This window comes from Conchiformibius kuhniae DSM 17694, from assembly GCF_000428785.1.
GTDB lineage: Bacteria > Pseudomonadota > Gammaproteobacteria > Burkholderiales > Neisseriaceae > Conchiformibius > Conchiformibius kuhniae.
In genome coordinates this window covers 1-56,191 of sequence record NZ_AUAP01000012.1, presented here as the reverse complement: position 1 = coordinate 56,191, position 56,191 = coordinate 1, and the positions used below count along the sequence as shown (strand labels likewise).

Annotated in this window: 57 protein-coding genes, 1 tRNA gene, 1 other RNA gene and 1 pseudogene (1 of these 60 cut by a window edge); 42 read left to right on the top strand and 18 right to left on the bottom strand. The window is 54.1% G+C overall.

Going from position 1 to position 56,191, the window contains the following annotated elements; genetic code table 11:
* Positions 1–304: the 5' portion of a helix-turn-helix domain-containing protein gene (locus G392_RS0105875; RefSeq protein ID WP_027009494.1), read on the bottom strand. Its footprint begins 86 nt before the window's first position; 304 of the gene's 390 nt are visible here — the first part of the coding sequence; the start codon lies at positions 302–304; the stop codon falls past the left edge of the window.
* 140 nt (positions 305–444) lie between these two features.
* On the opposite strand from G392_RS0105875, the gene G392_RS0105870 reads away from it, so the two are divergent.
* Positions 445–1,617, top strand: coding sequence for a hypothetical protein (locus tag G392_RS0105870; RefSeq protein WP_156900825.1), 1,173 nt, complete (start codon positions 445–447; stop codon positions 1,615–1,617).
* Positions 1,618–1,654: 37 nt separating this feature from the next.
* Here G392_RS0105870 and G392_RS13580 read toward each other — a convergent pair whose 3' ends face one another.
* From G392_RS13580 to rbfA, 5 genes are all read right to left on the bottom strand, one after another.
* Positions 1,655–1,804 (bottom strand): hypothetical protein, encoded by a 150-nt coding sequence (locus tag G392_RS13580; RefSeq protein WP_156900824.1) that lies wholly within the window; start codon positions 1,802–1,804, stop codon positions 1,655–1,657.
* A gap of 10 nt (positions 1,805–1,814) precedes the next feature.
* On the bottom strand, positions 1,815–3,632 hold the full coding sequence (locus tag G392_RS0105865; protein WP_342663303.1) for an LTA synthase family protein: 1,818 nt from the start codon (positions 3,630–3,632) through the stop codon (positions 1,815–1,817).
* Entirely contained in the window at positions 3,632–4,597 is a 966-nt protein-coding gene (locus G392_RS0105860; protein WP_034334538.1) for a glycosyl transferase family 90, read from the bottom strand. The genes G392_RS0105865 and G392_RS0105860 overlap by 1 nt, the downstream gene beginning before the upstream one ends.
* A gap of 8 nt (positions 4,598–4,605) precedes the next feature.
* Positions 4,606–5,247, bottom strand: coding sequence for a thiamine diphosphokinase (locus tag G392_RS0105855; RefSeq protein WP_027009490.1), 642 nt, complete (start codon positions 5,245–5,247; stop codon positions 4,606–4,608).
* Between the two features lie 227 nt (positions 5,248–5,474).
* Positions 5,475–5,846: a 30S ribosome-binding factor RbfA gene (gene rbfA / locus G392_RS0105850; RefSeq protein WP_027009489.1), complete on the bottom strand. Its 372-nt coding sequence runs from the start codon at positions 5,844–5,846 to the stop codon at positions 5,475–5,477.
* A gap of 167 nt (positions 5,847–6,013) precedes the next feature.
* Between rbfA and ubiM the strand changes: the two genes are divergently transcribed.
* Together ubiM and zwf are read left to right on the top strand one after the other, a co-directional pair.
* A complete protein-coding gene (gene ubiM / locus G392_RS0105845; protein WP_034334536.1) occupies positions 6,014–7,192 on the top strand; it encodes a 5-demethoxyubiquinol-8 5-hydroxylase UbiM in 1,179 nt (392 codons plus the stop codon).
* 10 nt (positions 7,193–7,202) lie between these two features.
* Positions 7,203–8,570, top strand: a complete 1,368-nt coding sequence (gene zwf, locus G392_RS0105840; RefSeq protein WP_027009487.1) for a glucose-6-phosphate dehydrogenase — start codon at positions 7,203–7,205, stop codon at positions 8,568–8,570.
* A gap of 94 nt (positions 8,571–8,664) precedes the next feature.
* On the opposite strand, the gene G392_RS0105835 is transcribed toward zwf, so the two are convergent.
* The gene (locus G392_RS0105835) at positions 8,665–9,435 is read right to left on the bottom strand and encodes an amino acid ABC transporter permease (protein ID WP_027009486.1); all 771 of its coding nucleotides are present in this window, start codon (positions 9,433–9,435) and stop codon (positions 8,665–8,667) included.
* 276 nt (positions 9,436–9,711) lie between these two features.
* Between G392_RS0105835 and G392_RS0105830 the strand changes: the two genes are divergently transcribed.
* The 3 genes from G392_RS0105830 to G392_RS0105820 all read left to right on the top strand — a co-directional run bounded on the left by G392_RS0105830 (position 9,712) and on the right by G392_RS0105820 (position 11,210).
* Entirely contained in the window at positions 9,712–10,323 is a 612-nt protein-coding gene (locus G392_RS0105830) for a BON domain-containing protein (protein WP_027009485.1), read from the top strand.
* 82 nt (positions 10,324–10,405) lie between these two features.
* A complete protein-coding gene (locus tag G392_RS0105825; protein ID WP_027009484.1) occupies positions 10,406–11,053 on the top strand; it encodes a hypothetical protein in 648 nt (215 codons plus the stop codon).
* 81 nt (positions 11,054–11,134) lie between these two features.
* Positions 11,135–11,210 (top strand) — tRNA-Lys (locus G392_RS0105820).
* Between the two features lie 42 nt (positions 11,211–11,252).
* On the opposite strand, the gene G392_RS0105815 is transcribed toward G392_RS0105820, so the two are convergent.
* A complete protein-coding gene (locus G392_RS0105815; protein WP_027009483.1) occupies positions 11,253–11,468 on the bottom strand; it encodes a hypothetical protein in 216 nt (71 codons plus the stop codon).
* Positions 11,469–11,532: 64 nt separating this feature from the next.
* On the opposite strand from G392_RS0105815, the gene pgi reads away from it, so the two are divergent.
* Together pgi and G392_RS0105805 are read left to right on the top strand one after the other, a co-directional pair.
* Positions 11,533–13,200, top strand: coding sequence for a glucose-6-phosphate isomerase (gene pgi, locus G392_RS0105810; protein WP_027009482.1), 1,668 nt, complete (start codon positions 11,533–11,535; stop codon positions 13,198–13,200).
* 50 nt (positions 13,201–13,250) lie between these two features.
* Positions 13,251–13,469, top strand: a complete 219-nt coding sequence (locus G392_RS0105805) for a hypothetical protein (protein WP_156900823.1) — start codon at positions 13,251–13,253, stop codon at positions 13,467–13,469.
* On the opposite strand, the gene G392_RS0105800 is transcribed toward G392_RS0105805, so the two are convergent.
* Positions 13,470–14,723, bottom strand: coding sequence for an NRAMP family divalent metal transporter (locus tag G392_RS0105800; protein ID WP_034334534.1), 1,254 nt, complete (start codon positions 14,721–14,723; stop codon positions 13,470–13,472).
* Positions 14,724–15,296: 573 nt separating this feature from the next.
* Between G392_RS0105800 and G392_RS0105780 the strand changes: the two genes are divergently transcribed.
* Positions 15,297–15,809, top strand: a complete 513-nt coding sequence (locus G392_RS0105780) for a hypothetical protein (protein WP_245571936.1) — start codon at positions 15,297–15,299, stop codon at positions 15,807–15,809.
* A gap of 68 nt (positions 15,810–15,877) precedes the next feature.
* Here the strand turns inward: G392_RS0105780 and asd are convergent, their stop codons facing one another.
* Complete coding sequence (gene asd / locus G392_RS0105775) at positions 15,878–16,999, bottom strand: aspartate-semialdehyde dehydrogenase (RefSeq protein ID WP_027009476.1); 1,122 nt, start codon at positions 16,997–16,999, stop codon at positions 15,878–15,880.
* A complete protein-coding gene (locus G392_RS13575) occupies positions 16,996–17,133 on the bottom strand; it encodes a hypothetical protein (RefSeq protein ID WP_156900821.1) in 138 nt (45 codons plus the stop codon). The genes asd and G392_RS13575 overlap by 4 nt, the downstream gene beginning before the upstream one ends.
* Between G392_RS13575 and G392_RS12265 the strand changes: the two genes are divergently transcribed.
* Together G392_RS12265 and G392_RS0105760 are read left to right on the top strand one after the other, a co-directional pair.
* Positions 17,132–17,722: an RDD family protein gene (locus G392_RS12265; RefSeq protein WP_051255605.1), complete on the top strand. Its 591-nt coding sequence runs from the start codon at positions 17,132–17,134 to the stop codon at positions 17,720–17,722. The two genes, G392_RS13575 and G392_RS12265, sit on opposite strands and share 2 nt — an antisense overlap.
* Positions 17,723–17,934: 212 nt before the next feature.
* Positions 17,935–18,522: an RDD family protein gene (locus G392_RS0105760; RefSeq protein WP_169718743.1), complete on the top strand. Its 588-nt coding sequence runs from the start codon at positions 17,935–17,937 to the stop codon at positions 18,520–18,522.
* A gap of 137 nt (positions 18,523–18,659) precedes the next feature.
* Here the strand turns inward: G392_RS0105760 and G392_RS0105755 are convergent, their stop codons facing one another.
* On the bottom strand, positions 18,660–19,265 hold the full coding sequence (locus G392_RS0105755; protein ID WP_027009474.1) for a nitroreductase family protein: 606 nt from the start codon (positions 19,263–19,265) through the stop codon (positions 18,660–18,662).
* A 107-nt stretch (positions 19,266–19,372) separates the two neighbouring features.
* Here G392_RS0105755 and tyrS point away from each other — a divergent pair, with 107 nt between their 5' ends.
* On the top strand, positions 19,373–20,641 hold the full coding sequence (tyrS, locus tag G392_RS0105750; protein WP_027009473.1) for a tyrosine--tRNA ligase: 1,269 nt from the start codon (positions 19,373–19,375) through the stop codon (positions 20,639–20,641).
* A 922-nt stretch (positions 20,642–21,563) separates the two neighbouring features.
* Here the strand turns inward: tyrS and G392_RS14180 are convergent.
* Positions 21,564–22,412 (bottom strand): annotated as a pseudogene (locus G392_RS14180) (phosphatidylserine decarboxylase); the annotation flags it as partial.
* Positions 22,413–22,935: 523 nt separating this feature from the next.
* On the opposite strand from G392_RS14180, the gene hemB reads away from it, so the two are divergent.
* The 6 genes from hemB to G392_RS0105705 all read left to right on the top strand — a co-directional run bounded on the left by hemB (position 22,936) and on the right by G392_RS0105705 (position 28,544).
* Positions 22,936–23,934, top strand: a complete 999-nt coding sequence (gene hemB, locus G392_RS0105735) for a porphobilinogen synthase (RefSeq protein ID WP_027009472.1) — start codon at positions 22,936–22,938, stop codon at positions 23,932–23,934.
* Positions 23,935–24,029: 95 nt separating this feature from the next.
* A complete protein-coding gene (gene grpE / locus G392_RS0105730; RefSeq protein ID WP_027009471.1) occupies positions 24,030–24,578 on the top strand; it encodes a nucleotide exchange factor GrpE in 549 nt (182 codons plus the stop codon).
* A 61-nt stretch (positions 24,579–24,639) separates the two neighbouring features.
* A complete protein-coding gene (locus tag G392_RS0105725) occupies positions 24,640–25,515 on the top strand; it encodes a DUF808 domain-containing protein (RefSeq protein WP_027009470.1) in 876 nt (291 codons plus the stop codon).
* A 31-nt stretch (positions 25,516–25,546) separates the two neighbouring features.
* A complete protein-coding gene (ribF, locus tag G392_RS0105720; protein WP_051255604.1) occupies positions 25,547–26,479 on the top strand; it encodes a bifunctional riboflavin kinase/FAD synthetase in 933 nt (310 codons plus the stop codon).
* A 171-nt stretch (positions 26,480–26,650) separates the two neighbouring features.
* Positions 26,651–28,084 carry a dihydrolipoyl dehydrogenase gene (gene lpdA, locus G392_RS0105710; RefSeq protein ID WP_027009468.1) on the top strand — a complete coding sequence of 478 codons (1,434 nt, stop codon included), beginning with the start codon at positions 26,651–26,653 and terminating at the stop codon, positions 28,082–28,084.
* Between the two features lie 94 nt (positions 28,085–28,178).
* Positions 28,179–28,544: a hypothetical protein gene (locus G392_RS0105705; RefSeq protein ID WP_156900820.1), complete on the top strand. Its 366-nt coding sequence runs from the start codon at positions 28,179–28,181 to the stop codon at positions 28,542–28,544.
* Positions 28,545–28,794: 250 nt separating this feature from the next.
* Here G392_RS0105705 and G392_RS0105700 read toward each other — a convergent pair whose 3' ends face one another.
* Positions 28,795–30,048, bottom strand: coding sequence for a D-amino acid dehydrogenase (locus G392_RS0105700; RefSeq protein WP_027009466.1), 1,254 nt, complete (start codon positions 30,046–30,048; stop codon positions 28,795–28,797).
* A gap of 30 nt (positions 30,049–30,078) precedes the next feature.
* Positions 30,079–31,815, bottom strand: a complete 1,737-nt coding sequence (locus G392_RS0105695; RefSeq protein WP_027009465.1) for a potassium/proton antiporter — start codon at positions 31,813–31,815, stop codon at positions 30,079–30,081.
* Between the two features lie 87 nt (positions 31,816–31,902).
* Here G392_RS0105695 and rnpB point away from each other — a divergent pair.
* Positions 31,903–32,257, top strand: an RNA gene (gene rnpB, locus G392_RS13030) — RNase P RNA component class A.
* A 117-nt stretch (positions 32,258–32,374) separates the two neighbouring features.
* Complete coding sequence (locus tag G392_RS13015) at positions 32,375–33,145, top strand: transferrin-binding protein-like solute binding protein (RefSeq protein ID WP_051255603.1); 771 nt, start codon at positions 32,375–32,377, stop codon at positions 33,143–33,145.
* A 53-nt stretch (positions 33,146–33,198) separates the two neighbouring features.
* Here the strand turns inward: G392_RS13015 and G392_RS0105685 are convergent, their stop codons facing one another.
* The 3 genes from G392_RS0105685 to G392_RS0105675 form a co-directional block, all read right to left on the bottom strand.
* On the bottom strand, positions 33,199–36,018 hold the full coding sequence (locus G392_RS0105685; RefSeq protein WP_027009464.1) for a lactoferrin/transferrin family TonB-dependent receptor: 2,820 nt from the start codon (positions 36,016–36,018) through the stop codon (positions 33,199–33,201).
* A 142-nt stretch (positions 36,019–36,160) separates the two neighbouring features.
* Positions 36,161–37,948, bottom strand: a complete 1,788-nt coding sequence (locus G392_RS12245) for a transferrin-binding protein-like solute binding protein (RefSeq protein ID WP_051255602.1) — start codon at positions 37,946–37,948, stop codon at positions 36,161–36,163.
* Between the two features lie 21 nt (positions 37,949–37,969).
* Positions 37,970–38,251: a hypothetical protein gene (locus tag G392_RS0105675; protein ID WP_027009463.1), complete on the bottom strand. Its 282-nt coding sequence runs from the start codon at positions 38,249–38,251 to the stop codon at positions 37,970–37,972.
* Between the two features lie 151 nt (positions 38,252–38,402).
* Here G392_RS0105675 and G392_RS0105670 point away from each other — a divergent pair, with 151 nt between their 5' ends.
* The 22 genes from G392_RS0105670 to G392_RS0105565 all read left to right on the top strand — a co-directional run bounded on the left by G392_RS0105670 (position 38,403) and on the right by G392_RS0105565 (position 56,131).
* Positions 38,403–38,771, top strand: coding sequence for an NADH-quinone oxidoreductase subunit A (locus G392_RS0105670; protein ID WP_027009462.1), 369 nt, complete (start codon positions 38,403–38,405; stop codon positions 38,769–38,771).
* A complete protein-coding gene (locus G392_RS0105665; protein WP_027009461.1) occupies positions 38,762–39,241 on the top strand; it encodes a NuoB/complex I 20 kDa subunit family protein in 480 nt (159 codons plus the stop codon). Before G392_RS0105670 ends, G392_RS0105665 begins: the two co-directional genes overlap by 10 nt.
* 32 nt (positions 39,242–39,273) lie before the next feature.
* Complete coding sequence (locus G392_RS0105660) at positions 39,274–39,519, top strand: hypothetical protein (RefSeq protein ID WP_027009460.1); 246 nt, start codon at positions 39,274–39,276, stop codon at positions 39,517–39,519.
* Positions 39,520–39,534: 15 nt separating this feature from the next.
* A complete protein-coding gene (locus G392_RS0105655; protein WP_027009459.1) occupies positions 39,535–40,122 on the top strand; it encodes an NADH-quinone oxidoreductase subunit C in 588 nt (195 codons plus the stop codon).
* A complete protein-coding gene (gene nuoD / locus G392_RS0105650) occupies positions 40,115–41,368 on the top strand; it encodes an NADH dehydrogenase (quinone) subunit D (RefSeq protein ID WP_027009458.1) in 1,254 nt (417 codons plus the stop codon). The genes G392_RS0105655 and nuoD overlap by 8 nt, the downstream gene beginning before the upstream one ends.
* A complete protein-coding gene (gene nuoE, locus G392_RS0105645) occupies positions 41,368–41,841 on the top strand; it encodes an NADH-quinone oxidoreductase subunit NuoE (protein ID WP_027009457.1) in 474 nt (157 codons plus the stop codon). Before nuoD ends, nuoE begins: the two co-directional genes overlap by 1 nt.
* An 87-nt stretch (positions 41,842–41,928) precedes the next feature.
* A complete protein-coding gene (locus tag G392_RS0105640; protein ID WP_156900819.1) occupies positions 41,929–42,441 on the top strand; it encodes a hypothetical protein in 513 nt (170 codons plus the stop codon).
* Between the two features lie 41 nt (positions 42,442–42,482).
* A complete protein-coding gene (locus G392_RS0105635) occupies positions 42,483–43,103 on the top strand; it encodes a LysE family translocator (RefSeq protein WP_027009455.1) in 621 nt (206 codons plus the stop codon).
* Positions 43,104–43,157: 54 nt separating this feature from the next.
* Entirely contained in the window at positions 43,158–44,453 is a 1,296-nt protein-coding gene (nuoF, locus tag G392_RS0105630; protein WP_027009454.1) for an NADH-quinone oxidoreductase subunit NuoF, read from the top strand.
* A 54-nt stretch (positions 44,454–44,507) separates the two neighbouring features.
* Positions 44,508–45,080, top strand: a complete 573-nt coding sequence (locus G392_RS0105625; protein WP_027009453.1) for a hypothetical protein — start codon at positions 44,508–44,510, stop codon at positions 45,078–45,080.
* A 37-nt stretch (positions 45,081–45,117) separates the two neighbouring features.
* Entirely contained in the window at positions 45,118–47,388 is a 2,271-nt protein-coding gene (gene nuoG, locus G392_RS0105620; protein ID WP_027009452.1) for an NADH-quinone oxidoreductase subunit NuoG, read from the top strand.
* 2 nt (positions 47,389–47,390) lie between these two features.
* Complete coding sequence (nuoH, locus tag G392_RS0105615) at positions 47,391–48,440, top strand: NADH-quinone oxidoreductase subunit NuoH (protein WP_027009451.1); 1,050 nt, start codon at positions 47,391–47,393, stop codon at positions 48,438–48,440.
* A complete protein-coding gene (locus G392_RS0105610) occupies positions 48,431–48,700 on the top strand; it encodes a hypothetical protein (RefSeq protein WP_027009450.1) in 270 nt (89 codons plus the stop codon). The genes nuoH and G392_RS0105610 overlap by 10 nt, the downstream gene beginning before the upstream one ends.
* Positions 48,697–49,110: an ACT domain-containing protein gene (locus tag G392_RS0105605; protein WP_027009449.1), complete on the top strand. Its 414-nt coding sequence runs from the start codon at positions 48,697–48,699 to the stop codon at positions 49,108–49,110. The genes G392_RS0105610 and G392_RS0105605 overlap by 4 nt, the downstream gene beginning before the upstream one ends.
* 222 nt (positions 49,111–49,332) lie before the next feature.
* Positions 49,333–50,130 (top strand): cation efflux transmembrane domain-containing protein, encoded by a 798-nt coding sequence (locus G392_RS0105600; protein ID WP_027009448.1) that lies wholly within the window; start codon positions 49,333–49,335, stop codon positions 50,128–50,130.
* 160 nt (positions 50,131–50,290) lie between these two features.
* Positions 50,291–50,770 (top strand): NADH-quinone oxidoreductase subunit NuoI, encoded by a 480-nt coding sequence (gene nuoI, locus G392_RS0105595; RefSeq protein ID WP_027009447.1) that lies wholly within the window; start codon positions 50,291–50,293, stop codon positions 50,768–50,770.
* A 9-nt stretch (positions 50,771–50,779) separates the two neighbouring features.
* Complete coding sequence (locus G392_RS0105590) at positions 50,780–51,412, top strand: NADH-quinone oxidoreductase subunit J (RefSeq protein WP_027009446.1); 633 nt, start codon at positions 50,780–50,782, stop codon at positions 51,410–51,412.
* Positions 51,409–51,714, top strand: coding sequence for an NADH-quinone oxidoreductase subunit NuoK (gene nuoK, locus G392_RS0105585; protein WP_027009445.1), 306 nt, complete (start codon positions 51,409–51,411; stop codon positions 51,712–51,714). The genes G392_RS0105590 and nuoK overlap by 4 nt, the downstream gene beginning before the upstream one ends.
* 109 nt (positions 51,715–51,823) lie before the next feature.
* On the top strand, positions 51,824–52,267 hold the full coding sequence (locus G392_RS0105580) for a hypothetical protein (protein WP_027009444.1): 444 nt from the start codon (positions 51,824–51,826) through the stop codon (positions 52,265–52,267).
* 58 nt (positions 52,268–52,325) lie between these two features.
* Positions 52,326–54,335 (top strand): NADH-quinone oxidoreductase subunit L, encoded by a 2,010-nt coding sequence (nuoL, locus tag G392_RS0105575; protein WP_027009443.1) that lies wholly within the window; start codon positions 52,326–52,328, stop codon positions 54,333–54,335.
* Between the two features lie 330 nt (positions 54,336–54,665).
* Positions 54,666–55,235 (top strand): hypothetical protein, encoded by a 570-nt coding sequence (locus tag G392_RS0105570; protein WP_027009442.1) that lies wholly within the window; start codon positions 54,666–54,668, stop codon positions 55,233–55,235.
* An 11-nt stretch (positions 55,236–55,246) separates the two neighbouring features.
* On the top strand, positions 55,247–56,131 hold the full coding sequence (locus G392_RS0105565; protein ID WP_156900818.1) for a hypothetical protein: 885 nt from the start codon (positions 55,247–55,249) through the stop codon (positions 56,129–56,131).
* Positions 56,132–56,191 lie beyond the last annotated feature (60 nt).

Here is a 56,191-nt window from a genome sequence, read left to right as displayed (position 1 = left end):
TATGTTGCAACATCAATTTTAATTTTTCAGTTTCCCATTCGCATTCGCCGATGTTGTTGCTGTACGAACTATTGTCGCCAATAATTTGTTGAACCAGTAAAATTTTATCATCTGTTTCAATTAATTTGGATACAGTAATATCAAATACAGCAGCAATTTTTTCCAGTTTTTCCAAATCCAATTTCCCTTCCCCGCGTTCCAAACGTGCATAACTGTTCGTTGAAATTTCCAATTTTTCTGCCATTTCTTCCTGAGACCAATGTTTCAACTCACGCAAATGGCGAATTTTATCATTCACAACCATTTTTTGTCCCAATAGCGTCTAAAAATTCAATTCTATCTTAAAAAATTTGTAGAGAAAACTTTGTTTCTGGGCTGGTGTAAAACCATGCAAGATAAGATAATAATTTTTATTGACTTTATTTAATTTAAAAGGAAAAAGAAATGAAATTTAATTTCCCGTATTTTTCAAGTGCAATCGTAGTTCTTTCATTAACTATGATAGGCTGTGATAATTCGTCAGTACAGAAAACTGCTGATTTTGCTAAAGAAGTGATTGATGATGAAAAAGTTAATCAGGCTATTGATGTTTTAACTGCAAATGCTGGCAACTGTGATTCAAGTGAAACAGAGCAAGCCATACTCGCACATATCGTAAAAGAATTTAATGAAAATAATCACGAAAAAAATATCCAATCATTGTTTGAAAGCAAGCAAATCCAGTTCGCACTTGTTGGTGCGAGAACCATTGATGACAATGTAACAAACAAGGAATGCGAAGCTTTGGCGCAATTCAAAATATCCAATCAAATTATTGATACATTAGATGATTTTAATAAAAAATATGTTGGATATATAAAATTGGTTGATAGTGCAAGAGAGTTTCTTGAACAGCATCTAGATTACAAAACTCATGAATGGGGTATAGATAAGTTGGTAGCTGGAGTAATAGACCATATTATTAGAAATAATGGTAAACTTGAGTTTGCAATAACATATAAAACTTCTGTTTCTGATGATAGAAAATATGTCCATATTAATGAATTTTTTGTTAATTCAAAAAATGGTAATGATGTGGATAGTGATAAGTCTCGTTCTGATATGTATAATATTTTACTTTTCTCAGAAATGGCTTTTAATCATAAAAATGATTTTGAAAACGAAATTAATAGTCAAGAAAGTAAATTGAAACGTTACTTGTTAGAAGCGCAAGCAAAATATATTGACAAGAAAATCAAATACTTTTTTGAGAATGATTCAAAACTGGCACAAGATAATCTGATTGAAAGTGTTGAAATTGAAAGTAGTGATAAGAACCAATTGGATTTAAATCAGGATTTCTATAAAAAGTACCATACCGTTGTTAAATTGGGAATTAAAGACCCTAATGATGGTAGTGTGTTGCTTTATCTAAAAATTAATATTGATTTGAATGATAAGAAAGTTAGAATGAAATATGATGTGGATAATTCTGATGAAGTGGATAATATTATAGAAAGGGCGTTTGGTTTGGAAAAATTTGCATATTACTTTAATACTGGCGTGTTGGAGGCAGATATAAATAGTATGATGGTTTTGGAAAATTTTGAAGATTTGTTGAATTTAAAAAAAGATTAACTTGTATATTTGGATAGGGTGCGCGTGGCGCGCCCTACTATTTAATCTCAATTAAATCACTATATTCCATCAAAATTCTTTTCCCTTTCCCATCATCATCTTCAACAAAACGCGGTGCAGGCAGCCTGAATTTTGCGGTTTCGGTGGCGCAAAAAGGCGGCTTGGGTGATATATGTTTGCGTTTCATAATATTGTGCTTACTCCGCCCAACGGTTTTCGCGCAATTTGCCGTCCGCGCTTTGCATCCGCGCCTGCAAAAGTTCCAGCGCGGGCGAGGGCGTGCCTGAAATCAGTTGTTTTCCTTGAAATTCCGCCGTTTCGCCATCGTGCAGCATGGCGGTGCTTTCGCCTTGATTGAGCATAAGCGGCAAAATCGGCGCATCGGGGCGCAACAGGCTGCTGCCAAAGGTGTAAACGGGCTGCCTGATGCCCAAAATATCGGCAAAAGTCGGCAGCAAATCGTAATGACTGCTTTCGCGGGCGTGGCGCACCGGCTGCGGGTCGGACGGGTCAAAAATAATCAAGGGGATATGAAAACGCTCGCGCACGTTTTCGTGGCGCACCGCGCTGTTGAGCGTGTGGTCGGCGGCGAACACGAATAAGGTATTGTTATACCAAGATTGTTTTTGCGCGTGTTTCATAAATTCGCCCACTGCCCAATCGCTGTATTTGAGCGTGTTTAAAAAGCCGTTTTCGCCTTTGGCATCATGCGGATAAGCACGAAATTCCGCGCCAACGTCCGCAAACGGCTCATGGGTCGTGCCGGTAAACAGAAAGGCGAAAAACGGGCGTTGCGGCTGTTCGTTTAATTTTTTGTGCAAAAACATCAAAGTATCGTAATCCCAGCCGAATGCGGGAACGCCCTGACCGTAATCGCGCAGCACAGGCACGTCTTCTTGTCCGTAATATTCCTGAAAACCCAAGGCTTTAGCGATGCCGTCCATGTGAAATGAGCGGCGTTTGGACGATTGCGCCATAATCGTGCGGTAGCCTTGTGCGCCCGCGAGTTCGGCGATGCGGCTGATGCGGTTCAATTCCAGCCCAAAGCCGAGCGGCTCGCGTTCAGGCAGGGCGGGGACGGAAGTCAGGGCTGCCTGAATGCCGATGATGCTGCGCTGTCCCGCCGCGTAAAAGTTGTCCCACACTTGGCTTTGCCGTGCCAGCGCGTCCATATTCGGGGTAACGCCGTAATTTTTCCCTGCCAAAGCATCAATATAGTGGTATGACCAGCTTTCCAATAAGATAAAAACGATGTTTTTGCCGGACGGTTTGCCCTGTGGTCGGTATAAAAACGGTTGCGGATTGTGTGCGGCGAAACCGCGCATCTGCGCTTCGTCCAGATAATGTAAGGGTTTGATGTTGTTTCGGTCTTTCCACGCTTTGATGCTCAACAAGGCGCCGTTCAGGGCAAGATTGGCTTGCGCCTGACCGGTGCCGTCAAAGGCGTCAATCGCGCTCAAGGGTTTGCCTTGCAGCACCATGCCGCGCCCCAAAAATGCCAGCAGCAATAAAGTTAAGAGGTTGATGGAAATTAATTTTTTCAGGCTGCCTGAACAATCCCGCGCCGCGCCCGCCACCCAACGCCGCCACGCCCACGCCAAGCCGAGCAATGCCGCCGTGCCGCCCAGCGTTGCCGTCAGCCGCGATTGTCCCGCCGTTTGCAGGATTTCGCCCAAATCGTTGCCGATATTGAATAATTCGCCGCCAAGATGCCGATTGACTTCGCCGAAATACACCGCGTCCGCATACGCCGCGCCGAACAGCACCGCCAACACCGCGCCGCACGCCCACGCGCAAAAACGGCGCAGCTTCGCCGTCTGCCATCGCGGAACGGGCAGCAGCAGCACGAGCAAAAACGGTGCACACGCCAGCGTGATAAGTTGCGCGTCAAACCGCAGCCCCGTTGCCAACGCCCGCCACAGCGAAGCATCGGCGAAATGGTCGCGGTAGGCGAGAAACAAGCCCGTCCGCAGCGCGGCAAATGCCAATGCTGCCACCGCAAAAATCCGTATCATCAACATGTTGTATGCTCAAAGTAGTGGCGCATCACCAACAGCGCCGTCAGCAGTTCGGTTTTGGCATCGGCGAAAGGGCGCATCCACGCGTTCGCTGCCGCCACGATTTTTTGTGCCGCTTCGGGGCGGGCGCGGTAGAAGTTTAATTTTTCGTTCAAATCCGAATAGTCGTCCGCCAAGGGGATATAGTGGACGTGCGGCTGCAAACGTCCTTCCGTCAGCCATGTTTCGTAGCGCGGCTGCGTCATCACGCACACGGATTGCGAGGCGAGAATCCATTTCAGATTGGTGGCAACGTCGTTGCCTTCAATGCTCAACACAAAGCGGTGGCGCAGTTGCTCCGCCACGGTGAGGTAGGGACGGAAATAGGGTTGGTCTGCCGATTTTTTGTGGACGCAGCCGACATCGCAAAGCGGGTGGTCGTGGTAACGCTCGAGAAAACGCAGCCGTTGTGTCTGATGCGCGGCACCGCGCCACACCAGCGAATCGTGTTTGTCGGCGTAACGGTAGGGGTCGGGAACGGTGTAGAAATGGCGTACGCTGTCGAGTTTGAGCAGCACGGAACAGGCGTTGTCGCCGTGAATGGGGCGGCTTTTGACGAATGCGGGCTGCGGCGGTACGTCAATCACGTCGCCGAACACGCATTCAAACGGCGTACCGGCGGGAAAATAGCGCAGCAGCGCCGCCAAGTCGTAAAAATAGGCAGAATGCCCGCGTTTGCGGAATGCGCCGATGCGTTGCGGGCTGCCTGAAAGCGGCTGCATGCCCTGCAAACGGTTGCAATAGGCGGCGCGTTCGCCGATGTATTGCCGTTGCGCTTCGGGCAAGCGCGGCAGTTCCGCCAGCACCGCATCGGCGTTGCGTGCCAGCCAAGCATGCGGCAGCGCGCCCAAGTGGGCATGGCGCAGATAATAGGCAAATTTGTGCCAACGGCGGTGATAAATGCTGTGGCGGAATGAAAACATGACGATTCCTAAAACCTGTCTGCGGACTGCACCACCGCCAAAACCCCTTCGCGGAACGCGCAAACCATTTCGTCCGCCAAAAACTCATTGCTGATGAGGGCGGGCGGATAGGCGTAATCCGCGCCGTGCAGGGGATAACGCACGCCGCGCAGGGTCAGCCCCGCCAGCGCGGTCAGCCCGATAAACGAAAGATAATGTTTGTTTTTTTCGCGGCGGATACGGTGTTCGCCCGCGTTGAGAAAACGCAGGCTGCTGCCGTGTTCCGTAAAATAAAATTTCTCGCGCCACGCGGCAAAACGCGGCTGCCGCGCCAGCCAGACATTACAGAGCAAATGGTCGAGCCGCCCCGCACCGAGTGCACCCAAGATGACGATTTGTTCAATTTCATCAACGCGGTAATTCGGCAGCAGATGCAGCAGCGCGGCTTCCAAATCGGTGTCGTTTTTTTCGTGCGGCAGACGCAGCACATTGGCGCAAACGGCGGGCGGTGGCGCACTGTCAAAATCGCCCACCGCCCAATCGGGCGCGAAACCCGCCGCCGCCAAACGCGCCGCGCCCGCGTCCACGCCCACCAGCAAATCGGGCGGCAGCGTGTGCAATACGGACAAATTGGGATTGTCCGCGCCCGCGCAGAATACCAGCGTTTTCATAATGTTGTCCTTTTTCAGGCAGTTTGGGGCGTATCCTCATTTGACTGTAAAAATGCTGCACCGTCATTCCCGCGCAGGCGGGAATCCAAGTCAAAGTAAAGCCAACTTTGAAAAAAACATCGCTTGCCCGGTATCTGGCAGTGGATTCCCGCCTGCGCGGGAATGACGGCATTTTTGTACTGTATTGGTTTTTAGCGGGAAAATTTAAATAATGACACGCCCCGTGTTTAATCGGCAACGGGTTTTTCCGCCGCCACCTGCTCAATCAGTTGCGACAAATTCATGCCGCGCTCCAGCGATTCATCGTAAACAAAATGCAGCTCCGGCGTGCGGAACACGGTGATGCGTTTGGACAATTCGCTGCGCAAAAAGCCTTTGGCGCGTTCCAGCGCGGCGGCGGTGTCGGCGCGGCTGTCCGCGTCCAGCACGGTGTAATAAACGGTGGCATGGCTGTAATCGCGGCTCACCTGCACTTCGTTTACGGTAATCACGCCCGCGCACGGGTCTTTCAAGCCCACGCGCAGCAGTTGCGCCAGTTCGCGCATGATTTGCTCGCCCACGCGCTCGCTGCGGGCGAAGTTTCGGTTGTGTTTTTTCAAAATGTGTCCTTAAAAAACGAAAAAAACGAATGATTCGATTATAACCGCTTTTGTGCGGGGCAACGTTGCGGGATTTGCCGTTTCGTTTTATATTAGTGCGTTTGGCGGCGCAACGCCGTGTCGGGGCATTTTGCCCGTGTTGTGGTTCACACCCTGTGAGGTTTTTTATGGATACCGATATTTTGGTGATTGGCGGCGGGCCGGCGGGTTTGGCGTTTGCGCGGCAGTTTGCCGGCAGCCGTTTGCGCCTGACCGTGCTGGAGCAGTCGCCCCCCGAAGTGTTGCAGCACCCGCCTTATGACGGTCGCGAAATCGCGCTCACCCACCGTTCCTGCGACATTTTGCGCGAACTGGACATTTGGCGGCGCATTCCCGAACACGAAATTTACCGTTTGCGCGATGCCAAAGTGTACAACGGCACGTCCGATTATACGCTGCATTTTCCCGAGCCTGCCCGCGCGCGCGGCGGCAAAACCGACCGTTTGGGCAATTTGGTGTCCAACCACAACATCCGCCGTGCCGCTTATCAGGCGGTTGCCGAATGTGCCAACGTCGTCCTGCGTTGCGGCACGGGCGTGAAAAACGTGCGTACCGACAAACACGCCGCCACCGCCGAATTGGCAGACGGCACCAGCTTGCGCGCCCGCCTGCTGGTTGCCGCCGACAGCCGCATGTCGCAAACGCGCCGCCAGCTCGGCATTGCCGCCGATTTGCACGACTTCGGGCGCACCGTCATCGTCTTCCGCACCCGCCACAGCCTCTCGAACCAACACACTGCCAGCGAATGCTTTTTCTACGGGCGCACGCTCGCGCTGCTGCCCTTGGAAACCCATTTGACCAATTGCGTGGTAACCATTGCCAACACCCGCGCCCACGAATTATTGTCGCTCGCCCCCGCCGAATTGGTCAAACAGGTACAAACCATGCTGCGCGGCAAGCTCGGCGACATGGAAATTGCCGGCACGGTGCACAGCTACCCCCTGATGGGCGTGCATGCCAAACGTTTTTACGCCACCCGCGCCGCCTTGATAGGCGATGCGGCGGTGGGCATGCACCCCGTTACCGCGCACGGCTTCAATCTCGGCTTGGAAAGTGCCGACCTGCTTGCCAAACGCATTTTGCAGGCGGAACGGCGCGGCAAAGACATCGGTGCCGACGCCCTGCTCGAAGAATACAGCTTCCGCCACCAACTGCGCACCCGCCCGCTTTATCACGGCACCAACGCGATGGTCGGACTGTTCACCAACGACGCCGCGCCCGCCAAACTGCTGCGCGGTGCCGCACTGCGCTTGAGCAACAACCTCCCCCCCCTGAAAAAACTGATTAGCAAACAGCTTACTGGCTGATAGGAAACCCATGCTTCCCCGTCCCGACTTTGATTTGCTGCTGTTTGGCGCGAGCGGCGATTTGGCATTGCGCAAACTGTTTCCCGCACTGTACCGCGCCCACGCGCACGGGCTGCTCCACCCCGATGCGCGGATTATCGGCATCGGGCGCAGCGCGGGCAACGACCACAGCTTCCGCCAACGCCTGAACGAAACCCTTGCCCGCGAAGACGGACACGCTTGGGACGCTTTTTTGCGGCGCGTGCATTACATCAGCGCCGATTTGTCGCAAACAGACGCGTTTTCCGCATTGGCGCAAACCGTGCGCCCCGATGTGCAGCCGATAGCCTATCTTTCCACCGCGCCCGATTTGTTCGTCCCCGTTTGTCGCGGCTTGGCGCAAGCGGGGCTGAGCAGGGCGCGGGTGGTGCTGGAAAAGCCCTTGGGGCACGACTTGGCATCGTCCCGCCACATCAATGCGGAAGTGGGCAGATATTTCCCTGAAGCGCAGATTTACCGCATCGACCACTATTTGGGCAAACCCGCTTTGCAAAGCCTGCTGCCCCTGCGTTTTGACAATCTGTTTTTCGAACCCGTTTGGCACAGTGGCTGTGTCCGTTCCGTGCAAATCACGGTGGCGGAAACGCTGGGCGTGGGGACGCGCGGCGCGTTTTACGACCGTACGGGCGCGTTGCGCGACATGGTGCAGAACCATTTGCTGCAAATGCTGTGCTTTACCGCGATGGAGCGTCCCGCTTCGTCTGATGCCGATGCGGTGCGCGATGCCAAGCTGGCGTTTTTAAACAGTTTGCGGATTTACCGGCCGCACGAGGCAGACATTTATGCCGTGCGCGGACAATATGCGGGCTACACCGCCGAGCCGTCCGTTGCTCCCGACAGCCGCACGGAAACCTTTGCCGCCGTACAGGTGGTGTCGGACAGTCCGCGTTGGGCGGGCGTGCCGTTTTACCTGCGTAGCGGCAAGTGCATGGCGCAAAAATTGGCGCAAATCGTGGTGGATTTCAAACCCGCCGCCGCCCTGTTCGGGCAAAGTGCCAACCGTTTGACCGTGTCGCTGCAACCCGATGAAACGGTTTCCCTGCGTGTGGCGGCAGGCGGCGGGCAAACGGGTGAAATGGTGTTGGACTTGGCGGCGCAGTCGCCCGAACGGCGCATGGAAGCCTATGAAACCCTGCTGCTGGAGGTGATTGGCGGACGTTTGGCATTGTTCAACCGCCGCGATGAGCTGGAAGCGGCGTGGGCATGGGCAACGCCGATATTGGCGCGTTGGCAGGAGCCGTCCGCGCCCGCTCCGCAGATTTATCCTGTCGGCAGTTGGGGCGCGGCGGCAGCCGATGCGCTGACCGCGCGTAACGGCGATGTGTGGCTGCCGTTTTAGGGTGTGTCGTCAATTGACCGGAAAAGCAAATACCGTCATTCCCGCGTGGGCGGGAATGACGGTGCCGTGTTTTTCAGTCGATTGATGACACGCCCTAATGATGCTGTTTCATGCCGTATTTTTTCTCCAATACGGCAAACAGCCAGCCCAGCAGCATGGTGAGCAGCAGATAAATCAGGGCAACGGCATAAAGCGGTTCGTCATACACGGAATAGCGTCCGGAAATGGTTCTTTGCACGTATGCCAGCTCCGCCACCGCAATCGCCGAGAGCAGGGAGCTGTCTTTGAGCAGGGTGATGAATTCGTTGGCAAAGGGCGGCAGCATGCGCCGCAGGGCTTGCGGCAGAATCACGTAACGCATGGCTTGGGCGTAGCTCAAACCCAAAGAACGCGCCGCTTCCATTTGTCCTTTGTCGATGGACTGAATGCCGGCGCGGATGATTTCGGTAATGTAGGCGCCAGCATTGACGGTGAGTGCCAATACGCCCGCAATCAGTGCGCCGTGGTTGCGCCGCAGCTCCGATGCCAAATCGCCGCTAATCAGCAAGCCGTGGTTGGGGTGTATCAGGGCGGCGAGCCAAACGAAATACCAGATAAAAATTTGTACGAACAGGGGCGTGCCGCGAAACAGGGTAACGTAGATGCCCGACAGCGTCCGCAGCAGCCACGCGCCCGCGCGCAGGGCGGGGCCGCCTTTTTCGGTGCGGGCAATCCGCGCCAGTGCGCCAAACAGCCCCAATACCGTGCCGCCGAACACCGATGCCACCGTGATGCCCAGTGTGGTGAGTGCGCCGAAGACGAACATCAGGCGGTATTCGTACAGGCGCGGGAAGGTTTCGGCAAACCAATTGACAACAAAATCCATAAGGCGATGCTTCTCCGGTCGGGTTAAACGGAACAGTTTGCCCGCGCTCGGCTAAACGGTCGGGCAAAAGCGGCTTATTTTACCGCAAATGTCGCCCTTGAGAGAAAAAATAAACCGTTTGGGGCGAAATCCGCGCCGCAAACGCGTCTTGCAAACGGACAAATGGCAGAAATCATGTGCATAGACTGCCAAAAAACGTTAAAATCGAAGCGGTCGGGCGTTGCCGCCCGTTTTTGTCTTTAACCACTCCCCAACCAAATATAAGGAGTCTCCCGCATGAGACCGTGGAAAACAGGTTTGCAAACCGCTATTTTGGCGACTTTGGTCGCGGCCGGCCTGAGCGGTTGTGCCGCAGCCCTTATCGGCGGCGGGCTGGCCGCTTCTTCAATTACCGACCGGCGTTCGGCAGGCTCGCAGGCCGACGACCAAGTGATGGAACTGCATGTGAAAAGCAAGGCGCAGGCGATTTTGCGCCGCAACAGCTACGGCGGGTTCAAGCCTTCGGTGTCGGTGGTCAGCTACAACCGCCGTCTGCTGCTGCTCGGTCAGGTGGCAACGCAGGCAGACCGTCAAACGGTCGAGCGCATCGCCCGTGCCGAGCGCAGCGCCGCCGCCGTGTACAACCACATCAATGTCGCCACCACCGCCCGCACCGCCGCCGACATCAGCAACGATACTTCGATTACCGCACGGGTTCGCGCCAATTTGTTGAACGTGCAGGGCGTTTATCCCGGACACGTCAAGGTGGTAACTTATGCGGGCGTAACCTATGTGATGGGCATGCTCAGCCCCGAGCAGCAGGCTGCGGTGAACCAGCGCGTCAGCACCACGCCGGGCGTCATCAGCGTGGTTACCCTGTACGAAAACTATACCGAATCGCCTTATTGACCGCCGTGCGCCGTCCCTTTGCCGCCTTTGGCGCGGGCATCGGGCGGGCAAACGGTTACGGCACGGTCTGAACGGAAATTTTATGTCGAACCACACCAATTCCAAATTCACCTTCGGCAACATCCTGCTCGGATTGCTGGCATTGGGGACGCTTATTGTCAGTGCGTTGATGGCTTTGGTTTATTTTGAAGTTACCCGCACGCCCAAGCGTACGGCGGCCATCGTGCAGCAGGAAAACGGCGCATCGGCCGCGCCGGTGGAGGCGATGTCGCCGGACGGCCGTCCGGTAACCGTTGCCACCGCCAATCCGGGTGCTGAAGCCGCCTCCGCGCCGGCCGACCCCGACCGCCGCAAAGAAGCCGAAGCCGCCGCCAGCGCGCTCAATGCCGACTCGGCTGCCGCGCTGCCGCCCGTCAATACCCGCGCCCTCACCGGCGGGCAGCAGGTGCCGCGCAAACCGCGTCCGAAGCGCCCGCCCCGCGAAACCGCCAACGCCGAAGCGGCACAAAACACACGTTCGCAACGCAGCCAAAACACCGGCGGCGAAGTTGCGCTCGAGCCGGTCAATGTGCCGCGCGAACGCCCCCTGCCGCCGCGCAACCGCAACAGCGATTCGGGCAACAGCCGTCCGTCCCGCCAAAGCCAAGCTTCTTCGGGCGAGCGTGAACTCACCCCCGTCCGTCCCGCGCAAAACAACCGCCAAACCGAAGCCATCGACGCCCTGTTTTGATTTTTCAAACAGATGCTTGGCGGTTTTTGTCGAGCGGGTATTGACATTTTTGCCGCGAAAGACTAGAATTTACTTTTTCGCGGGTCGTTAGCTCAGTCGGTAGAGCAGCGGACTTTTAATCCGTTGGTCGAGCGTTCGAATCGCTCACGACCCACCAAACACAGCAAGCCCTGACGGTTGTCAGGGCTTGTTTTCCGTTCTATTGCGCCCGATTTTCCCGATTTTCGGTATTTTGTCGCGCATCTTCCAGCTTCATCAAGCGGTTGCGGCGGCGCACCAGTGCCACCCACACCGAAAACACCGTTGGCAAAACGGTGAAAAACATCAAATAAATCAGTTTTCTGGCAATGCCCGGCTGCGCCAGTGCAAACATCATGGTGGTGAAAACATAGCCAATCAGCACAATATGCCACATGGGTTTACATTCCGAAAAAGCGCGATTATAGTGTATGTCCTTATATTTTTGTCAGGAAAATGCCATGTCCCACCCCACCGATTTGCCCGCGTGGCAGCAGTTGGCGCAGGATTACCGCGAAACTTGCCGCACGCACATGCGCGATTGGTTCGCGCAAGACCCGCAGCGCGCCGAGCGTTATTGGCTGGACGTGGGCGGGATTCACTTGGATTTTGCCAAAAACCGCATTAACGACACGATTCTGCGCCATTTGACCGAGTTGGCGGAACAAAGCGGCGTGCCGGAACAAAGGGCGGCGATGTTTGGCGGCGAAAAAATCAACACCACCGAACAACGCGCCGCCCTGCACACCGCATTGCGCCGGCGCGGCGATGCGCCCGTTTGCACGGACGGCGAAAACGTGATGCCGAAAATTCACGCGGTGCTGGCGAAAATGGGGCGTTTTGCCCATGCCGTGCGGAGCGGGCAGTGGCTGGGGCATACCGGTCAGGTGATTACCGATGTGGTCAATATCGGCATCGGCGGCTCGGATTTGGGCCCCCTGATGATGTGTTCCGCGCTCAAGCCCTACGGACATCCGCGCTTGAACATGCACTTTGTTTCCAATGTGGACGGCATGCAGTTGGCGGGCGTGCTGGCAAAAGTCCACCCCGCCACCACCCTGTTTGTGATTGCCTCCAAAACCTTCACCACGCAGGAAACCCTCACCAATGCCAAAACCGCCCGCGAATGGTTTTTGCGCGGGGCGGGGGAGGCAGACATTGCCAAACATTTTGTTGCCGTGTCCACCAACCATGAAGCGGTGGCGGCGTTCGGCATCGACACCGCGCACATGTTTGAATTTTGGGATTGGGTGGGCGGACGCTACAGCCTGTGGTCTGCCATCGGCTTGCCGATTATGCTGTATTTGGGCGAAGACAACTTCGTCAAAATGCTGGAAGGGGCGCAACTGATGGACGAACATTTCGCCTGTGCGCCTTTGGCGCGCAATATGCCTGTGGTGTTGGCGATGCTGGGCATCTGGTACATCAATTTTTACGGCGCGTCCACGCACCTGATTGCGCCCTACGACCAGCTTTTGCACCGTTTTCCCAAATTTATCCAGCAGTTGGACATGGAGTCCAACGGCAAGCAAACGCGCAAAGACGGCACGCTTGCCGGATATGCCACCGGCCCGATTGTGTGGGGCGAAACGGGCATCAACGGGCAGCACGCTTTTTTCCAACTGCTGCATCAAGGCACGCACCTGACACCTGCCGATTTGATTGTGTCGCTGGACAAGCAGGGCAACCTGCCCGGACACCACGAGATTTTGCTCAGCAATGTGTTTGCCCAAGCCGAAGCGTTTATGCGCGGCAAAACCGCCGCCGAAGCACGGGCGGAGCTGTTGGCGCAAGGCATGGACGAAGCGGCAGCCGATGCGCTGGTGCCGCACAAAGTCTTTTCGGGCAACCGCCCCACTAATATGATTTTGCTGGACAAAATCGACCCGTTGAATATGGGCTCGCTGGTGGCGCTGTACGAACACAAGGTGTTTGTGCAAGGCGTGGTGTGGGGCATCAACAGCTTCGACCAATGGGGAGTGGAATTGGGTAAGCAGTTGGCAGGAACGGTGTTGGCGGAGCTGAACGGCACTTTGGCGGCGCAGCCGCACGATGCTTCCACCATGCGGCTGATTCGGCTTTACCGCCGCGCCAATTGCGAAACGGACGGCACCTGCCATTTGTTTTGATGTATGTGGTTGATGTGATTTGTTTTCTATACAAGGCAAACCGGTGCCGTATGAAAATGAAAGAACATGGGGTGTGTCATCATTTAAATTTTTCTACTGAAAATCAGTATAATATAAAAATACGCCGTCATTCCCGCGTAGGCGGGAATCCACCGTCTGATGACCTGCAAGCGATATTTTATCAGAGTTTGTTGCGCTTCGACTTGGATTCCCGCATTCGCGGGAATGACGGTACAGGGTTGTATCGGTCAATTGATGGCGTGCCCTAACTATAAAACACCCGTTTGCTGCAACAAAAACAGCACCGCAAATCCGCTCAAATACGCCAAACCCAACCACGCCAACGCCATCAGCCAAGGTTTGGGCGCGTGTTCGCCGCCCTGCCGCACCAAAGTCAGGTTCAGCCACGCAAACACGGGCGTACTCACAAACGAAGCAATCATGGCAAATTTCAGCATCGCCATCACCGCGCCTTTGAAAAACACAATCACGCCCAATCCCGACAGTGCGGCAAAGGCAATCCACGCCGTCAGCATGCGGTTGGAGGTTTTGTGCCAGCCCGCAATCAGGCGCAGGGCTTCCATATTGCTGCGCGAGTAGCCGTCAATCACGGTGAGCGTGGTGCCGTACATGCAGGCAAAGGCGATAAACGCCACCAGCCAGCGCGACCATTCGCCGATGGTGGCGGCGTACATGTCAATCAGTTGCCCGATGTAGGCGCCGCCCGCCGTTTTCACTTCCGTACCCGTGCCGTATTGCACCAATGCGCCCAATGCCAAAAACACCAATGCCAACAATGCTGTGCCGATGTAGCCCACATTGAAGTCGAACAAGCCGTCTTCGTAGCGGACTTTGCTCAAGGTGCGTTTGGCAGACACCCACAGCGAGTTGATGACGGAAATTTCAATCGGTGCGGGCATCCAGCCCATCAGTGCGACAATGAATGCCAGTGATGCCATGTTCCATGGGCTGGGCGCGACAAAATCGGCTGCGGGTGTGCCGTTGCCGTTGGCGGCCGCCGCAAGCACCGCCGCGCCGGTGGTTAAGGTCAGGCTAATCATGATGATTTTGGAAACGTTGTCCACCGTGCGGTAGGGCGCGAGCAGCAGCAGGGCGACTGAGGTTGCCAACACCAGCCCTGCCAAGGTGTTCACCGTCAGGGTGGCGGGCAGCACGAAATTCAAAATCGCCGCGCACAGCATCGCCACCGCCGCCGTGTTAATCACGGTAGCAAACAGGTTGAGCAGGAAAAACAGCCACAAATACAGTCGGTTTTGTTCGGCATAGCCTTCCAGCAGGCTTTTGCCCGTTGCCAGTGTGTATTGCGGGGCAAAGCGGAAAAACGGGTATTTGAACAGGTTGGCCAGCACGATAATCAAGGCAAGCTGCCAGCCGTAGAGTGCGCCCGCTTGGGTGGAGGCGATGATGTGCGAGCCGCCCACCGCCGCCGACGCCATCATGATGCCCGGCCCCATCGCCTGAAAACGCTGCCGCCAGCGTGTGGTTTGTTGTTGGGTGTCCATAAGAATTTCCTGTTGTGAAAAGGGCGGATTATAGCCGATGCTGTTCAAATGCTTGGTTTTTTGTGCGGGGTTGGGGCGGTGTGTCGGGGTGATAGGTTTTGTTAATCATAAGGCGGTGCGCCCATGCGTGGCACGGCAGGTGCTTGGCGCATCTCCATGCGTCCGGCGGCGGGGTTTTGGCACGCCGTTTGGCGGGCAATTCGGGCATTTTCACACTTCTTATTGCAAACAATCTATTTGTTTTTTATGGAATGATTATTCGGGTGGTGTGATTTCGGGGTGCGTGTGCCGCGCCGTGCTTTGGTGCCGGACAGGTGTCATAAATGACAATAAACGGAACAAAACCGTATCGTATATGCCGTTTGCCGCGCCGCCGTTCGGTGTCGGCGTAAAAAACAAACGCGCTCTGCCATAAATATGCGTTAGAACAAATTCTGTGCAAAATGCGGTTTTCAACAAAAATGTTTTCAGCGAAAATGCCCCGCCATTTTTCATCAAAATTTTTTCGGTTTGCCCCGTTGCGGGTGATGGCAGGCAAAACAGGTAAATCGGGGCAGCGCCCTTGTGCCGTGCGTGGCAACGGAAAAACCGAAAATCATTCCGCCGATGGGCTTGGCTTTGCGGATACACAAAACAAACCGCATCAACGGGGTGCGGGCAGGGCAGTCAGGCAAGCAATCGGCGGTGGCAGATGTGTGCAGTTGCAGAAAGGAAGAAGGTGTGAAAAACCTGCAAGAATTGACCGATGCGTTGGTGGCGGTGAAAGGCGTGCTGGCGGCGGCGGTGGTGGATTATGAAAGCGGCATGATTATGGCGGCTTCGGAAGGTTCGGGCAACAATACCGATTTGGAAATCGTGATGGCGGGCGGAACGAACATCATCCGCGCCCAGCAGCGAACCGTCAGCATGCTGCATCGGGACGATGCCCTGCGCGACATTCTCATCAGCCTGAAACAGCAATACCACCTGCTCTGCCCCTGTTCGCAGCGTGAGAATATGTTTATTTACATCATCATCGACCGGAAAACGGCAAATTTGTCCATCTGCCGCAATGCCATGTTTTGTGCGGAAGCGATGGTGGTGTAGTTTGGTGGCGCATCAGCAAGCAACCCGCCGTATGCTGTGCGATACGGCGGGTTGTTTGACGGCGGGCATCAGCTTTGCGGCAGATTGCCCAAAATAATCCGCAACATCCGCCGCAACGGCTCGGCGGCGCCCCACAAAAGCTGGTCGCCCACCGTAAACGCGCTAATGTACTCGCCGCCCATCGCCAGCTTGCGGATGCGCCCTACGGGAACGGTGAGCGTGCCGGTAACGGCGGCGGGGGTCAGCTCGTGCATGCTGGCTTCCTTGTTGTTCGGGACGACTTTCACCCAATCGTTTGCGCCCGCCAGCAGCGACTCGATTTCGTTTACCGGCAAATCCTGTTTCAGTTTCAGCGTGATGGCTTGGCTGTGGCAACGCATCGCGCCGGTGCGGATGCACAAACCTTCCACCACAACCTCTTGTTTGGAAGCCAAAATCTTATTGGTTTCCACGCCGCCTTTCCATTCTTCTTTGGATTGACCATTGCCCAAATCCGCGTCAATCCACGGAATCAGGCTGCCGGCAAGCGGCACGCCGAAATGCTGTTTCGGATACTCATCGCTGCGGAGAAAATCCGCCACCTTGCGGTCAATCTCCAAAATCGCGCCCGCAGGGTCGGCCAGCTCGGCGGCAACGGTTTGGTGAATCGCGCCCATGCCGCACAACAATTCGCGCATATTTTTCGCGCCCGCGCCCGAAGCCGCCTGATAGGTCATGCTGGACGCCCATTCCACCAAACCGTTTTGAAACAAACCGCCCAACGCCATCAGCATCAGCGACACCGTGCAGTTGCCGCCGATGTAGTTTTTGATGCCGTTTTGCAAACCCGCGTCAATCACATGACGGTTCACCGGGTCGAGAATAATTACCGCATCATCGTCCATACGCAAAGACGAAGCCGCATCAATCCAATAACCCTGCCAACCGCTTTCGCGCAAAGGACGGAACACCGACTTGGTGTAATCGCCGCCCTGACAAGTAACGATAATGTCCATTTCCGCCAAACGCGCCACATCGTTGGCGTCCAGCAGCGTTTTTTCGTCCTGACCGAAATCGGGGGCAGCGCCGCCCACATTGGAAGTGGTAAAGAAAAACGCCTGCGGAATATGGGCGAAATCGTTTTCTTCGCGCATACGCTGCATCAGCACCGAACCGACCATGCCGCGCCAACCGACAAATCCTACTTTCATCGTGTTTCCAATCCTGTGGTAAAAAAGGCGGTATTTTGAACCCGTTGCGCGGCAAAAGCAAAGGTTTTTGTGAAAACGGGTAAAGATTGGGCTACAATACGCGCAATTTCCAACCCGCAACGGAGCAGCATCATGCAAAATTCTTCCCAAGAACAAAACGCGCCTTTCAGCTTTGGGCAAACCGATGATATTGAAGTGGATTTGGCATCGCCGTGGGCGCGTATGGGCGCGGTGTTGCTGAACACGGTGTTTTGGTTTATCACCATTTTGCCGATGTTGGTGGTGCTGTTTCAAAACTTTAATATTGAAACCAACGAGTTTTCACCGCAATTCATGCAACAATCGGGATTGGCGGTTGCGGCGTGGCTGCTGCTGCCTTTGGCATACGGCATTTGGCAGTTAATCCAATACAGCAAACACGGTCAAACGCTGGGCAAAAAAATTGTCGGCATCCGCCTGATTAAGGAAGATGGCAGCAATCCGGGTTTTGTCGGGGCGATTTTGTTGCGCGAAGTGGTTTACGGCATCATCATCGGCGTATTGGGCTTGGTCTTGACCTTGGCAACGGGGGCGAAGTCTGATGAGAGCGTTTGGGGCGATGTGATGAATCTGTTGGCAACTTTGGCGTGCGTGATTATGATGTTTGCCGCCCGCGACCGCCGCACCCTGCAAGACATGCTGGCGAAAACCGTGGTCATCAAGCTGCCGAAAAAACACCGTTAGGGCGTGTCATTGAATTTTTCTGCCGGCAATCCGTACAGTAAAACATACCGTCATGCCTGCATCGGCACGCAATGTTGTTAGCAAGATTTGTTTGAACGGGTGGTCGGATTCCCGCTTGCGCGGAAATAATGGCGCGGGTTTTGCGGTCGGTTGATGACACACCCTGCCCATATAATTGGCACATTGCAGACAAACAGAAAAAAGGTCAAACCATGAGTTCCTATCGCGACCAAGTTTCCTTCAGTTTCCAAGACGGACACAAACGTTACCGTTGGCTGCTCGCTTCGCCTGCCGAACGCATTTTGGCAACGGTGGCGGATGCGGCGCTTGGGGCATTGGCAGCCGCACCTTTGTTGTGGAGCGTGTATCAGATGCGCCATACCCCGCACCATTTTGATGTGTGGGCGCATGTGTTTTTGGCGTCGCCCCTGATGTGGGGCGGGGCGGTATTGTTGTCGGCGTATGTGCTGTGGCAGGCGCTGTGGCTGGCGCAGCGCGGGCAAACGCTGGGCAAACGGCTGCTGGGCATCCGCATTATCCGCGACAACGGTCATGTGGCGGGCTTTTTCCACTGCCTGATGCTGCGTACGGTGGTGTTTGTGCTGCTGTGTGTGATTATGATTGGCGGAACGTTGATGTTGCTGCGTTTGGACGATAATTTTTCGGTGTACGAGCTGATTTGGCTGCCGTATTTGGCATCGTTTCTGATGCTGTTTCAAACCACAGACGACCACCGCACTTTGCAGGACCGTTTTGCCAAAACGGTGGTGGTGCGCGAAAAAATGCGGCAGGAGGCATAGGGCGTGTTGCTTCTTGGGTTTTCCCAATGAAAATCAGTGCAATAAAAAACACCGTCATTTCCATATGTGTGGGAATGACGGTGCAATGTTTTTCGGTCGATTGATGACGCGCCTTGTATGATGGTTGACGGGCGGGGCTACAGGCCGAAGGTTTTCACCCGTGCCGCAACATCGGCAAAGGTTTTTTCGCCCGCCGCTTGGGCGATGCCGCCGAACACCATCTGCGCCCGCAGCAGCCAATCGGCGGGAATGTCCCACGCTTGGGCAACGGCTTGGTCAATCAGGGGATTGTAGTGTTGCAGGTTTGCGCCGATGTTTGCTGCCGCCAATGTCGTCCACAAGGCGTATTGGTGCATGGCGCTGGTGTGTTCCGACCAAACGGGGAAGTTGGCGGCGTAGGACGGAAATTTGTCTTGCAAGCCTTTGACCACGCTTTGGTCTTCAAAAAACAAGATGCTGCCCGCCGCCGCTTTGAAGCCGTCCAGCTTGGCGGCGGTGGCGGCGAATTTGTCGGCGGGGACGATTTTTTGCAGTTCGGCGGCGGTAATGTCCCACAGTTTTTCGTGTTCCGTGCCAAACAGCACCACCACGCGGGCAGATTGCGAATGAAAGGCGGAAGGCGTGTGTTTGACGGCGTGTTCCGCCATGTGCACGATTTCGCTTGGGGCAAGGGGCAATTCTTTGTTGAGTGCGTAAACGGAACGGCGGGTTTCCGCCACCTGTTGCAGGGCTTGTACCGACATGGTGTTTCCTTGAATGCGTATTGAAAAAACGATTATACGCCCTGCAACGGCATTTGCAAAACGGGCGCGGACGATTAGAATACGCGCTTTTTGCGGCAGTATGCACCATGAGCGATTTACTCACTGATTTGCAAGCGCGCGGGCTAATCGCGCAAACCACCGATTTTGACACTTTGGACAAACTGTTGTCGGAACAGAAAATCGCGCTGTACTGCGGTTTTGACCCGACCGCCGACAGCCTGCACATCGGGCATTTGCTGCCCGTGCTGGCGTTGCGCCGTTTCCAATTGGCGGGACACACGCCCGTGGCGCTGGTGGGCGGGGCGACCGGCATGATTGGCGACCCCAGCTTCAAAGCCGCCGAGCGCAGCCTCAACAGCGCGGACACGGTGGCGGGCTGGGTGGACAGCATCAAACGCCAGCTTGAGCCGTTTTTGAGTTTTGAGGGCGACAACGCCGCGCTGATGGCGAACAATGCCGATTGGTTCGGGCAAATGAATTGTTTGGACTTTTTACGCGACATCGGCAAACATTTTTCCGTCAATGCCATGCTTGGCAAAGAAGCGGTGAAGCAACGGCTTGAGCGCGACGATGTGGGCATTTCCTTTACCGAATTTTCCTACGCGCTGCTGCAAGGCTATGATTTTGCGGAACTCAACCGCCGCCACAATGTCGTTTTGCAAATCGGCGGTTCCGACCAGTGGGGCAACATCACTTGGGGCACGGAAATCACGCGCCGTTTGCACGGCAATAGCGTGTACGGGCTGACCCTGCCGCTCGTTACCAAAGCGGACGGCAGCAAATTCGGCAAAACCGAAGGCGGCGCGGTGTGGCTGGACGCGAAAAAAACGTCGCCCTACCAGTTTTACCAATTTTGGCTGAAAACCGCCGATGCCGATGTGTATAAATTTTTGAAATACTTTACTTTCTTAAGCCTTGACGACATCGCCGCAATTGAAGCCGCCGACCAAGCAAGCGGCAGCAAGCCCGAAGCGCAACGCATTTTGGCGGAAACCATGACGCGCATGATTCACGGCGAAGCGGCGTTGGCGGCGGCGCAGCGCATCACCCACAGCCTGTTTTCCGGCGACGAATCCGCGCTCACCGAGCAGGATTACGCGCAACTGGCTTTGGACGGTTTGCCCGCCGTGGCGGTTTCAGGCAGCCCGAATATTGTGCAGGCATTGGTGCAGGCGGGTTTGGCATCGTCCAACAATCAGGCGCGGACGTTTGTGGCGCAGGGCGCGGCGGCGGTGAACGGCGAAAAAGTCGGCGCGGACGATTTTGTGTTGGACGAGAGCGTGCGGCGTTTCGGCAAATACGCCATCGTCAAGCGCGGCAAACGCAATCATGCTTTGCTGGTGTGGCAGGTTTAGCGTGTCATTATTTAGATTTTTCTTTGAAAACCAGTGAAATAAAAAAACACCGTCATTCCCGCGCATGCGGGAATCCACTGCCTGATGTTTGTAAAGTGGTGCTCTATCAATACTTTTTGAAATTTGTTTTGGATTCCCGCTTGCGCGGGAATGACGGTGCTGTGTTTTTTCGGTTAATTGATGATGCACACTGGGGCGTGTCATCATCTAAATTTTTATATTGAAAATCAAATAGGTATGAAAAAACTGCCGTCATACCCGCGTACGCGGAAAGACAGATTAAAATCAAATAAATATTGATAACGCATTGCTTGGCAAACACCATGCGATGGTTTGGTTTTCAGAAAGCATGAAAAAGCCGTCTGCAAGAGACGGCTTTATTTTATTTTTTCACTTCGGTTTTGATGATGATTTCCGAAGGCTCGATGGTTTGCCAAGGCTCGGGTACGCTGGCAAACACTTCACGGCGCACAATCGGCGCACGGGCAGCGATTTCCGCCAATGCCTGTTCTTCGCTGCGGCGGAACGAATCTTGGGCATCATCGCGAACGCTTGGTGCTTCGGCAGCAAAGGCGTTTTCGGCTGCCAAACGTGCCCGTTCCTGTGCTTCATCGGCAGGAAGCGCATCGATGACCGGTGCTGCTTGCTGCTGTTCGGCTTCTGCTGCCAAACGCGCCTGTTCTTCCGCTTCCGCTTGAGCCTGTGCTTCTGCTGCCAAACGCGCCTGTTCTTCGGCTTCTGCTGCCAAACGCGCCTGTTCTTCAGCTTCTGTTTGAGCCTGTGCTTCCGCTTCCAAACGTGCTTGTTCTTCGGCTTCCGCTTTGGCTTGCGCTTCTGCTGCCAAACGCGCCTGTTCTTCGGCTTCTGCTTTGGCCTGTGCTTCTGCTGCCAAACGTGCTTGTTCTTCGGCTTCTGCTTGAGCCTGTGCTTCCGCTTCCAAACGCGCTTGTTCTTCGGCTTCTGCCTGTGCTGCTTCCGCCGCCAAGCGTGCGGCTTTTTCTGCTTCGGCTTTGTCGGCTTTCAGGCGGCTTTCGGCAAGGGCTTTGCTGCTTTCGGGGGTTTGGGCGGGCGTTTCGCCGTGGTCGTTTGGTGCGGCTGCGGTGTCGGCAGGGCGTGCTGCGCCTTCAAGGGGCAGGTATGCCAAAACGGTTTCGCTGGCACGGACTTTGTCGCCGATGGCCACGTTGGCAACGGCATCAACGGGCAGGTACACGTCCACACGCGAGCCGAAGCGGATAAAGCCGTAGCGTTCGCCGCGCACCAGTGTTTCGCCCGCTTTGGCGTAGCACAAAATGCGCCGCGCCACCAAGCCCGCCACTTGGACAAAGGTGATGTCGCGCCCGTGTGCGGTGGTCATCAGCACGGCGTTGCGTTCGTTTTCGCTGCTGGCTTTGTCCAGTGCGGCGTTGAGAAATTTGCCCGCGCTGTATTCCACGCGGCTGACGGTGCCGTTGGCGGGGGCGCGTTGGGAGTGGACGTTGAACACGTTCATAAACACGCTGATTTTCAGGGCTTCGGTGTTGCGGTAGGGGTCGGCGGCTTTTTCCACCACCACGATGCGTCCGTCTGCAGGGCAGAGCAGGGCGTCGGGCGCATCGGGAATGTCGCGCACGGGGTCGCGGAAAAATTGCAGGCAGAACAATACGAACAGCCAAAACGGTACCGACCACCAGCCGCACAGCAGGGTCATCAGCAGGCTCAGTGCCAAGCCGCCGAGAATAAACGGCCAGCCTTCGCGGGCAATAATCGGGTGCGGGTAATAACGGTTCATCTCAGTTCCTTTTGGGTTGGAAACCCCGCCGTAGGTGGCGGTACAATCATCATTGGGGTGTGGCGCGAATCCTGCGGGGCAGGGCGGCGCGTGGGGGCTGCGTCCGGTGTGTGCCGTCATGTGCTGCGGTTTTCGAAGCCGGAGATGCGGGTGCAGGGCAAAAATCCGCACGGGCAAATGACGACACGCTTTGTGGGGGTGCGGCCCTGTGTGTTGAAATTTCGGTAAAACCCCGTTTGTGCGGGACAGCAAAACGGAAAATAGTGTGGGATTATAGCGGAAAACGCCGCCGATGTGCATCTGCTTTTGGGCGGGTGCGGCGAACCGTGATACCATCTGCCTTTTGCCCGTTGCCGCGATGCACGGCGGCACGCCGGCAACGGTGAAGAACGCGAACGCCGCCGCATCAATGTTTCAACGCGCAGGGCAGCGCATATAGCACCGCCCTGTGCCTTGCCCTACCCGAACAAAAGCTGATTTTACCGCCGTAAACGGCGGGGTTTCAAACCAAAAAGGAATTTTGATGAATTTCCCCTCCCGCCCCTTTCCCGCCACCCGCATGCGCCGAATGCGCCGCGATGAATTTTCCCGCCGCCTGATGCGCGAAAACGTAATCACGCCCGCCGATTTGATTTATCCCGTGTTTGTTTTGGAGGGCGAAAAACGCGAACAGGACATCGCCTCCATGCCCGGCATCAAACGGCAAAGCCTTGATTTGCTGCTGCACACTGCCGAACGCGCCGTCAAACTGGGCATTCCGATGCTGGCATTATTTCCTGTGGTAACGCAGGGCAAAAGCGCCGATGCCGCCGAAGCCTGCAATCCCGAAGGCTTGGTGCAAACCGCCGTGCGTGCCTTGCGGCGCGAATTTCCCGAACTCGGCATCATGACCGATGTCGCGCTCGACCCCTACACCTTGAGCGGGCAGGACGGTTTGACTGATGCCGAAGGCTATGTTTTAAATGACGAAACTACGGAAGTTTTGGTGAAACAGGCGTTAAGCCACGCCGAAGCGGGGGCGCAGGTGGTCGCGCCGTCCGACATGATGGACGGGCGCATCGGAAAAATCCGTCAAGCCCTTGAAGAAAATGGTTTTATCCACACGCGCATTATGGCGTATTCGGCGAAATACGCTTCGGCGTTTTACGGGCCGTTCCGCGATGCGGTCGGCAGCGCGGGCAATCTGGGCAAGTCCACCAAAGACAGCTACCAAATGGACCCCGCCAACGGCAACGAAGCCTTGCACGAAATCGCGCTGGATTTGCAGGAGGGCGCGGATATGGTGATGGTGAAGCCGGGCATGCCCTATCTGGACGTGGTGCGCCGCGTGAAAGACACCTTTGGCGTGCCGACTTACGCCTATCAGGTGTCGGGCGAATACGCCATGCTTCAGGCAGCCGCGCAACAGGGCTGGCTGGACGGCGATAAAGTGATGCTGGAAAGCCTGCTCGCCTTCAAACGCGCGGGCGCGGACGGGATTTTGACTTATTTCGCCCTGCGTGCCGCCGCGCTGTTGCGTTGATTCCGCCCCGATGCCCGCTTGAAGCATGCCGTTCCACCCCCATATTGCGAAGACACGAAACCATGATATTCCCATTTCGAAAAGGTAAAAAGAAAATGAGCGAACAAACCCAAAACCCCGAAGCTGCGGAAAGCGAAAACGACCTGCCCGCCGAGCCGACTGCGGAAGAATTGCAAGAACGCATTGCCGAGCTGGAAGCATCGTTGCAGGACGAACAGTTGCGCGGGCTTGCCAACGAGCAAAACCTGCGCCGCCGTTTTGCCGAAGAGCTGCAAAACGCCCACAAATTCGCCGCGCAAAAATTTGCCGCCGAAATGCTGGTGGTGAAAGACTATTTGGAAATGGCGCTGGCGGATGCGAGCGGCAATTTCGACATGCTGCAAACGGGCGTTTCCATGACTTTGGGCGAGCTGACAAAAGCGTTTGACAGCACGGGCATCAAGGAAATTCCCGCACAGGCGGGCGACAAGCCCGACCCGCACCGTCATCAGGAGATGCAGTCGGTGGCAAGCGCACAGGAAGCGGGAACGATTGTCGCCGTGCTGAAAAAAGGCTATACCCTGCACGAGCGCGTGTTGCGTCCGAGCATGGTAACGGTGGCAAAAGCTGCGGAAACGGACGGTGTGTCCGAAGCTGCGGAATAAATAATAAACGTTTGGGGGCAAAGTTTTTGTGCTTTGCCCTTTGCTTTTTCGGGAGCGCGTGATGGCGGTTTCTTCTTTGTTTACCCTGTTGGACGACATTGCGTCCGTGTTGGACGATGTGGCTTTGATGACCAAGATGGCGGCGAAAAAAACCGCCGGCGTGGTCGGCGACGATTTGGCGCTGAATGCGAATCAGGTTACCGGCGTGCGTGCCGAGCGCGAATTGCCCGTGGTGTGGGCGGTGGCGAAAGGCTCTTTTTGGAACAAGGTGATACTTGTGCCGCTTGCCCTGCTGCTGGCGGTGTTTGCGCCCGTGCTGATTCACCCGCTTTTGATGGTGGGCGGGGCGTATTTGTGTTTTGAAGGGGTGGAAAAGCTGCTGCACAAATTTTTTCCGCACGCCGACGGGGAAACGTCTGCGCCCGAAGCGGCGGATTTGGACGAATCCGCCAAGATTCGCGGCGCGATTCGTACCGATTTTATTTTGTCGGCGGAGATTATTATTTTGGCATTGGGGGTGGTGCAAGATGCGTCTTTGACGGTGAAAATCGGCGCCTTGTGCGCGATTGCCATCGGCATGACCGTGTTTGTGTACGGCTTGGTGGCGTTGATTGTGAAAGCGGACGACTTCGGCGCGCACCTGCTGGGCAAACCTTCGGCGGCGGCGCAAAGCATCGGGCGCGGCATTTTGCGGGTGATGCCCGTGTTGATGCGCGGTTTGAGCGTGGCGGGAACGCTGGCGATGTTTTTGGTGGGCGGCGGGATTTTCACCCATAATATTCCCGCGCTGCACGATTTTCTGCACGCACGGCATTGGGATGCGGGTTTGTCCGGCATGACGGCGGATTTGCTGGCGGGCGTGGCAGTGGGGTCGCTGGTGTGCGCGGTGGTGCTGCCCGTGCTGAAACGGCGCCACACATCCGCGCAAAACCATTAAAATAGCCTCTTTTTTTCCGACCCCGACCGCTATGGATATCCGCTTCGGCATTCAACCCTGCTCCGACAGCCTCCCGTGCGCCGTAACCATCGGCAATTTTGACGGCGTGCATTTGGGACACCGCCACATTTTGCAAACCTTGCGCGATGAAGCACGGGCAAGGCGTTTGCAAACGGCGGTGGTGGTGTTCGAACCCCAGCCGCCGGAGTTTTTCGCCCGCAGCCGCCGCACCGCTTCCGCACCGTTGCGGCTCACGCCTTTGCGCGACAAGCTGAATCTGCTGCGCCAAAGTGCCTGTGTCGATGCGGTGCGCGTGTTGCGTTTTCATGCCGAATTTGCCGCGCAAAGTGCGGAGGCGTTTGTCCGCACCGTGTTGCGCGATGCTTTGAACACGCATTATCTGCTGGTGGGCGACGATTTCCGCTTCGGGCGCGGGCGGGAAGGCGATTTTGCCATGCTGCGCGGGCAGGGCGGCTTCGTGGTCGAACGCACGCCCAGTATTTTGGCGGCGGGTGGACGCGCCAGCAGCACCGCCGTCCGTGCCGCTTTGCAGCAGGGCAGGTTGGAGGTGGCGGAGCAGATTCTCGGACACCGCTATGCCTTGAGCGGGCGGGTGAAGCACGGGGCGAAGTTGGGGCGCACGCTCGGCTGCCCCACCGCCAACATCCACCTGCCCGCGCACCGTTATGCTTTGAGCGGCGTGTTTGTGGTGGAAGCGGCGGGCGCGTTCGGCACGCGTTTCGGCGTGGCGAGTTTCGGAACCAACCCCACCGTGTCCGACACCGATTGTGCCAAGCTGGAAGTGCATCTTTTTGATTTTCATGGAACGCTGTACGGGCAACGCTTGGAAGTGCGCTTTTTGCACAAGCTGCGCGACGAGCTGCGTTTTGACGGTTTGGACGCTTTGCTCAAGCAGATTCAGGCAGACATTGATGCGGCGCGTAATTGGGTCGGCGCGCGCTGAATGTCAAAAGCCCCGCCTTTGTGCCTGATGCAGTGGCTTTTTCGGCAACAAGGCATTAAAATAATGCCGTTTGCGCCTGTTTGGTGTTGCGCCGCTCCGCTTCCCCGCCTGCCGCGTGATGACGCGCAACAAGGGCAAACGCTCCCCACATTATGATTTAAAGGAAAAACAATGTCTCAATTTGATGTTGCCGTCATCGGCGCGGGTCCGGGCGGTTACATTGCCGCCATCCGCGCCGCCCAACTGGGTTTTCACACCGTGTGCATCGATGCCGGCGTCAATAAAGCCGGCGACGCGCCCGCTTTGGGCGGCACCTGCCTGAATGTCGGCTGTATTCCCTCCAAAGCCCTGCTGCAATCGAGCGAACACGTCCACACCATTTTGCACGACTTTGCCGACCACGGCATCAGCCTGAGCGAAGTGCGCTTTGATGCCGAACAAATGATTGCCCGCAAAGACGCCATCGTTACCAAACTGACGGGCGGCATCAAATACCTGTTCCAAAAAAACAAAGTCGAAAGCGTGTTCGGGCGGGCGGCGTTTGCGGGCAAAAACGGCGACTTGTGGCAACTGATTGTGGACAACGGCAAAGGCGAATACCGCAGCATCGATGCCAAACACGTCATCATCGCCACCGGCTCCGTGCCGCGCCCCCTGCCTTTGGTGGAAATCGACAATATCAATGTGTTGGACAACGAAGGCGCACTCAACCTCAGCCGCGTACCGGGCAAATTGGGCGTTATCGGCTCGGGCGTGATTGGCTTGGAAATGGGTTCGGTGTGGAAGCGCGTGGGCGCGGAAGTAACCGTACTGGAAGCCGCGCCGACTTTCCTTGCCGCCGCCGACCAGCAAATCGCCAAAGAAGCCTTCAAATACTTCACCAAAGAGCAGGGCTTGGACATCCAACTGGGCGTGAAAATCGCCGCGATTAACAAAGGCAACAACAGCGTGTCCGTACAATACGAACACAACGGCGAAAGCAAAACAGTGGTGTTCGACAAACTCATCGTCGCCATCGGGCGCGTGCCGAACACGCAAGGTTTGCACCCCGAAGCGGTGGGCTTGGCATTGGACGAGCGCGGCTTTGTCGTGGTAGACGAAGAATGCCGAACCAATCTGCCGAACGTGTGGGCGATTGGCGACGTGGTGCGCGGCCCGATGTTGGCGCACAAAGCCAGCGATGAAGGCGTGGCGGTGGCGGAACGCATTGCCGGGCAAAAACCGCATTTGGACTTCAACTGCATTCCTTGGGTGATTTACACCGACCCCGAAATCGCATGGGTGGGCAAAACCGAAGAGCAGCTCAAAGCCGAAGGCATCGCCTACAAAAAAGGCACTTCGGGCTTTGGTGCCAACGGTCGCGCCTTGGGCTTGGGCAAGGCGAAAGGCACGGTGAAAGTGTTGTCCTGCGCCGAAACCGACCGCGTGTTGGGCGTGCACATGATTGGCCCGATGGTGAGCGAATTGGTTGCCGAAGCGGTGATGGCGATGGAGTTCAAAGCCAGCAGCGAAGACATCGCCCGCATCGTCCACGCGCACCCGACCCTGTCGGAAGTGTTGCACGAAGCCGCGCTTGCTGCCGACAAACGCGCCTTGCACGGCTGATTGCCCGCAAAAAACACCGAGAGCGGACGGGTTTGCGCCCGTCCGTTTTCCGTACCGCCGCAAGGGCGGGGCTTCAAACCGAAAAGGAATGTTGATGAAAAAAGCCCCCGTGCTGTTGTTGTGCGCCGCTTGTGCCGCGCCGAACCCCGTTGCGCCGCCGCTTGTCGGCACATGGCAATGCGAACAAGCCGGTTTGATGCAAACGCTGCGTTTCAACGCCGATAATACGCTGGTGCGCCGCGCCGCTTTGCCCGAAAGCCGCGCCCGCCGTTTTTACGGCACATGGCAGTTGGCGGGCAAGCGTTTGACCACCCGCGAACGTGTCGCGCCGGTGCGCGGTGCGGCGGTGGCGGCGGAAACGGTGTTGCACGGCGTGTATACGGTGGTGCGCGCCGATGCGCAAATATTGACTCTGCGCGATGAAAACGGCGGTGCGCTGCTGCACTGCCGCCGTGTCTGAATCAATCTGATTGCCGTTTGTGCGGGCGGTGGGTGGAATGATGACGCGCCTTGAGGGCGTGTCATCAATTGACTGAAAAACCTACTGTACCGTCATTCCCGCGCAGGCGGGAATCCAAAACAAATTTCAAAAAGCATTGATAAAACTTCGCTTCACAAACATCAGGTAGTGGATTCCCGCATTCGCGGGAATGACGGAATTCTTTATATCTAACTGATTTTCATTATAAAAATTTAATTAATGATGTGCCCTAACGGTAACGTGCCGGTGATAAATCGGCGGTTTCGATTTCGGCTTTGCCGTGTGTGATGAGGTCGGCAAGGGTTTTGGCGCAACCGAGCGACATCGTCCAGCCGAGCGTGCCGTGTCCGGTGTTGAGGAACAGGTTGTCAAAACCCGCCGCGCCGACAATCGGCGTGCTGTCGGGGGTCATCGGGCGCAAGCCCGTCCAGTAGCCCGGTTCGGCAAAATCGGCGGCGGCGGGGAACAGTTCTTTCGCCACCATCGTTAAGGTTTCGCGGTGGACGGGCGGACGCGCCAAGCTGTAGCCCGACAGTTCCGCCATGCCGCCCACGCGCATTTTGCCGCCCAAGCGGGTGAGCGCGACTTTGTAGGTTTCGTCCAATACGGTGGATTGCGGCGCGGCGGCCTCATCGGCAAGCGGGACGGTGATGGAATAGCCTTTGACGGGATAAACGGGAATGTCCAAGCCCAGTTGCGCCAACACGGGGCGGCTGAAGCTGCCCAAGGCGCACACGAACACGTCGGCGGGGTATTCGCCGTGTTGGGTAACGGCGTGGCGCAGGGTGCGCCCGTGTGCGTGCAGACGGGTTACGGTTTCGCCGAAACGGAAGTTTACCCCGCGTTGGCGGCAGATGTCGGCAAGTTGCTGTGCGAACAGGCGGCAGTTGCCGGTGCGGTCGTTGGGCAGGTGGAAGGCGCCGGCGATGCGGTCGGCAAAATGGGCAAGGGCGGGTTCGTGTTGCAGGCAGCCTTGCGCGTCCAACACGGTGTACGGCACGTTGAATTGTGCCAACACGCCCATTTGGTTTTGGTGTTTGGCAAAGGCGGCGGCATCGCGGAACAGGTGCAGCGTGCCCAAGCTGCGTTGTTCAAAGTCCATGCCCGTGTCGCGTTCAAATCCGGCAAACAGGGCGCGGCTGTATTCCGACAGGCGCATCATGCGGGCTTGGTTGCGGGCGTAGGCGGCGTTGGTGCAGTTGGCGAGCATTTTTGCCAGCCAGCGCAGTTGGTAGAGCGAGCCGTCCGGACGGATAATCAGGGGCGAATGTTCTTTAAACAGCCATTTGAGGGCTTTAAAGGGAATGTTCGGTGCCGCCCAAGGGGTGGTGTAGCCGAAGGAGAGCTGTCCGGCATTGGCAAAGCTGGTTTCTTCCGCCACGCCCTGCGCCCTGTCCAGCACGGTAACTTGGTGTCCTTGTCCGCTTAAATAATAGGCAGTGCTTACGCCGGCAATGCCCGCGCCGAGAATCACGATGTTCATCAGATTTCCTTAAGGTTGTTTGACGGCTTTTCAGGCGACCGCGCCCGATTTTTTCGGCATTTTCAGACCGAACCATTTGATGTGGCTTTGTTCGTCCAATTCTTTTACGGTAACGCAAAAGCCGCCGATATTCATGCGGTCGCCCGCCACCGGCACGTCGCCGAAACGGTCGCGGAACAAGTCCGCCAACGTGGTTTGCGCTTCGTGTTCGTCCACTTTCAGCCCGTAGGCGAACGCCAGTTCGCCGACTTTGACATCGGGTTTGACGACAAATTCGCCGTAAAACTGTTGTTGGTCTTGGCGGTGGCGGCGGTCGGCAAACTGGCGGGCGAAGTCATCGCCCAAGTGTTCGGGCAGCACATACCACGCGATGTCGCCCGCCTGCATGCGCGTTGCCAAGCCCACTTTGATGTTTTCGCCGCCGCGTATCAGCGCAAACGGCCGTCCTTCGGCAAAGGCGCGGGTCATGGCGTAGGGGTGGCTGTTTTCGGCATCGGAATCGGTTTCCACGCGGAAGGATTGCAGTTCCACCGACAAGCGGTCGGACAACCAGATTTCGCGGCTGTCCAAAGGTTCGGGTTTGGGCGGCAGCACCATTTTGAACACGCGGGCGAAAAAGGGAATGGTGGTGCCTTGAATCAGCAGCGACAAAATCACCACCGCAAACGCCACGTCAAACAGCATTTGTGCGCCCGGCACGCCGCGCATCAGGGGGATAATCGCCAGCGTAACCGGCACTGCGCCGCGCAAGCCCACCCAACTGATGTAGGCGATTTCGCGGCGGCTGTAACGAAACCATTTGACGGACGAATACACCGCCAACGGCCGCGCCACCAAAATCAAAAATGCGGCAATCACCAGCGCGGGAATGCCCTGTTCCAACAGGCGCGAGGGCGTAACCAGCAAGCCCAGCACCAAAAACATGCCCGCCTGCGCCAGCCACGCCAAGCCGTCCATCACGTTTAAAACGTGTTCCACCGCCGAATTGCGCGAGTTGCCCACCATCACGCCCGCCAGATACACCGCCAAAAAGCCGCTTCCGTCAAACAAGTTGGCAAGGGCGAACACCATCAGCCCGCCCGATGCAATCATGATGGCATACAAACCTTCAGCCAGCCGGATTCGCGCCAGCAGCACCGCCAGCAGTTTGCCCGCCGCCAAGCCGAATGCCAACCCCAAACCCAGTTGTGTCGCCAGCATCAGCAGGGTGTCGGCGATGCCGGTTTGCTGCGGTTGCAGAATCAGGTTGATAAGTACGGTTACCAGCAAAATCGCCATCGGGTCGTTTACGCCGCTTTCCAGTTCCAACGTGGCGCGGATGCGGGCGTTCAGGCGCACGCCACTGTTTCGCAACAGGGAAAACACCGCCGCCGCATCGGTTGAGCCGACAATCGCCGCCATCAACAGACCGAGTTTCCAGTCAATCCCCAGAAAAAAAGTCGCAAACGCACCCAATAATGCCACGCTCGCCACCACGCCCCAGCTTGCCAGCACCGCAGCCGGTTTCAGGGCGATGCGGAAGGTTTCAAATTTGGTACGCAAACCGCCGTCCAGCAAAATCACCGCAAGGGCAAGCTGGCTGACCATCGTGGCACTGGGCAAGTCGTCAAATTTGATGCCGCCGATGCCTTCTTCGCCCGCCAGCATGCCCACGCCCAAAAACGCCAGCAAAAGCGGCATGCCCAAACGCGCCGACACGCGGCTGGCAAGCACGCCGCTAAACAACAATAGGGCGATAATCAAAAAGGAAAAATTTAAGGCGTTCATGGGCGGGCGCACGAAAACGGGTCAAACGGAATATTGTAGCATGAAGGCATTTGTTTTTGCCCCGTTTCGGCGATATAATCGCCCGCACAGGCAGGGCAGACAGCCGCCGCGTGGCAACACGGGGAGGAAAGTCCGGGCTGCACAGGGCAGGATGCCGGCTAACGGCCGGGTACGGCAACGTAACGGAAAGTGAAGCAGAAAGCCAAACCGCCGACGGCTTCCGCAAGGAAGATTCGGGCAAGGGTGAAAAGGTGCGGTAAGAGCGCACCGCGCGCTTGGCAACAATGCGCGGCAGGTCAAACCCCATCCGCAGCAAGAGCAAACAGAACGCATTGACGCGGCCCGCCGAGCGTTCGGGTAGCTTGCTTGAGCCTGCCGGCAACGGCAGGCCTAGAGGAATGGCTGTCCACGACAGAACCCGGCTTACCGCCCAGCCTGTTTTCCCCTTTTGTGGTTTGCGTGCGACAAACCGATGTTTTTCAATAAAAAGCAGTTATTTTCTGAACGTTCCGCCCCTTTTCCCGATATAATCGAATCTTTTCACTTCAGGAATACACCCATGACAAGGCAAACGATTTTGGCAGGCGCATGCGCCCTGATGCTGGCGGCTTGCGGCAGCAGTGGCGGCGGAGACGGCGACAGCCACCGTCCGAGCGGACGCAGCCATTTGAACCTGATTGGTAAAACGGTTGAGTTAAGCAGCGACCACCTGCAAACCTTTACCGGCAATGCCCAAGCAAACAATATACAGCTCAACCGCAAGCAGCAGGGGCGCATCGACCAAATCACGGTAAACGGCAAAACCTATCGGCTCTTGCCCGAACATGCGGTAACAAACGGTATTTTCCGTGAACAAAGCGGCAACATCAAACGGGTTATCGGCAATAATCTGCAATATGCCAAATACGGCAACTACGAAGTCAAAGAAGCCAACGGTCTGATGTCGATGATGTTTGCACAAGGTGTTGCCACGCCCGAGCGTGCCATGCCCGCATCGGGACAAGCCGTCTATCAGGGTTTGGCGGTATACAGCCAAATGGACAAGCTGACGGGTAAGGGTTTTTATCAAACCAATGCCCACTCCGAAGTGCGGGTGGACTTTGGTAAAAAAGAACTGTCTTTAAACGTTTCCAGACTGGCTGGCGGGGCAGATATTACGCCTTTTGCTTTCCATGCCAAAATTCAGGGCAACCGTTTTGATAATTTGGAAGGTACGAAACGGATGTTGGGTGGTTTTTACGGCCCTGCCGCAGAAGAAGTGGCGGGTTGGTTTCTGGATAACGGCAGACGGGAAAGCATTGCCGGTACGTTTGGTGCGGAAAAGCAGTAAGCGCATTCCGTCAAAACGGGCTGCCTGATTTCAGGCAGCTCGTTGTTTTATTATTAGAACTTCGCTTCCAGCGACACGGAGAAATTGCGTCCGGGTGCGGCGTAGCTTGCCGAATTGCGCTTGCCGCCATCGGGGTTCACCGCATTGATGGACGACTGGCGCACCGATTCCCAAGTGCTGTATTTGCGGTTGGCAAGATTGTACACGCCTGCGCGGAACGTCAGGTTTTTCAAGCGGTAATGACCTGCCAAATCGTGGGTGTACCAGCTTCTGCTGCGCCGCGACGTGCCTTTTTGTTCAAACTCCAGCCCGTTCGGACGGTAGCCCGTGGTAACCAATTCGCGGTTGCTTTTGGCGGCAGAGTAGGTGGTGGTGGCGGAAATGCCCCATTTGCCTTCGGGGTGGTCGTAGCCCAGTGAAAACACATAGCGGTCGGGTTGCAGGGTGTCCAAAAGCGGGCTGGTGGTGGCACTGAAATTCGGGCGCGTGCCGAATTTTTTGGCGCGGATGCGGCTGTAGGCGAGGTTGCTGTACAGTCCGTACGGCAGTTTTTCGCTGATGCCGTTCCAGTCCAAGCGTCCGACCACGTTGATGCCGCCCAAGGTGATGTTTTGCAGGTTGTGGTAACCGAATTCGTCATAGCCGTCAATGCCCAAGGGCTTGCCGATGGTAATCAGGTCTTTATAACGGTTGTGGTGGTAGCTGGCTTCCACTTGTCCGAACGCGCCTTTAATGCCGATGCCCGCTTCTTGGTTCAGGGATTTTTCCGCTTTGAATTTGCCGACATAGTTTTGGAAACGGACATCGGCCGCAGGCAGCCGCCGTCCGAACAGTTCGTGAAAGGCGGGTACGCGGTAGCCGTTGGAGATGCGGTAGGAGAGGGCGAGCCGGTCTGTGGGTTTGACGGTCAAACCACTGTTCCATGAAAAGTTGCGGTATTTTCCGGTCGATGTCCACGGGTCATCGGATTGGAAGCGGTGGCGGTCGTAGCGCAGCCCGATGCCCCAGTCGGCTTTGTTGCCGAAAGAGATGTTGTCGCGCAAGGCGATAAAGGCGTTGCCGCCTTTAATCAGGCGGGGGGAGCAGTCGCGCAGTCCTTTTTCCCTGCCGGTGGTGTCGCAGTTTTCGGTGCGGACGTGTTCCACTCTGTCCAGTGTGTACACATTGGGTTTGTCGCGGCTGCCGTAGTGGGTGGCATCGTGATAGGGCGGAACATCTTCAAAGCGCGGGTGGGCGTGCTCGTCAAAGTATTTGCCGCGCAGCAGGGCGGAGCGGAAGCGGTCGTAGCCCGCATTCAGGCGCAAACGGTGTTTGACGCTGCCGGTGTTCAGTTCTTTGTCCCATTGCATGTGCAGCAGGTTGTGCTGTTCGCGGTAGTCGTTTTGTTCGGAGCGCGTTGCCGACCAGATTTTGTCGGTGCTGACGCGGCAATGGCGGTCGGCACTGGGGTAGGGCGCACAGTGTTTGAGCAGGTAGGTGCTGGCGATGCCGATGTTTTGGCGGTCAAAGCTCAGGCGCAGGACATCCGCCCAACTGTTTTTGTCGGGGTTGCGGTATTCGTAGAACAGTCCGTAGCGGCTTTTGCGGTGGCGTTCGTCAAAGTAGCGGGTGCGGCTCCAATATTGGTTGGTGATGATGTATTCGGTGTTGTGGGTGATGCCGGCGGCGGGGTTGTTGCCGATGTATTTGCCGCCTTCTTTGAAGTTGTCCAAGCTATTGCGTTTTTTCTCGTGCGGTTCGTAATAGGCGGGCAGGGTCATGTCGCGGATGTCGTAACGCTGGGCGGTGTGTTCGCCCGCCACGCCGATGCGGTGTTTGGGCAGCAGTTGCCATGCGCCTTTGAGCAGCCACGAGCTGCTGCGGTAGTCCATCGGATTGGGGGCGATGCGCTTGCTGCCGGTATAGTCTTTGGCGGATACGGTTTCGGTGATGTGCCGTTGTTTGGCGGCGGCGGTTTGTTCCGCTTCGGTAAGCGGCGGGTTTGTGCGCAGACGCAGTTTGTCGTCGTCTTCGCTCAAGTCGGCGCGGGCTTTGGGGGTGCAGCCGTGATTGTCCTGCGCGTAATTGGGGCATTCGTTGGTGAGAATAAACCAACTGTCTTTCAAATCGCCCGGATTGGAACGGCGCGACAAGTCGTATTCGTCGGCAAAGGCATTCAGGCGCACAAGGCTTTGTTTGGCAACGAGCGCGTCCGGATGGACGGCGGTTTCCCGTCCTTTGCGGTGCGTGTATTGCAGCAGTCCTTCCCAACGTTCGGTTTTCACGCCCACACCCAGCGACTGCATCCATTGGCGGTTTTTGCCCGTGTAGGCGGTTTTGCTGTCCGCGCCCCACGTTTTGCCGTTGGCAACGATGTCGTCCGCTTCTTTGCTGCGAAAGCCCACCGCGCCGCCCAGTGCGCCGTTGCCGTATTCGGACGAGCTTGCGCCTTTGCTCAATTCAATCGAGCGCAGGTTTTCGTATTCGATTTCGTTAATCGCACCGCCGTTGGCTTTGGAGTCCAGCACGGTGTAGGACTGAGCCTGCGGCAAACCGTCCACAATCAGGGCAACGCGGTTTCTGTCCACGCCGCGCATGGAATAGCCCGAGCTTGCGCCGCGCCCTTGTTCCACCACCGAGATGCTGGGGTCGTAACGGGTCAGGTCGCGGATGCCGGAAATTTGTTCTTTGCGCAGTTGGTCGGCGTTTTTGGTGATTTTGCCCAAGCCGGTTACTTCGTTGTCGCGGCGGGTGGCTTTGCGTTTGCCTTTGACGTTTAATGATTTGAGTTCGGTGCCTTGTGTTTTTTCATCGGGGTCGGCGGCGTGCGCGGGCAGGGTTGATAATGCGCCTGCCAGCATCAGGCAGATGAGTTTCGGATAAGGGTGTTTCATCAAAATTCCTTTTTATTTTGAAGCTCCGCCGTTTGCGGCGGTACAATCAGCTTTTATCCGGACGGGGCGTAAGCCCGTCCGAATCAGGGCGGTGCCGTGTGTGCAGCCCTGTGAGTGGAAACATGATTCCGCTCCTTTGGGGTTACGGTGCAACGGTTTGGCGTTTTGCGCCGAATACGCCGCCCACTTGGTCTTTGCCGTTTTGTTTGCTGTGGATGGTGCCGCCGATTTCCGCCGCATCGGGGCCGTAAAATGCGCCGTTGATATCGGCATCAATGTGGACGATGGCGGCACTGCCCGTGCTTTTCGGGTCAAGATTAAAGCCTTTTTCGGCAGTCTCGGCAGTGCCGCTAAAACCGTTGCCGTTAATTTTGCCTTCCAGTTTGAAAGCGGGAAAGGCATCGGCACTGCCTTCGCCAATCAGCTTGCCGGTGAAGCGTTTTTCTTTGAAATCAAAATCAAACAAGGCACGGCTGCCGCCTGCACCGTTGCCCGCATCGGTGCTCCAGCCGCGCTGGTCTTTGCTTAAAATTTTTGCCGACCACGTGCCGCGATAATGCGCCGTGCCGCTTTTTTGGGCGACTTCGGCAAGGGGCGTGCGCTCGCCGTTGAAAAAATACGCGCCTTCCGTGCCTTTGCCGTAGCTGCCGAATGCCAGATAATCCAAATTGCCGCAGCAAACATGCACGTTCAGGCTGCCTGAAGTCCCCAAATCATGTGTACGGCTGTGGACAAACGGACGGCTGCCGTCTTGTGCGGGCGCAAGTGCAAACGCTTTGCCGTCCAGCACCAGCGTGTGGGCGTTGCCGAAGGTGTCGCCGCTTGTTTTTGCCAAGTTGTTCAAATCAATGCGTTCGGCATCAAACGCGCTTTCCGTTGCCGCGCCCTCATCGCGTTTGGCGGCAAACACGCCGAACAGCGAGTGGTCGTCTGCCAAAAATTTGCCTGCGAGTTCTTCGGCATTCGGGCCGAAAAAACCGCCTTCCAGCGTGTTGGCGTGGCTGCCGAAATACGGGTCGTCCGTATCCGAAGCGGTAACGCTGCCGCGAAAACGGTTGCCCGACAATTTGGCATTCACGCGGTAGCGTTCGGTGATTTCCTGTTTTTTGTCCCTGATGACGGGGTGGTTGCGCAACAGTTTGCCGGTCATGGTTTTGGCGGCGAAATCCACTTCAAATTCGCTGCTGTGCGCCACCGCGCCTTTGCCGGGGTCGGTGTTTACATTTTCGTATTCGTCCAGCGAAGTCGCCCCGTAGTTGCTGCCGATGCCGGAAGTACCGCCAAAAGTACCGCGTTTGCGTCCGCGCTTGGCATTGGTCACGAAATCCCAAGTGCCGTTGTAGCGCACGGCGGCGGCGGGCAGACTTTTGGACGGCTGCGTGCCGTGGTAATACACATGCCCCAGTTGCCCCGTATACACTTTTTTCACATCATTGGGAATGTTGGGGTCGGCTTCAATGATTTGAAACGTCGCCGCCGTGTCCACCACCCAACCCGAACGCACATAGCGCAGGTTGCGTTGGCGCGGTGCGCCGAAATTGTCGTGCGAATGCAGCAAAACTTCTTTGGAGCGGGAAGGGTGGGCGTCCAATGCATCTTTCAAGGGCAGTGTGCCGAACGCATTGTCCAGTGCCAAGATGTCTTGCGGACGGATGTCGGCTTGTTCCTGATTGTAACTGCCCGCGATGCCGGAGGATTTGCGCGGAATTTTGGCGGCAAAGCCCAAACCGGGCTGCATCAGCGCCGCCAACTGCGCTTCGCGTTCGCGGGGCGTGGTTTGTTCGTCATTGTAGGCGGCGGGCGGTTTCGGCGGCGCGGGCGGGGGCGTGGTGCGGACATCGTCCAAATCGAAACTGCCCTTATTGTTGGCACATGCGCCCAACAACACAACACAGCAGCACCAAGCGGCGAAGCGGAAATTTCCTTTCATTAGCGTTTCCTTTCTTGTGCTTCATTTCGGATAAAACCCCGCCGGAAGCGGCGGCGCGGCATCTTGTTGCCAAGACAAATAAAAATCATTCACAATTAAGTATAATTTGAGTGTTGCGTTTTGTAAACAGAATGTAAAGTTTGGTTGTTTAAAAATTTGCTTTTTCAAAAAAATTAAAATCAGCCCGAGTATCGGCAAAATGGGCGGCACAAAAACGGCGATATGCGCAAACAGATGGTGCCCCACCAAGGGCAGCACAGTTTGGAATAAAAGTTCAAAAATTTTAAAGGTTTTGTTTTGCATGGACAATTTGCGGTAATAAGAATGGTTATCAATACTTGATTGAAAACGTTGGTTTTTTTATGCCCCCGTTTGGCACAGATAACTTTCAAAAACCGCACAAATTCGTTAAAATTGACGGTTACTCAATTTAACACTCGGCAGGTACGCAACGATGTTGGCAAACTATTTTCCCGTGCTGGTATTTTTGATTGTCGGCTTGGCGGCGGGCATCTTGTTCATTACATTGGGTAATGTGCTGGGGCCCAAACGCCACTACGCCGAAAAAGACACCCCGTTCGAATGCGGCTTCGAGGCATTTGAAAACGCGCGTATGAAATTTGACGTGCGCTATTACTTGGTGGCGATTTTGTTTATTTTGTTTGATTTGGAAGTGGCGTTTATGATTCCGTGGGCGGTGGTGTTTAAAGACCTGATGGCGGAAACGGGCGCGTATGCTTTCTGGTCGATGTTCGTGTTCATCGTGATTTTGACGGTGGGCTTTGTTTACGAATGGAAAAAAGGTGCGCTGGAATGGGAATAGAAGGCGTTTTGAATAAAGGCTTCGTAACCGCCAGCGCGGATACGGTGCTCAACTATGTCCGCACCGGTTCGCTGTGGCCGGTTACTTTCGGATTGGCATGCTGCGCGGTGGAAATGATGCAGGCAGGCGCGTCCCGCTACGACCTCGACCGCTTCGGCATCATCTTCCGACCCTCGCCGCGCCAATCGGATTTGATGATTGTCGCCGGCACGCTGTGCAACAAAATGGCACCCGCCCTGCGCCGCGTTTACGACCAAATGGCCGAGCCGCGCTGGGTGTTGTCGATGGGTTCGTGCGCCAACGGCGGCGGCTACTACCACTATTCCTATTCGGTGGTGCGCGGCTGCGACCGCATCGTGCCGGTGGACGTGTACGTTCCGGGCTGCCCCCCCACCGCCGAAGCCCTGATTTACGGTTTGATTCAGCTTCAGGGCAAAATCAAACGCACCTACACCATTGCCCGCCACTGATTCGGGCGCAAACACACCTAAAGGACAAAGCAATGAAATTCGGCTTGACCATCGTGTCGGCGGTAACGGCATTATCGGTGCTGTTGGTGGCGGTCATCATGCACGGCAGCATGGATTGGGCGGGCTTTTTGTGGCTGCCAAGCATCGCGCTGGCTGCCTGCAGCACGGCAGTATCTCTGTACTGGCTGCTGTGCCACAGCCGCAAACAAGGCGGAATTTTATTTGTCATCAACCTGTTGGCTTTAGGCTATGTGTGTACGCCGTTTTTGTTGGCATAAATGAAGGAACAAACCATGCACCCCAAGACTTTGGCGCAAACCGTTCAAACCATTTTGGGCGACAAAGCCGATAAAGTCATTTTGGCTTTGGACGAAGTAACGGTTGAATGCACGCCCGCACGTTATCTGGACGTGATGACCACCCTGCGCGACCACGAAGAACTGCACTTTGAATCGCTGGTGGATTTGTGCGGCGCCGATTACAGCACCTACAAAAACCAAGAATGGCAGGGCAAACGCTTTGCCGTTATCAGCCAGCTTTTGTCGGTGAAAAACAACCAGCGCGTGCGCGTGCGCGTGTGGGCGGACGATGACAACCTGCCTTTGGTGGAATCGGTGGTTGGCATTTACAACAGCGCCGATTGGTACGAGCGTGAAGCCTTTGATTTATACGGAATCATTTTCAACAACCACCCCGATTTGCGCCGCATTCTCACCGATTACGGCTTTGTCGGACACCCCTTCCGCAAAGACTTCCCGATTTCCGGCTATGTGGAAATGCGTTACGATGAAACCGAAAAACGCGTGATTTACCAACCCGTTACCATCGAGCCGCGCGAAATCACCCCGCGCATCGTCCGTGAGGAGACCTACGGTGGCTAAACTGCGAAACTACACCATCAACTTCGGCCCGCAACACCCCGCCGCACACGGCGTTTTGCGGATGATTTTGGAACTGGAGGGCGAAACCATCGTCCGCGCCGACCCGCACATCGGGCTGCTGCATCGCGGCACCGAAAAGCTGGCCGAAACCCGCACCTATCTGCAGGCTCTGCCGTATATGGACAGATTGGACTACGTATCCATGATGTGCAACGAACAGGCGTATTGCTTGGCGGTGGAAAAACTGGCGGGCATCGATGTGCCGGAACGGGCGCAGTATATCCGCGTGATGTTTGCCGAAGTTACCCGCATTCTCAATCACTTGATGGGCATCGGCTCGCACGCGCTGGACATCGGCGCGATGACGATTTTCCTGTATGCTTTCCGCGAGCGCGAAGAGCTGATGGATTTGTATGAAGCCGTTTCCGGTGCGCGTATGCACGCCGCGTATTTCCGTCCGGGCGGTGTGTACCGCGACCTGCCCGACTTTATGCCCAAATACGAATCCAGCAAATTCCGCAACGCCAAAGTGTTGAAAAAACTCAACGAAGCCCGTGAAGGCACGATGCTGGACTTTATTGAAGCGTTTACCGAGCGTTTCCCCGCCTGCGTGGACGAATACGAAAGCCTGCTTACCGACAACCGCATTTGGAAACAGCGCACGGTCGGCATCGGTGTGGTGTCGCCGGAACGCGCCCTGCAAAAAGGCTTTACCGGCGTGATGCTGCGCGGTTCGGGCATCGAGTGGGACATTCGCAAAAAAGCCCCGTATGACGCTTATGCGAAAGTGGATTTTGACATTCCCGTAGGCTTGAACGGCGATTGTTACGACCGTTATTTGTGCCGCATCAACGAGATGCGCGAGTCCAACCGCATTATCAAACAATGCGTGCAATGGCTGCGCGACAATCCGGGCCCCGTGATTACCGAAAACCAAAAATTCGCCCCCGCCAAGCGCACTGAAATGAAAACGGGCATGGAAGATTTGATTCACCATTTCAAACTGTTTACCGAAGGCATGCACGTTCCCGAGGGCGAAACCTACACCGCCATCGAGCACCCCAAAGGCGAGTTTGGCATTTACATGATTTCGGACGGCGCGAACAAACCCTACCGCCTGAAAATCCGCGCCCCCGGTTTCGCGCATTTGCAGGGCATGGACGAAATGGCACGCGGGCATATGCTGGCGGACGTGGTGGCGATTATTGGCACGCAGGACATTGTATTCGGAGAGGTGGACAGATAATGTTATCGGCAGAATCTTTACGGCAAATTGATGTGGAGCTGGCGAAATATCCCGCCGACCAACGCCGCAGCGCGGTAATGGGCGCGTTGCGTATCGCGCAAACCGAACTGGGCTGGCTGAAACCCGAAACCATTGAATTTGTGGCGCAATACATTGGTATCGCCCCGATTGCCGCCTATGAAGTCGCCACCTTTTACAATATGTACGACCTGAAACCTGTCGGTAAATACAAGCTGACGGTTTGCACCAATCTGCCGTGCGCCTTGCGCGGCGGGGTGCATGCGGGCGAGTATTTGAAACAAAAACTCGGCATCGGCTACGGCGAAACCACCGCAGACGGCAAATACACGCTGGTGGAGGGCGAGTGCATGGGCGCGTGCGGCGATGCGCCGGTGATGCTGGTGAACAACCATAAAATGTGCAGCTTTATGACCGAAGAAGCGATTGAGAAAAAATTGGCGGAATTGCAGTAGGGTGTAGGTTGGGTTGGAAACCCAACATTCTTTCAAAATTGAAGAAATGTTTTGTCGGGTTTGGCGAACCAACCTACTCAAGTAGTGATGCATAATAAAACCATTGTTGTTTGTTTTGTGTGTTGTTCAAGTATGTTGTCGGGCTGGTTATCCCAAACCAGTCAGGCGAAAAATACGCTGCCATACAAACAAGTAGCTATGAAAATCCAAGAAGATAAAGATGCATTTGGGCAATTCAGATATTTGGGGCAAGCCCATTGCTTGGATAAGCAATACCATTTTGTTGATAATCAGATATTTCAGCAAAGTTATATCGGTTTGTACAATTTGATGCACCCTTTACCGCGATTGTTTGATTCTAAAAAATTAATTGCCGTTTATGATGATTTTGAGCACAAACATGCAATAAGGTTTGAAGGCTTTGATGTTATCGAGCAATGTCGGCAGCAATATGATTTGGAAGCGGTGCGGCAAGTGTATATTGAGGCGGTCAGTAACCATAAAAATTATTATTCGCCTGATGAGGAAGACATGGAAGGACATATGGTGGATTATTTGAAATCGGGGCAGTTGAATGTTTGCCGTTTTACGGATTGTTAAGCAGTAATTCAGGCTGCCTGAAAATTTAAGGAAACAAAATCATGGACTTTTGGCAAGGTTTTATTTTGATTACCGGCGTGCATCTGCTGGCGGCGATGTCGCCCGGCCCCGATTTTGTTTTCGTTTCCCAGCAAACGCTCGGGCGCGGCCGCCGCATCGGGCTGCTGACCAGCATCGGCATCGCCTTGGGCTTGGGCGTGCATATTGCCTATTCGGTGTTGGGCATGGCGGTGCTGATTGCATCGTCTGCGTGGCTGATGACGGCGGTAAAAATCATCGGCGGCGCCTATTTGATTTATTTGGGGATTCAAGGTTTACGCGCCCGCCCGCGCGATGCCGCCGCCTTGTCCGCCGCGCCGCTTGCACCGCAAGCCGCGTCTGCCGCTTTGTGGAAAGGCTTTTTGTGCAATGTGTTGAACCCCAAAGCCCCCGTGTATTTCGTGTCGCTGTTTACGGTGGTGCTGTCGCCCGAAATGCCCGTGTGGCAGTTGGCGGCTTACGGCGCGTGGATGATGCTGCTGCAACTGGCGTGGTTTGCGGCGGTGGTTTGGCTGCTGTCGGTGCCGCGCATCAACCGCCGTTTCCAAACGGCGGGACATTGGATTGACCGCATACTCGGCGCGGCGATGGCGGGCTTGGGCGTGAAAGTGATGAGCAATTAAGATAAACAAAGGCGGCGTTTTTTCAGGCTGCCTGAAAACCAGTAGGCAAAGAAAATGGCAATTTACCAATCCGGCGTGATTTTTGAAAATGTTGATACCCGCAGCCCCGACTGCTGGACGCTTGAAGCCTACCGCGCGCGCGGCGGCTACCAAGCCCTGCGCAAAATCTTGAGCGAAAACATGGCGCAAAACGATGTGATTGACGAAGTGAAAACATCGGCATTGCGCGGGCGCGGCGGCGCGGGCTTTCCCACCGGTTTGAAATGGAGCTTTATGCCGCGTTCCTTTCCGGGCGCGAAATACGTTGTCTGCAACACGGACGAGGGCGAGCCGGGCACGTTTAAAGACCGCGACATCATCAATTTCAACCCCCACGCCCTGATTGAAGGCATGATTATCGCCGGTTACGCCATGGGCGCGGAAGCAGGCTACAACTACATTCACGGCGAAATTTTTGAAGGATTCCAACGCTTTGAAGCGGCGTTGGCGGAAGCGCGCGCGGCAGGCTTTTTGGGACAAAAGATTTTGGGTTCGGATTTTTCGTTTGAACTCTACGCCCATCACGGCTACGGCGCATACATCTGCGGCGAGGAAACCGCGCTGCTGGAATCGCTGGAAGGCAAAAAAGGGCAACCGCGCTTCAAACCGCCGTTTCCCGCATCGTTCGGCTTGTACGGTAAGCCCACCACCATCAACAACACGGAAACCTTTGCGTCCGTGCCGTTCATTATCCGCGATGGCGGCAAAAAATTTCTGGAGCAGGGCGTGGAGGGCGCGGGCGGTACCAAACTGTTTTCCATTTCCGGCCATGTGGAACGCCCCGGCAACTACGAAGTGCCGCTCGGCACACCCTTTGCCAAATTGCTGGAAATGGCTGGCGGCATGAAAAACGGCAAAAAACTCAAAGCCGTGATTCCGGGCGGCTCGTCCGCGCCCGTGCTGCCTGCCGATATTATGATGGAACTGACGATGGATTACGATGCCATCGCCAAAGCCGGTTCCATGCTCGGTTCGGGCGCGGTGATTGTGATGGACGAAGATGTGTGCATGGTTAAGGCATTGGAACGTTTGAGCTATTTTTATCACGAAGAATCCTGCGGACAATGCACGCCCTGCCGCGAGGGGACGGGCTGGCTGTACCGCATCGTCCACCGTATCGCCACCGGCAAAGGGCGCAAGGAAGATTTGGAACTGCTGGATTCCATCGGCAACAATATGGCGGGGCGCACCATTTGCGCTTTGGCGGACGCGGCGGTGTTCCCCGTGCGCAGCTTTACCAAGCATTTCCGCCATGAGTTTGAACACTATATCGAGCATGGCAAACCGATTAAAGAGCATAAATGGTGTTGATTATTAGGGTCGCTCTCAGTTTATGATACTTTTTAAAATGGAAGGATTGTAAAAATGAAAAAATCTTCATTTGGCAGTATTCAAAAAGGGATTTTGACGACTGATTGCGACCAAATCAAAATACACTATAAATCTTTATCAAGGCTTGATATTGCCAATTTAAGGAATGTTTTGCGCAATACTTTGGCAATGATGCCAAGTCAGAAGTTTGAATATAGTTCTCATGTGAATGATAAAGTTAGAAATAAAGAAGTTAGTTTGGAAAGTGAAATAATCCAGAGTACTTTAGATGTTTTCTTATCAAATTCTGATGGTAGTTCGAATTGCCTTATTGAATATAATGAGAAGAGTGAAAATAATAAGATACGGTACAGAAGGATTTTGTTAAGGAGTTTGGTAACCAAGCTGGTTGACATAAAGGATAACGGCGAAATAAAGTGTAATTATTGTTTTGTTATCAATATTGATACGGGACGTGTAGTTACAGTATATTGGAATAAAGCATCGGACAGCCATGATAGCTTGGACGAATCAATTTATCAGGAGCCATGTGTTGCTAAAGGATTGGGTATTAAGAGCAACATTAAAGATGTTGGCAGTATGTCAGGCAGCCTGAAAACCGAATAAAAAAATTGTTAAATTAAAATCGTAACTAGGAACGACCATGTTACAAATTGAAATCGACGGCAAACAAATTGCGGTCAAGCAGGGCGTAACGGTGATGGAAGCCGCGCACCAGCTCGGCACCTATATCCCGCATTTTTGCTACCACAAAAAATTGTCCATCGCCGCCAACTGCCGCATGTGCTTGGTGGAGGTGGAAAAAGCCCCCAAACCCCTGCCTGCCTGCGCCACGCCGGTAACGGACGGCATGGTGGTGCATACCCATTCGCCCAAAGCCAAACAAGCGCAACAGGGCGTGATGGAATTTCTGCTCATCAACCACCCGCTCGACTGCCCCATTTGCGACCAAGGCGGCGAATGCCAGCTTCAGGATTTGGCGGTGGGCTACGGCAAATCGTCCAGCCGCTACAAAGAAGCCAAACGCAGCGTGGTCGGCAAAGACATGGGGCCTTTGGTGTCCGCAGCCGAAATGAGCCGTTGCATACACTGCACCCGTTGCGTGCGCTTCACCGAAGAAGTGGCGGGCGTGCAGGAAATCGGTATGGCGAACCGTGGAGAGTTTTCCGAAATCATGCCTTTTATCGGCAAGGCGGTGGAAACCGAATTGTCGGGCAATGTGATTGATTTGTGTCCCGTGGGTGCATTGACCAGCAAACCGTTCCGTTACGATGCGCGTTCTTGGGAAATGTCGCGCCGCAAAACCGTATCGGCGCACGATGCTTTGGGCAGCAATCTGATTGTCCAAACCAAAGACCACACCGTGCGCCGCGTGTTGCCGCTTGAAAACGAAGCGATTAACGAATGCTGGATTAGCGACCGCGACCGTTTTGCCTATGAAGGTCTGTATCACGAAAGCCGTTTGAAAACGCCGAAAATCAAACACGGCGGCGAGTGGCACGAAGTGGATTGGCAAACGGCTTTGGAATACGTCCGCAAAACGCTGGACTGCATCGCCCGCGAAGACGGTAAAGATGCCATCGGCATTTGGGCGAACCCGATGAATACGGTGGAAGAGCTGTATTTGGCGAAAAAACTGGCAGCAGGTTTGGGCATCAACAGCTTGGACAGCCGTTTGCGCCAGCAGGACAACCGTCTTGCAGGCAGCCTGAAAGGGGTGCAGTGGCTCGGACAAAGCATCGAGCAGCTTGCCGCTTGCGATGCGGTGCTGGTGGTGGGCGCGAATTTGCGTAAGGAACAGCCCCTGCTTACCGCCCGTTTGCGCCGTTCCGCCAAAAACGGCATGGCATTGAGCGTGGTGGGTGCGGTGAAAGAAGAATTGCACATGCCCTTGCTGGCGCAGGAAACCGTCCACCCCGACCAATGGGCGTCGTATTTGGAAAGCCTGTGCGCCAATGCCGACAATGCGGTGGCGGGCAGCCTGAAAAACGCGCAAACCGCCGCCGTGGTCTTGGGCGCAGACGTGCAAAACCACCCCGACTACGCCGCCGTGTATGCTGCCGCACAACGTTTGGCGGCGGCAGCCAATGCCACTTTGGGCATTCTGCCGCAAGCTGCCAACAGTGTCGGTGCCGATGTGCTCGGCTTTGTGCCGCAAGAAGGCGGTGCCGATTTTCCCGCCATGCTTGCCGAGCCGAAAAAAGCCATATTGCTGCTGAATGTCGAACCCGAAATCGACACGGCGGCGGGCGCGCGTGCCGTCCATGCCCTGCAACAGGCACAAAGCGTGATGGCATTTACCGCATTTGAAAGCGACACCCTGCGCGAAGTCTGCGACATTCTGCTGCCGGTTGCCCCGTTTACCGAAACGGCGGGCAGCTTCATCAACATGGAAGGCAAAGTGCAGTCCTTTCACGGCGTGGTCAAAGGCTACGGCGATTCGCGCCCCCTGTGGAAAATCTTGCGCGTGTTGGGCAATGTATTTGAATTGCAAGGATTTGACTTTGACAGCAGCGAACAAGTGCTGGCAGAAGCCTTGGGGGCGCAAACGCTTGCCGAACGTTTGGACAACCACAGCACTTGGCGCGGCACGGCGGCTTTCCGCGCCCCGCGCCTGCTGCGTACCGGCGGCGTGGGCATCTACCACAGCGACCCGATTGTGCGCCGCGCCGCGTCCCTGCAACGCACCTCCCACGCCGCCGCGCCCGATGCGCGGGCGCACCGCGACACCTTGGCGGCACTGGGCTTGGCAGACGGAGACCGCGCAAGCGTCCGTCATGGCGGCGAAACCGTCTGCCTGACCGTGCGTACCGACAACACCCTGCCCGCACACACCCTGTACCTGCCCGTACACACCGCCAATGCCGCATTGGGCGGCATGCTCGACGTGCTGACTTTAGGAAAGGCTGAATAATCATGCAAGAATGGTTCCAAGCCCTGTTGGGCAACGAAATCGGCTTAATCGTTTCCATTTTGTTGAAAATCGTGATGATTTTGCTGCCCCTGATTCTCACGGTGGCGTATCTGACTTATTTCGAACGCAAAGTCATCGGCTATATGCAGCTGCGTGTCGGTCCCAACGTAACCGGTCCCTACGGACTGATTCAGCCCTTTGCGGACGTGTTGAAACTGCTGTTTAAAGAAGTAACGCGCCCGTCCGTGTCCAACAAAGCCCTGTTTTACATCGGCCCGATGATGTCGCTGATGCCCGCGTTTGCGGCGTGGGCGGTGATTCCGTTTTCCGATGAATGGCTGCTCACCAACGTGGACGCGGGATTGCTGTATATTCTGATGATTACTTCGCTGTCGGTGTACGGCGTGATTATCGCGGGCTGGGCGTCCAACTCCAAATATTCCTTTTTGGGCGCGATGCGTTCTTCCGCGCAAACCATTTCCTACGAAATCGCAATGGGCGCGGCATTGGTGTGCGTGGTGATGGTTTCAGGCAGCATGAATTTTAACGACATTGTCGCGGCGCAAGCCAAAGGCATTGCCGGCGGTTCCATCTTTTCTTGGAACTGGTTTGCGCTGTTCCCCGTGTTTTTGGTGTACCTGATTTCCGCCGTTGCCGAAACCAACCGCGCCCCGTTTGACGTGGCGGAGGGCGAATCGGAAATCGTGGCGGGTTTCCATGTGGAATATTCGGGCTTTGCCTTTGCGCTGTTTTTCCTTGCCGAATACATCTTTATGATTTTAATCGGCGCACTCACCGCGATTATGTTTTTGGGCGGCTGGCTGTCGCCGTTTCCGCAAAGCTGGGGCATCATCGGCGCACCGAGCGCGTTTTGGATGTTCCTGAAAATGGCATTGATTTTGTACGGCTATTTGTGGATTCGCGCCACTTTCCCGCGCTACCGCTACGACCAAATTATGCGTTTGGGCTGGAAAGTGCTGATTCCGGTAACTTTTGTTTGCATCGTGTTGCTGGGTTTGTGGATGATTTCGCCGTTGAGCTTGTGGAAGTAAGCATACTGTTTTCGGTGGCGTTGGATTTTTCCAAACACCGTTGCACCAATGCGGTCATTCACAGCGACCAAACGGGTATTTTGCCGCCACCCCAAACCTTGCAAATTGCAAAATATCCTGATGACACGGGTTCTTACTTGTTTTATTTGGATAAAGACGGGATAGAGCAAACCGATACTTACCACGACAGTTTGGACGCGGCTTTTGCACAAGCCGAATTGGAGTTTGGCGTGAAACCTGAAGAATGGACAACAGCATGAATCAAACGGTTTCCGATTTGCCCACTTTGCTGCAAACCATGCAGCCCGTGTTGCGAGAAGGCATTTATTGTTTTAGCGCATTGTCTGATGATGTGGTTTTGCCGCATAATGAAATCATTGTATTGGTGCGCGAAGCCGAAGGCGTGTCGGTGATTGTGCACGAACAAGCGGCGCGGTGCTACGGCTTGCAATATGCATTTCGGGCAGCATGGATAACGCTTAATGTGTATTCGGATTTGCAAGCGGTGGGTTTGACGGCGGCGGTGGCACAGGCTTTGGCGCAAGCGGGAATTGCCTGTAATGTGGTGGCGGGTTTGCATCACGACCATGTGTTTGTGCCGCATCATCAGGCAAATGCCGCGATGAGTGCTTTAACAGCATTGCAGCAAACTGCTTGTCAGGCAGCCTGAAACTAAGTTTTTTAATTAAAGATGATTTCGCCCTTGAGTCTGTGGTCGTAGTTGATGAGATTACATTGAAATTTGAAAGCTTACCATTAATGGCATGCAATAATTAAGTACCTTGAGACAAGAGAATATGTTTTTTTCTATTGAAAAAGATTGCAAAATAACAAAGCTGAAGGTACTTTTATGTATTGATAGATTAATTGTCTATTATGGTGGAGAGGCAATATGGTTTTACAAAAAACAGTTTTTCGTATCCCACAAATGGATTGTTCTTGTGAAGAGCAGTTAATTCGCATGAAATTAGATGCGGTGGTTGAAGTTAAAAAACTTCAGTTTAATTTATCAAATAAAACCTTAACGGTGTACCATGAAGATGGTGGTAAATCTGTTTTAGAGCATCTACAAACATTGGGCTGGGACATTCAATGTATTGAGCACACGCGGGTTGATTCAGTAGAGATTCCTGTTGAGCAACAACAGAAAAAGTTGTTGTATGTGGTGTTAGTCATTAATTTTGTGTTCTTTCTGATTGAAAGTATTGCAGGGTGGTGGTCACATTCAGTAGGTTTGATAGCAGATAGTTTAGACATGTTGGCAGACAGCTTGGTTTATGTTATGGCTCTATTAGCTGTGGGTAAAAGTACAATTTATAAGAAAAATATTGCGTATTGGGCTGGGTGGTTTCAGATAACTTTAGCTGTAATGGGTCTTATAGAAGTGTTAAAACGATTTTGGGGTTTTGAGATGTTACCTGATTTTAAAATGATGATGTGGGTGTCATGTTTGGCTTTAATGGCTAACGTAGTGTGTTTGTATTTATTGCGCCAAAATGGTAGTCAAGAAGAACATATGCAGGCTAGTATGATTTTTACTTCTAATGATGTATTGGTAAATTTGGGAGTGATTGTGGCAGGTGCTTTGGTATTATGGTGGCAATCACCCTATCCAGATTTAATTGTTGGTGTCATTGTATTTGCATGGGTAATTTTAGGTGCAATTAGAATATTGAAATTGGCACGATGAATAGAACGAAGCATTTGACGGCAGTCAGCTGAATTTGTATGCAGAATAATTTTTGAAGGAATATCATGGAAGCGATTTGTTTAATAAACAATTTTTGATTAACCAAAATAAATTTTTAATTAAAAGAAAGCTATCCGCAACAATAGGGTAGGATGTAATTATGGCAAATTTAGTCAAAACCTTTTTGCTCGGCGAGCTGGTAAAAGGCATGGGCGTTACGCTCAAAAACTTTTTCGCCCGCAAAGAAACCATTATGTTTCCCGAAGAAAAAACACCGCAATCGGTGCGTTTTCGGGGTTTGCACGCGCAACGGCGTTACCCCAACGGCGAAGAACGCTGCATTGCCTGCAAGTTGTGCGAAGCCGTGTGTCCGGCGATGGCGATTAACATCGAATCCGAACAGCGCGAAGACGGTACGCGCCGCACCACCCGTTACGACATCGATTTGACCAAGTGCATTTTCTGCGGCTTTTGCGAAGAGGCTTGCCCCGTAGATGCCATTGTGGAAACGCATATTTTTGAGTATCACGGCGAAAAACGCGGCGATTTGCACTTTACCAAACCCATGCTGCTGGCAGTCGGCGACCGCTACGAAGCCGAAATCGCCAAACGCAAAGCCGCAGATGCGCCGTACCGCTAGGAGTGTGTGATGACTTTTTCCCTAATCATGTTTTATGTGCTGGCGGCGGTAATCCTGTTCGGCGCGTTGAAAACCGTTACCGCCAAAAACCCCGTCCACGCATCGCTGTATCTGGTGCTGACGTTCTGTATGAGCGCAATGATGTGGATGCTGATGCAGGCGGAGTTTTTGGGCATCACGCTGGTGGTGGTGTATGTGGGCGCGGTGATGGTGTTGTTCCTGTTTGTGGTGATGATGCTCAACATCGACGTGGAAGAAATGCGCAAAGGCTTTTGGCGCAACGCACCCGCCGCGCTGACAGTGGGCGTGCTGATGGCATTGGTGCTGATTTTGATTTTGCTCGCGCCCGAAACCAAATTGTCGGCGTTTGGCGAAATGAACGATGTGCCTGCCGATTACAGCAATGTGCGCGATTTGGGACGGCAGATTTACACCACTTACCTGCTGCCGTTTGAACTGGCGGCGGTGCTGCTGGTGCTGGGCATGGTGGCGGCGATTGCGCTGGTGCACCGCAAATCCGACAATCCCAAATACATCAATCCTGCCGACCAAGTGAAAGTGGACGCGAAACAAGGGCGTTTGCGTATGGTGAAAATGGCGGCGGAAGTGCCGCAACAACCGGAAGAAGGGGACAAAGCATGATTACCATCAATCATTATTTGGTGTTGGCGGCCTTGCTGTTCGGCATCAGCGCGATGGGGATTTTTATGAACCGCAAAAACGTGCTGGTGCTGCTGATGTCCATCGAGCTGATGCTGCTGGCGGTGAATTTCAACTTTATCGCGTTTTCGCAGTATTTGGGCGACACGGCGGGGCAGGTGTTTGTGTTTTTCGTGCTGACGGTGGCGGCGGCGGAAAGCGCGATTGGTTTGGCGATTATGGTCTTGGTGTTCCGCAACCGCAAAACCATTAACGTTACCGAGCTGAATACGCTGAAGGGTTAAACGGTAGGTTGGGTTAGGCATTGCCTTAACCCAACGCAACAATGGCATAATGGTCTGATTCCCAACCTGCGTTTGCTGGCTGAAAATCCAAAACCAAAGGAGCAATAAAATGGATTTGGCAACATTGGCTTATTGGGGAAAAAACATTACCGGCGGTTTGGCAATAGGGTATGCGTGCTATGTTTGGCTGATTAAAAAAATAAGTAAAGCAGCCGAAACCTATCCCGATTTGAAAATCGCCATTCCTGAAGACGTACCCGTCAGTGCTGTATTTCAAGAATGGTGCAGGCAAACCGGCTATGAATTTTCGCCTGATGATAAACGCTATTATTACAATGGCGGCTGGTGGGAAGATGGTGCGATGCTGGCTTTCTCGCATGAGAGGGGGCGATTGTTTTTACATGCATTTGCCATGTCAAAAACGCTGGAAGGCAAAATCTTTTTTGCTTTGAATGCGCCCGTGTGGATTGCAAAACAGAAACGCAGGAACAAACTCAAACAGTTGAACAAGCTGTTGCGGCATTGGCAGATTGAGCCAATAAAAATGAAATAATTGCTTATTTTTCAGGCAGCCTGAAACCGGAAAAGTTTTAAATTAAAGGGTTCATAAAATGAACGACATGACTTTATATCTCATCATCGCGCTCACGCCTTTGGCGGGTTCCCTGCTGGCGGGCTTGTTCGGCAACCAAATCGGGCGGCGCGGCGCACATTGCGCCACCATCGCCGGCGTATTGGTGTCCGCGCTGCTGTCGGCGTATGTGTTGTGCGGCTTTATCAACGGCACGCGCAGCAAGTTTGACGAAAACGTCTATACTTGGCTGACGATGGGCGGTACCGATTTTTCGGTAGGCTTTTTGGTGGACGGGCTGACCGCCATGATGATGGTGGTGGTAACCAGCGTGTCGCTGATGGTGCATATCTACACCATCGGCTACATGCACGATGAAAAAACCGGCTACCAACGCTTTTTCAGCTATATTTCCCTGTTTACCTTCAGCATGTTGATGCTGGTGATGAGCAACAACTTCATTCAGCTTTTCTTCGGCTGGGAAGCGGTGGGCTTGGTGTCCTATCTGCTCATCGGTTTCTACTTCAAACGCGACAGCGCGATTTTCGCCAATCTGAAAGCGTTTTTGGTAAACCGTGTCGGCGACTTTGGCTTTTTGCTCGGCATCGGCTTGGTGCTGGCGTATTTCGGCGGCAGCCTGCGTTATCAGGACGTGTTTGCCAACCTGCCGCAAGTGGCGAACCTGTCGTTTCTCGGCACGGACTTGATTACCGTAACCTGCCTGCTGCTGTTTGTCGGCGCGATGGGCAAATCGGCGCAATTCCCCCTGCACGTTTGGCTGCCCGATTCCATGGAAGGCCCGACCCCGATTTCCGCGCTGATTCACGCGGCAACCATGGTAACGGCAGGCTTGTTTATGGTGTCGCGCATGTCGCCCATGTATGAAATGAGCAGTACCGCCTTGAGCGTGATTATGGTGATTGGCGCGGTTACTGCCCTGTTTATGGGCTTTTTGGGTACGATTCAAAACGACATCAAGCGCGTGATTGCCTATTCCACCTTGTCGCAACTGGGTTATATGACCGTTGCGCTGGGCGTGTCGGCGTATTCCATCGCCATGTTCCATGTGATGACCCACGCCTTTTTCAAAGCCCTGTTGTTTTTGGCGGCAGGCAGCGTGATTATCGGCATGCACCACGACCAAGACATGCGCAATATGGGCAATCTGCGCAAATATATGCCGATTACTTGGCTGACCATGCTGATTGGCAATCTGTCGCTGATTGGCACGCCCTTGTTTTCCGGTTTCTATTCAAAAGATTCCATTATTGAAGCCGTGCATGCCAGCACATTGCCCGGAAGCGGCTTTGCCTATTTTGCGGTGTTGGCAAGCGTGTTTGTTACCGCGTTTTACGCATTCCGCCAATACTTTATCGTATTTCACGGGCCGGAACGCTGGCGCGAAGCCAAGCACGACCATCATCATGACGACCACGGCCACCATCACGGCTTGTCCCCCAAAGACAATCCGCACGAAAGCCCTTGGGTGGTAACTTTCCCTTTGATTTTCTTGGCGGTTCCGTCCGTGCTGATTGGTGCGCTGACCATCGAGCCTTTGCTGTACGGCGACTTTTTGAAAGATGCGGTGTATGTGAATCACGAATTGCACCCCGTGATGCACACCATGAAAGAAGAGTTTCACGGCATTTTCGGCATGGTAGCGCACAGCGTGGCAACGCCCGTGCTGTATTTGGCGATTGGCGGTGTGGCGGCGGCGTGGTTCTTGTATGTGAAAGCCCCGCATCTGCCCGCGCGTATCGCAGAGAAATTTGCGCCCGTGTATAAATTGTTGGACAACAAATATTATTTGGACGTGATTTATTTCAACGTGTTTGCCAAAGGCAGCCGCGCATTGGGTAATTTCTTCTGGAAAGTGGGCGATACCGCGATTATTGACAACGGCATCGTAAACGGCGCAGCGAAAGCGGTAGGTTGCGTAGCGGCGCAGGTTCGCAAGGCACAAACAGGCTTTATCTACACCTATGCGGCGGTGATGGTGGCGGGTGTGTTGGTGCTGGTGGTGGCGTTTTTCTGGAATTTGTGGTTTTAGAAAAAGGGTTTCAGGCAGCCTGAAATTCGGGACTGCCTGAAAATAAGCCTTTAAACGCTGCTGCCGATGAATATCCGATTCAATACGTAGGGAAGCATTTTAAACATCCGTAATACGCAAGAAATTTATTAAAATTATTTTATTGATGATAAAGAAAATACGGGCGGGTTTATTGTATTTTTATCGGGGAACGGTCGTTTTTCATTTCCGGATAGCTACTACTTTAACCAGTTGGAGAAGTCAGTTAGAGGGGGGATAGATTATCAGACAGTTTTAGTTTTTTAGGGGAGTGAAAGGAAATCTGATAAAGATAATTGGCAAAGGTTTTTTATGGATAAAACGACAGTAAAGGGAAAGAAATTAGGAAATAAGGCGAAATTTCTCATATCATCTATTATTTGTGCTGTGTTATTAGCACAGTGTGAATTTGTCCGAGTAATGAGTTCTCAAATTATTATACCTATTAAAGAAGTAGATTTTCCTTTAGGGGAAAATAGGAAAATGAGCTACCACTTTTCTTCTTTTCTGGAGAAAACGTATATTATTAATTTATTATTTGAGATTGAAGTTCCGCGAAATCCTGAAACTATAGAGCCAAGTTTTTCAATGAAAGATATTCCTTTGGATTTGTTTATTCAATGTTTCAAATTAAATGGCAAAGAAGAGAAATTAATGTTTGAAAAGCACTATTTAAGTACACAAGACAGATATGGCGGTAACGGTTGGACACCTAAAAATCCTAAAGTAAATAATGGATTTGGCTATGCTTTTGCATTAGGTGGATTTGATGCTGCCACAGGTCAATATCGCTGTGATTTTTCAGATAAGAGTTCTCCTAATATTAAGCAGGAATTTATTAATAGTTCGGTTTCTATTACTCCACATATTTCCTTTAAATAAGGGATGTAATCATGTCTGGATATAAATTAGCAGTTAAGTTCGCACCTTATGGCACAGAGTATCTCGAGAAAGATGGTTCTGTTACTAAATCTATTGGGCATGTATGGTATGAAGTTTATAAAGATAATGAAAAAATACCAATGATAAGTGCAGGATGGTCTTCTGGAAGGGATAGAAATCCTTTGTCTAAAGAAAGTTGCGGTTTGGATAATCTTAGCAATGAGGATTGGATGCGATATAAAGGTAAAAATATTGCTTCTATTACGGTTGATATTAGTGAAGCACAGGCAATGAAATTAAGTAGAAGCGATTTTCAAGCCAAAGCAATAAATAAGCAGCTTCATAATTTTCGTAAATGTTATGGATTGGCAACTAATAGTTGTATTGATTTTGCAGGTCAAGCATTAGCATATATTGGATTGACAGATGAAAAGGATTTTGATGGTAAAGCGGCATCTCCCATTAATCAAGTAGGTGTTTTTTTAGGGCAAATTGCTAAAAATCGCAGTATGAATGCTGACTTGAAATTAGAGTATTATGGGAAAACGATTGAATTTCAATCAAATGAACGCACAGAAAAAGAAATAGGACAGGTCTTGAGAAAGCATGGATTAGATTTTGATTTAACGGATGAAAATAAAACACAAATTAATCTTGCGGAGACATCATTATCTCCTGCTCAAGATATGGCTAATAAATTATTTGCTGCATACACATCAGGCGATAAAAATGCCTTGTCGTCAGTTGTGACTAATCATGTTTATACACAGCAGCGTAGTCAAGAAGTCAGCGAGCAAGTGCAACAATTAAAAGAAGCCGAGCAACAACGTATGGCTGAACAACTTGTAGAAGTACAGCAAGTAGCACAACAGCGACACAGAATGGTAAGGTCTTAAGATGCACATTGAAGAATTGTATGAAGCTGTAAGTAATATGGCGGTGGTAACGCAACATCT

Excerpts from the sequence above, each read along its gene's own strand:
- nuoK (WP_027009445.1), top strand. The coding sequence starts at position 51,409 with ATGATTACCATCAATCATTATTTGGTGTTGGCGGCCTTGCTGTTCGGC.
- G392_RS0105725 (WP_027009470.1), top strand. The coding sequence starts at position 24,640 with ATGGCGGTTTCTTCTTTGTTTACCCTGTTGGACGACATTGCGTCCGTG.
- nuoI (WP_027009447.1), top strand. The coding sequence starts at position 50,291 with ATGGCAAATTTAGTCAAAACCTTTTTGCTCGGCGAGCTGGTAAAAGGC.
- G392_RS0105655 (WP_027009459.1), top strand. The coding sequence starts at position 39,535 with ATGCACCCCAAGACTTTGGCGCAAACCGTTCAAACCATTTTGGGCGAC.
- nuoH (WP_027009451.1), top strand. The coding sequence starts at position 47,391 with ATGCAAGAATGGTTCCAAGCCCTGTTGGGCAACGAAATCGGCTTAATC.
- G392_RS0105570 (WP_027009442.1), top strand. The coding sequence starts at position 54,666 with ATGGATAAAACGACAGTAAAGGGAAAGAAATTAGGAAATAAGGCGAAA.
- G392_RS0105835 (WP_027009486.1), bottom strand. The coding sequence starts at position 9,435 with ATGGATTTTGTTGTCAATTGGTTTGCCGAAACCTTCCCGCGCCTGTAC.
- G392_RS0105580 (WP_027009444.1), top strand. The coding sequence starts at position 51,824 with ATGGATTTGGCAACATTGGCTTATTGGGGAAAAAACATTACCGGCGGT.
- G392_RS12245 (WP_051255602.1), bottom strand. The coding sequence starts at position 37,948 with ATGAAAGGAAATTTCCGCTTCGCCGCTTGGTGCTGCTGTGTTGTGTTG.
- ubiM (WP_034334536.1), top strand. The coding sequence starts at position 6,014 with ATGGATACCGATATTTTGGTGATTGGCGGCGGGCCGGCGGGTTTGGCG.
- nuoE (WP_027009457.1), top strand. The coding sequence starts at position 41,368 with ATGTTATCGGCAGAATCTTTACGGCAAATTGATGTGGAGCTGGCGAAA.
- G392_RS13575 (WP_156900821.1), bottom strand. The coding sequence starts at position 17,133 with ATGATGCTGCTCCGTTGCGGGTTGGAAATTGCGCGTATTGTAGCCCAA.
- G392_RS0105600 (WP_027009448.1), top strand. The coding sequence starts at position 49,333 with ATGGTTTTACAAAAAACAGTTTTTCGTATCCCACAAATGGATTGTTCT.
- G392_RS13015 (WP_051255603.1), top strand. The coding sequence starts at position 32,375 with ATGACAAGGCAAACGATTTTGGCAGGCGCATGCGCCCTGATGCTGGCG.
- G392_RS0105700 (WP_027009466.1), bottom strand. The coding sequence starts at position 30,048 with ATGAACATCGTGATTCTCGGCGCGGGCATTGCCGGCGTAAGCACTGCC.
- G392_RS0105660 (WP_027009460.1), top strand. The coding sequence starts at position 39,274 with ATGAAATTCGGCTTGACCATCGTGTCGGCGGTAACGGCATTATCGGTG.
- asd (WP_027009476.1), bottom strand. The coding sequence starts at position 16,999 with ATGAAAGTAGGATTTGTCGGTTGGCGCGGCATGGTCGGTTCGGTGCTG.
- grpE (WP_027009471.1), top strand. The coding sequence starts at position 24,030 with ATGAGCGAACAAACCCAAAACCCCGAAGCTGCGGAAAGCGAAAACGAC.
- G392_RS0105705 (WP_156900820.1), top strand. The coding sequence starts at position 28,179 with ATGAAAAAAGCCCCCGTGCTGTTGTTGTGCGCCGCTTGTGCCGCGCCG.
- G392_RS0105685 (WP_027009464.1), bottom strand. The coding sequence starts at position 36,018 with ATGAAACACCCTTATCCGAAACTCATCTGCCTGATGCTGGCAGGCGCA.
- G392_RS0105670 (WP_027009462.1), top strand. The coding sequence starts at position 38,403 with ATGTTGGCAAACTATTTTCCCGTGCTGGTATTTTTGATTGTCGGCTTG.
- nuoL (WP_027009443.1), top strand. The coding sequence starts at position 52,326 with ATGAACGACATGACTTTATATCTCATCATCGCGCTCACGCCTTTGGCG.
- G392_RS0105675 (WP_027009463.1), bottom strand. The coding sequence starts at position 38,251 with ATGCAAAACAAAACCTTTAAAATTTTTGAACTTTTATTCCAAACTGTG.
- hemB (WP_027009472.1), top strand. The coding sequence starts at position 22,936 with ATGAATTTCCCCTCCCGCCCCTTTCCCGCCACCCGCATGCGCCGAATG.
- G392_RS0105605 (WP_027009449.1), top strand. The coding sequence starts at position 48,697 with ATGAATCAAACGGTTTCCGATTTGCCCACTTTGCTGCAAACCATGCAG.
- nuoG (WP_027009452.1), top strand. The coding sequence starts at position 45,118 with ATGTTACAAATTGAAATCGACGGCAAACAAATTGCGGTCAAGCAGGGC.
- G392_RS0105755 (WP_027009474.1), bottom strand. The coding sequence starts at position 19,265 with ATGTCGGTACAAGCCCTGCAACAGGTGGCGGAAACCCGCCGTTCCGTT.
- G392_RS0105760 (WP_169718743.1), top strand. The coding sequence starts at position 17,935 with ATGAGTTCCTATCGCGACCAAGTTTCCTTCAGTTTCCAAGACGGACAC.
- G392_RS0105695 (WP_027009465.1), bottom strand. The coding sequence starts at position 31,815 with ATGAACGCCTTAAATTTTTCCTTTTTGATTATCGCCCTATTGTTGTTT.
- G392_RS0105590 (WP_027009446.1), top strand. The coding sequence starts at position 50,780 with ATGACTTTTTCCCTAATCATGTTTTATGTGCTGGCGGCGGTAATCCTG.
- G392_RS12265 (WP_051255605.1), top strand. The coding sequence starts at position 17,132 with ATGCAAAATTCTTCCCAAGAACAAAACGCGCCTTTCAGCTTTGGGCAA.
- G392_RS0105815 (WP_027009483.1), bottom strand. The coding sequence starts at position 11,468 with ATGTGGCATATTGTGCTGATTGGCTATGTTTTCACCACCATGATGTTT.
- G392_RS0105870 (WP_156900825.1), top strand. The coding sequence starts at position 445 with ATGAAATTTAATTTCCCGTATTTTTCAAGTGCAATCGTAGTTCTTTCA.
- G392_RS0105800 (WP_034334534.1), bottom strand. The coding sequence starts at position 14,723 with ATGGACACCCAACAACAAACCACACGCTGGCGGCAGCGTTTTCAGGCG.
- G392_RS0105565 (WP_156900818.1), top strand. The coding sequence starts at position 55,247 with ATGTCTGGATATAAATTAGCAGTTAAGTTCGCACCTTATGGCACAGAG.
- G392_RS0105805 (WP_156900823.1), top strand. The coding sequence starts at position 13,251 with ATGAAAATGAAAGAACATGGGGTGTGTCATCATTTAAATTTTTCTACT.
- G392_RS13580 (WP_156900824.1), bottom strand. The coding sequence starts at position 1,804 with ATGAAACGCAAACATATATCACCCAAGCCGCCTTTTTGCGCCACCGAA.
- G392_RS0105665 (WP_027009461.1), top strand. The coding sequence starts at position 38,762 with ATGGGAATAGAAGGCGTTTTGAATAAAGGCTTCGTAACCGCCAGCGCG.
- G392_RS0105860 (WP_034334538.1), bottom strand. The coding sequence starts at position 4,597 with ATGTTTTCATTCCGCCACAGCATTTATCACCGCCGTTGGCACAAATTT.
- tyrS (WP_027009473.1), top strand. The coding sequence starts at position 19,373 with ATGAGCGATTTACTCACTGATTTGCAAGCGCGCGGGCTAATCGCGCAA.
- G392_RS0105865 (WP_342663303.1), bottom strand. The coding sequence starts at position 3,632 with ATGATACGGATTTTTGCGGTGGCAGCATTGGCATTTGCCGCGCTGCGG.
- G392_RS0105830 (WP_027009485.1), top strand. The coding sequence starts at position 9,712 with ATGAGACCGTGGAAAACAGGTTTGCAAACCGCTATTTTGGCGACTTTG.
- G392_RS0105635 (WP_027009455.1), top strand. The coding sequence starts at position 42,483 with ATGGACTTTTGGCAAGGTTTTATTTTGATTACCGGCGTGCATCTGCTG.
- G392_RS0105825 (WP_027009484.1), top strand. The coding sequence starts at position 10,406 with ATGTCGAACCACACCAATTCCAAATTCACCTTCGGCAACATCCTGCTC.
- G392_RS0105625 (WP_027009453.1), top strand. The coding sequence starts at position 44,508 with ATGAAAAAATCTTCATTTGGCAGTATTCAAAAAGGGATTTTGACGACT.
- pgi (WP_027009482.1), top strand. The coding sequence starts at position 11,533 with ATGTCCCACCCCACCGATTTGCCCGCGTGGCAGCAGTTGGCGCAGGAT.
- G392_RS0105640 (WP_156900819.1), top strand. The coding sequence starts at position 41,929 with ATGCATAATAAAACCATTGTTGTTTGTTTTGTGTGTTGTTCAAGTATG.
- ribF (WP_051255604.1), top strand. The coding sequence starts at position 25,547 with ATGGATATCCGCTTCGGCATTCAACCCTGCTCCGACAGCCTCCCGTGC.
- lpdA (WP_027009468.1), top strand. The coding sequence starts at position 26,651 with ATGTCTCAATTTGATGTTGCCGTCATCGGCGCGGGTCCGGGCGGTTAC.
- nuoF (WP_027009454.1), top strand. The coding sequence starts at position 43,158 with ATGGCAATTTACCAATCCGGCGTGATTTTTGAAAATGTTGATACCCGC.
- G392_RS0105855 (WP_027009490.1), bottom strand. The coding sequence starts at position 5,247 with ATGAAAACGCTGGTATTCTGCGCGGGCGCGGACAATCCCAATTTGTCC.
- zwf (WP_027009487.1), top strand. The coding sequence starts at position 7,203 with ATGCTTCCCCGTCCCGACTTTGATTTGCTGCTGTTTGGCGCGAGCGGC.